The sequence below is a fragment of the Micromonospora sp. CA-111912 genome, assembly GCF_050948415.1.
In the GTDB taxonomy this organism is placed as follows: domain Bacteria; phylum Actinomycetota; class Actinomycetes; order Mycobacteriales; family Micromonosporaceae; genus Micromonospora.
Map to the genome: position 1 here is coordinate 955,936 of NZ_CP192007.1, position 55,669 is coordinate 1,011,604.

At 73.1% G+C, this 55,669-nt stretch carries 54 protein-coding genes (1 of these 54 cut by a window edge); 31 read left to right on the forward strand and 23 right to left on the reverse strand.

Features of this window, described 5'->3' with window-relative positions; genetic code table 11:
- Positions 1-1,565 carry the 5' portion of an acyl-CoA carboxylase subunit beta gene (locus ACQPZO_RS04510; protein WP_433347284.1) on the reverse strand. It extends 19 nt beyond the left edge of the window, so only the first 1,565 of its 1,584 coding nucleotides appear in the window; the start codon lies at positions 1,563-1,565; its stop codon lies beyond the left edge, outside the window.
- Between the two features lie 108 nt (positions 1,566-1,673).
- Between ACQPZO_RS04510 and ACQPZO_RS04515 the strand changes: the two genes are divergently transcribed.
- Entirely contained in the window at positions 1,674-2,549 is an 876-nt protein-coding gene (locus ACQPZO_RS04515) for a biotin--[acetyl-CoA-carboxylase] ligase (RefSeq protein WP_433347286.1), read from the forward strand.
- Positions 2,550-2,638: 89 nt separating this feature from the next.
- Positions 2,639-3,211, forward strand: a complete 573-nt coding sequence (locus ACQPZO_RS04520; protein WP_433347288.1) for a PH domain-containing protein — start codon at positions 2,639-2,641, stop codon at positions 3,209-3,211.
- Between the two features lie 61 nt (positions 3,212-3,272).
- Here ACQPZO_RS04520 and ACQPZO_RS04525 read toward each other — a convergent pair whose 3' ends face one another.
- The 3 genes from ACQPZO_RS04525 to ACQPZO_RS04535 all read right to left on the reverse strand — a co-directional run bounded on the left by ACQPZO_RS04525 (position 3,273) and on the right by ACQPZO_RS04535 (position 5,569).
- The gene (locus ACQPZO_RS04525; RefSeq protein ID WP_433347290.1) at positions 3,273-4,223 is read right to left on the reverse strand and encodes a MaoC/PaaZ C-terminal domain-containing protein; all 951 of its coding nucleotides are present in this window, start codon (positions 4,221-4,223) and stop codon (positions 3,273-3,275) included.
- 8 nt (positions 4,224-4,231) lie between these two features.
- Complete coding sequence (locus ACQPZO_RS04530) at positions 4,232-4,948, reverse strand: GtrA family protein (RefSeq protein WP_433347292.1); 717 nt, start codon at positions 4,946-4,948, stop codon at positions 4,232-4,234.
- Positions 4,949-5,011: 63 nt separating this feature from the next.
- Positions 5,012-5,569, reverse strand: a complete 558-nt coding sequence (locus ACQPZO_RS04535) for a GtrA family protein (protein ID WP_433350792.1) — start codon at positions 5,567-5,569, stop codon at positions 5,012-5,014.
- Positions 5,570-6,096: 527 nt separating this feature from the next.
- On the opposite strand from ACQPZO_RS04535, the gene ACQPZO_RS04540 reads away from it, so the two are divergent.
- The 4 genes from ACQPZO_RS04540 (at position 6,097) to ACQPZO_RS04555 (ending at position 10,853) form a co-directional block, all read left to right on the forward strand.
- Entirely contained in the window at positions 6,097-7,941 is a 1,845-nt protein-coding gene (locus ACQPZO_RS04540) for a phosphoenolpyruvate carboxykinase (GTP) (protein ID WP_433347294.1), read from the forward strand.
- 37 nt (positions 7,942-7,978) lie between these two features.
- A complete protein-coding gene (locus tag ACQPZO_RS04545; RefSeq protein WP_433347296.1) occupies positions 7,979-8,839 on the forward strand; it encodes a hypothetical protein in 861 nt (286 codons plus the stop codon).
- A gap of 69 nt (positions 8,840-8,908) precedes the next feature.
- Positions 8,909-10,051 carry a geranylgeranyl reductase family protein gene (locus tag ACQPZO_RS04550; protein ID WP_433347298.1) on the forward strand — a complete coding sequence of 381 codons (1,143 nt, stop codon included), beginning with the start codon at positions 8,909-8,911 and terminating at the stop codon, positions 10,049-10,051.
- Positions 10,052-10,082: 31 nt separating this feature from the next.
- Entirely contained in the window at positions 10,083-10,853 is a 771-nt protein-coding gene (locus ACQPZO_RS04555; protein WP_433347300.1) for an isoprenyl transferase, read from the forward strand.
- A gap of 117 nt (positions 10,854-10,970) precedes the next feature.
- On the opposite strand, the gene otsB is transcribed toward ACQPZO_RS04555, so the two are convergent.
- From otsB to ACQPZO_RS04570, 3 genes are all read right to left on the reverse strand, one after another.
- Positions 10,971-11,795 carry a trehalose-phosphatase gene (gene otsB / locus ACQPZO_RS04560; protein ID WP_433347302.1) on the reverse strand — a complete coding sequence of 275 codons (825 nt, stop codon included), beginning with the start codon at positions 11,793-11,795 and terminating at the stop codon, positions 10,971-10,973.
- Between the two features lie 68 nt (positions 11,796-11,863).
- Positions 11,864-12,217, reverse strand: coding sequence for a hypothetical protein (locus ACQPZO_RS04565; protein ID WP_433347304.1), 354 nt, complete (start codon positions 12,215-12,217; stop codon positions 11,864-11,866).
- Positions 12,218-12,379: 162 nt separating this feature from the next.
- Positions 12,380-12,820, reverse strand: a complete 441-nt coding sequence (locus ACQPZO_RS04570) for a helix-turn-helix domain-containing protein (RefSeq protein WP_405113738.1) — start codon at positions 12,818-12,820, stop codon at positions 12,380-12,382.
- Between the two features lie 262 nt (positions 12,821-13,082).
- Here ACQPZO_RS04570 and ACQPZO_RS04575 point away from each other — a divergent pair, with 262 nt between their 5' ends.
- The 6 genes from ACQPZO_RS04575 (at position 13,083) to ACQPZO_RS04600 (ending at position 18,582) form a co-directional block, all read left to right on the forward strand.
- Positions 13,083-13,427: a hypothetical protein gene (locus ACQPZO_RS04575; protein WP_433347307.1), complete on the forward strand. Its 345-nt coding sequence runs from the start codon at positions 13,083-13,085 to the stop codon at positions 13,425-13,427.
- A gap of 79 nt (positions 13,428-13,506) precedes the next feature.
- Complete coding sequence (locus ACQPZO_RS04580; RefSeq protein ID WP_396669361.1) at positions 13,507-13,869, forward strand: hypothetical protein; 363 nt, start codon at positions 13,507-13,509, stop codon at positions 13,867-13,869.
- Between the two features lie 470 nt (positions 13,870-14,339).
- Positions 14,340-15,749, forward strand: coding sequence for a PhoH family protein (locus ACQPZO_RS04585; protein WP_433347309.1), 1,410 nt, complete (start codon positions 14,340-14,342; stop codon positions 15,747-15,749).
- A 278-nt stretch (positions 15,750-16,027) separates the two neighbouring features.
- Positions 16,028-16,744, forward strand: a complete 717-nt coding sequence (locus ACQPZO_RS04590) for a lytic transglycosylase domain-containing protein (protein WP_433347311.1) — start codon at positions 16,028-16,030, stop codon at positions 16,742-16,744.
- Between the two features lie 115 nt (positions 16,745-16,859).
- Positions 16,860-17,516, forward strand: a complete 657-nt coding sequence (locus ACQPZO_RS04595; protein WP_433347313.1) for a rhomboid family intramembrane serine protease — start codon at positions 16,860-16,862, stop codon at positions 17,514-17,516.
- 100 nt (positions 17,517-17,616) lie between these two features.
- Positions 17,617-18,582, forward strand: coding sequence for an NAD(P)/FAD-dependent oxidoreductase (locus ACQPZO_RS04600; RefSeq protein ID WP_433347315.1), 966 nt, complete (start codon positions 17,617-17,619; stop codon positions 18,580-18,582).
- Between the two features lie 206 nt (positions 18,583-18,788).
- Here ACQPZO_RS04600 and ACQPZO_RS04605 read toward each other — a convergent pair whose 3' ends face one another.
- The gene (locus tag ACQPZO_RS04605) at positions 18,789-19,481 is read right to left on the reverse strand and encodes a TetR/AcrR family transcriptional regulator (RefSeq protein WP_433347317.1); all 693 of its coding nucleotides are present in this window, start codon (positions 19,479-19,481) and stop codon (positions 18,789-18,791) included.
- A gap of 145 nt (positions 19,482-19,626) precedes the next feature.
- On the opposite strand from ACQPZO_RS04605, the gene ACQPZO_RS04610 reads away from it, so the two are divergent.
- Positions 19,627-20,589, forward strand: a complete 963-nt coding sequence (locus tag ACQPZO_RS04610; protein ID WP_433347319.1) for an NAD-dependent epimerase/dehydratase family protein — start codon at positions 19,627-19,629, stop codon at positions 20,587-20,589.
- Positions 20,590-20,602: 13 nt separating this feature from the next.
- Here ACQPZO_RS04610 and ACQPZO_RS04615 read toward each other — a convergent pair whose 3' ends face one another.
- Positions 20,603-21,478, reverse strand: coding sequence for a DMT family transporter (locus ACQPZO_RS04615; protein ID WP_433350794.1), 876 nt, complete (start codon positions 21,476-21,478; stop codon positions 20,603-20,605).
- A 92-nt stretch (positions 21,479-21,570) separates the two neighbouring features.
- A complete protein-coding gene (glpX, locus tag ACQPZO_RS04620; protein ID WP_433347321.1) occupies positions 21,571-22,602 on the reverse strand; it encodes a class II fructose-bisphosphatase in 1,032 nt (343 codons plus the stop codon).
- Between the two features lie 256 nt (positions 22,603-22,858).
- Here glpX and ACQPZO_RS04625 point away from each other — a divergent pair, with 256 nt between their 5' ends.
- Entirely contained in the window at positions 22,859-23,590 is a 732-nt protein-coding gene (locus ACQPZO_RS04625; RefSeq protein ID WP_433350796.1) for a DUF4245 domain-containing protein, read from the forward strand.
- 212 nt (positions 23,591-23,802) lie between these two features.
- The gene (locus ACQPZO_RS04630; RefSeq protein ID WP_433347323.1) at positions 23,803-24,660 is read left to right on the forward strand and encodes a hypothetical protein; all 858 of its coding nucleotides are present in this window, start codon (positions 23,803-23,805) and stop codon (positions 24,658-24,660) included.
- A 46-nt stretch (positions 24,661-24,706) separates the two neighbouring features.
- On the opposite strand, the gene ACQPZO_RS04635 is transcribed toward ACQPZO_RS04630, so the two are convergent.
- Both ACQPZO_RS04635 and xseA read right to left on the reverse strand, forming a co-directional pair.
- Positions 24,707-24,931 (reverse strand): exodeoxyribonuclease VII small subunit, encoded by a 225-nt coding sequence (locus ACQPZO_RS04635; RefSeq protein ID WP_433347325.1) that lies wholly within the window; start codon positions 24,929-24,931, stop codon positions 24,707-24,709.
- 151 nt (positions 24,932-25,082) lie between these two features.
- Positions 25,083-26,303: an exodeoxyribonuclease VII large subunit gene (xseA, locus tag ACQPZO_RS04640; RefSeq protein ID WP_405113717.1), complete on the reverse strand. Its 1,221-nt coding sequence runs from the start codon at positions 26,301-26,303 to the stop codon at positions 25,083-25,085.
- Between the two features lie 178 nt (positions 26,304-26,481).
- Between xseA and ACQPZO_RS04645 the strand changes: the two genes are divergently transcribed.
- Together ACQPZO_RS04645 and ACQPZO_RS04650 are read left to right on the forward strand one after the other, a co-directional pair.
- Positions 26,482-27,474: a 4-hydroxy-3-methylbut-2-enyl diphosphate reductase gene (locus ACQPZO_RS04645; protein ID WP_433347328.1), complete on the forward strand. Its 993-nt coding sequence runs from the start codon at positions 26,482-26,484 to the stop codon at positions 27,472-27,474.
- 181 nt (positions 27,475-27,655) lie between these two features.
- Positions 27,656-28,090, forward strand: coding sequence for a hypothetical protein (locus tag ACQPZO_RS04650; RefSeq protein ID WP_433347330.1), 435 nt, complete (start codon positions 27,656-27,658; stop codon positions 28,088-28,090).
- 109 nt (positions 28,091-28,199) lie between these two features.
- Here ACQPZO_RS04650 and ACQPZO_RS04655 read toward each other — a convergent pair whose 3' ends face one another.
- The gene (locus ACQPZO_RS04655) at positions 28,200-28,865 is read right to left on the reverse strand and encodes an NADPH-dependent F420 reductase (protein ID WP_433347332.1); all 666 of its coding nucleotides are present in this window, start codon (positions 28,863-28,865) and stop codon (positions 28,200-28,202) included.
- An 89-nt stretch (positions 28,866-28,954) separates the two neighbouring features.
- On the opposite strand from ACQPZO_RS04655, the gene ACQPZO_RS04660 reads away from it, so the two are divergent.
- Positions 28,955-29,317, forward strand: a complete 363-nt coding sequence (locus ACQPZO_RS04660; protein WP_433347334.1) for a winged helix-turn-helix transcriptional regulator — start codon at positions 28,955-28,957, stop codon at positions 29,315-29,317.
- A gap of 13 nt (positions 29,318-29,330) precedes the next feature.
- Here the strand turns inward: ACQPZO_RS04660 and ACQPZO_RS04665 are convergent, their stop codons facing one another.
- Complete coding sequence (locus ACQPZO_RS04665) at positions 29,331-30,509, reverse strand: DNA recombination protein RmuC (protein WP_433347336.1); 1,179 nt, start codon at positions 30,507-30,509, stop codon at positions 29,331-29,333.
- 54 nt (positions 30,510-30,563) lie between these two features.
- Between ACQPZO_RS04665 and ACQPZO_RS04670 the strand changes: the two genes are divergently transcribed.
- Entirely contained in the window at positions 30,564-31,340 is a 777-nt protein-coding gene (locus ACQPZO_RS04670) for a hypothetical protein (protein ID WP_433347338.1), read from the forward strand.
- A 55-nt stretch (positions 31,341-31,395) separates the two neighbouring features.
- Here the strand turns inward: ACQPZO_RS04670 and ACQPZO_RS04675 are convergent, their stop codons facing one another.
- The 5 genes from ACQPZO_RS04675 to ACQPZO_RS04695 form a co-directional block, all read right to left on the reverse strand.
- On the reverse strand, positions 31,396-32,457 hold the full coding sequence (locus ACQPZO_RS04675) for a LacI family DNA-binding transcriptional regulator (protein ID WP_433347340.1): 1,062 nt from the start codon (positions 32,455-32,457) through the stop codon (positions 31,396-31,398).
- A 78-nt stretch (positions 32,458-32,535) separates the two neighbouring features.
- The gene (locus tag ACQPZO_RS04680) at positions 32,536-32,757 is read right to left on the reverse strand and encodes a hypothetical protein (protein ID WP_433347342.1); all 222 of its coding nucleotides are present in this window, start codon (positions 32,755-32,757) and stop codon (positions 32,536-32,538) included.
- A gap of 176 nt (positions 32,758-32,933) precedes the next feature.
- Positions 32,934-35,720 carry a phosphoenolpyruvate carboxylase gene (ppc, locus tag ACQPZO_RS04685; RefSeq protein ID WP_433347344.1) on the reverse strand — a complete coding sequence of 929 codons (2,787 nt, stop codon included), beginning with the start codon at positions 35,718-35,720 and terminating at the stop codon, positions 32,934-32,936.
- A gap of 129 nt (positions 35,721-35,849) precedes the next feature.
- Positions 35,850-36,902 carry a hypothetical protein gene (locus ACQPZO_RS04690; RefSeq protein WP_433347346.1) on the reverse strand — a complete coding sequence of 351 codons (1,053 nt, stop codon included), beginning with the start codon at positions 36,900-36,902 and terminating at the stop codon, positions 35,850-35,852.
- Positions 36,903-37,102: 200 nt separating this feature from the next.
- Complete coding sequence (locus ACQPZO_RS04695; RefSeq protein WP_433347348.1) at positions 37,103-37,327, reverse strand: GntR family transcriptional regulator; 225 nt, start codon at positions 37,325-37,327, stop codon at positions 37,103-37,105.
- Positions 37,328-37,532: 205 nt separating this feature from the next.
- Between ACQPZO_RS04695 and ACQPZO_RS04700 the strand changes: the two genes are divergently transcribed.
- Positions 37,533-37,841: a hypothetical protein gene (locus tag ACQPZO_RS04700; RefSeq protein ID WP_433347350.1), complete on the forward strand. Its 309-nt coding sequence runs from the start codon at positions 37,533-37,535 to the stop codon at positions 37,839-37,841.
- 112 nt (positions 37,842-37,953) lie between these two features.
- On the opposite strand, the gene ACQPZO_RS04705 is transcribed toward ACQPZO_RS04700, so the two are convergent.
- Complete coding sequence (locus ACQPZO_RS04705) at positions 37,954-38,865, reverse strand: cyclase family protein (protein WP_433347352.1); 912 nt, start codon at positions 38,863-38,865, stop codon at positions 37,954-37,956.
- 332 nt (positions 38,866-39,197) lie between these two features.
- On the opposite strand from ACQPZO_RS04705, the gene mfd reads away from it, so the two are divergent.
- From mfd to ACQPZO_RS04735, 6 genes are all read left to right on the forward strand, one after another.
- On the forward strand, positions 39,198-42,941 hold the full coding sequence (gene mfd, locus ACQPZO_RS04710) for a transcription-repair coupling factor (protein WP_433347354.1): 3,744 nt from the start codon (positions 39,198-39,200) through the stop codon (positions 42,939-42,941).
- A gap of 193 nt (positions 42,942-43,134) precedes the next feature.
- Positions 43,135-43,938, forward strand: coding sequence for a hypothetical protein (locus tag ACQPZO_RS04715; RefSeq protein WP_433347356.1), 804 nt, complete (start codon positions 43,135-43,137; stop codon positions 43,936-43,938).
- Complete coding sequence (locus tag ACQPZO_RS04720) at positions 43,935-44,918, forward strand: nucleoside triphosphate pyrophosphohydrolase (protein WP_433347358.1); 984 nt, start codon at positions 43,935-43,937, stop codon at positions 44,916-44,918. The genes ACQPZO_RS04715 and ACQPZO_RS04720 overlap by 4 nt, the downstream gene beginning before the upstream one ends.
- Before the next feature lie 57 nt (positions 44,919-44,975).
- Positions 44,976-45,629, forward strand: coding sequence for an RNA polymerase sigma factor (locus ACQPZO_RS04725; RefSeq protein WP_433347360.1), 654 nt, complete (start codon positions 44,976-44,978; stop codon positions 45,627-45,629).
- Positions 45,626-46,633: a CU044_5270 family protein gene (locus ACQPZO_RS04730; protein ID WP_433347362.1), complete on the forward strand. Its 1,008-nt coding sequence runs from the start codon at positions 45,626-45,628 to the stop codon at positions 46,631-46,633. Before ACQPZO_RS04725 ends, ACQPZO_RS04730 begins: the two co-directional genes overlap by 4 nt.
- Positions 46,634-46,672: 39 nt before the next feature.
- Complete coding sequence (locus tag ACQPZO_RS04735; RefSeq protein WP_433347364.1) at positions 46,673-48,292, forward strand: DUF885 domain-containing protein; 1,620 nt, start codon at positions 46,673-46,675, stop codon at positions 48,290-48,292.
- A 55-nt stretch (positions 48,293-48,347) separates the two neighbouring features.
- On the opposite strand, the gene ACQPZO_RS04740 is transcribed toward ACQPZO_RS04735, so the two are convergent.
- The 3 genes from ACQPZO_RS04740 to ACQPZO_RS04750 form a co-directional block, all read right to left on the reverse strand.
- A complete protein-coding gene (locus ACQPZO_RS04740) occupies positions 48,348-49,808 on the reverse strand; it encodes a multicopper oxidase family protein (RefSeq protein ID WP_433347366.1) in 1,461 nt (486 codons plus the stop codon).
- Between the two features lie 212 nt (positions 49,809-50,020).
- On the reverse strand, positions 50,021-50,833 hold the full coding sequence (locus ACQPZO_RS04745) for an NAD(+) diphosphatase (protein WP_433347368.1): 813 nt from the start codon (positions 50,831-50,833) through the stop codon (positions 50,021-50,023).
- Positions 50,834-50,865: 32 nt separating this feature from the next.
- On the reverse strand, positions 50,866-51,558 hold the full coding sequence (locus ACQPZO_RS04750) for a hypothetical protein (protein ID WP_433347370.1): 693 nt from the start codon (positions 51,556-51,558) through the stop codon (positions 50,866-50,868).
- A gap of 214 nt (positions 51,559-51,772) precedes the next feature.
- Between ACQPZO_RS04750 and eno the strand changes: the two genes are divergently transcribed.
- From eno to ACQPZO_RS04775, 5 genes are all read left to right on the forward strand, one after another.
- Positions 51,773-53,056 carry a phosphopyruvate hydratase gene (gene eno, locus ACQPZO_RS04755; RefSeq protein WP_433347372.1) on the forward strand — a complete coding sequence of 428 codons (1,284 nt, stop codon included), beginning with the start codon at positions 51,773-51,775 and terminating at the stop codon, positions 53,054-53,056.
- A gap of 34 nt (positions 53,057-53,090) precedes the next feature.
- Positions 53,091-53,723 (forward strand): FtsB family cell division protein, encoded by a 633-nt coding sequence (locus tag ACQPZO_RS04760; protein ID WP_433350798.1) that lies wholly within the window; start codon positions 53,091-53,093, stop codon positions 53,721-53,723.
- Positions 53,724-53,761: 38 nt separating this feature from the next.
- Positions 53,762-54,319 carry a DUF501 domain-containing protein gene (locus ACQPZO_RS04765; RefSeq protein WP_433347374.1) on the forward strand — a complete coding sequence of 186 codons (558 nt, stop codon included), beginning with the start codon at positions 53,762-53,764 and terminating at the stop codon, positions 54,317-54,319.
- Between the two features lie 2 nt (positions 54,320-54,321).
- Positions 54,322-54,834 carry an amino-acid N-acetyltransferase gene (locus ACQPZO_RS04770; RefSeq protein WP_350880852.1) on the forward strand — a complete coding sequence of 171 codons (513 nt, stop codon included), beginning with the start codon at positions 54,322-54,324 and terminating at the stop codon, positions 54,832-54,834.
- Positions 54,835-55,133: 299 nt separating this feature from the next.
- Entirely contained in the window at positions 55,134-55,658 is a 525-nt protein-coding gene (locus ACQPZO_RS04775; RefSeq protein ID WP_433347376.1) for an RNA polymerase sigma factor, read from the forward strand.
- Positions 55,659-55,669: the final 11 nt, after the last annotated feature.

Here is a 55,669-nt window from a genome sequence, read left to right on the forward strand (position 1 = left end):
TGCTTCTTCGGCGGGAGCGTCTCGCGCTTGGTGCGCAGCACCCGAAGCGCGCGGACGATCTGGGTGCGCGTCTCGTGCGGCGAGATCACCGAGTCGATGTACCCACGTTCGGCGGCGATGTACGGGTTGGCCAGGGTGTCCTCGTAGTCGGCGATCTTCTCGGCCCGCACGGCGGCGGGGTCGTCGGCCTTCGCCAGCTCCGAGCGGTACAGGATGTTCACCGCGCCCTGCGCGCCCATCACCGCGATCTGCGCGGTCGGCCAGGCGAAGTTCAGGTCCGCGCCGAGGTGCTTGGAGCCCATCACGTCGTACGCCCCGCCGTACGCCTTGCGGGTGATCACGGTGACCTTCGGGACGGTGGCCTCGGCGTACGCGTAGATCAGCTTGGCGCCCCGGCGGATGATGCCGTCCCACTCCTGGCCGGTGCCGGGCAGGAACCCGGGGACGTCCACGAAGGTCAGCACCGGGACGTTGAACGCGTCGCAGGTACGCACGAACCGGGCCGCCTTCTCCGACGCGGCGATGTCGAGGGTGCCGGCGAAGTGCATCGGCTGGTTGGCCACCACGCCGACCGGGCGGCCCTCGACCCGGCCGAAGCCGACCACCAGGTTCTGCGCGTAGAGCGGCTGGACCTCCAGGAACTCGCCGTCGTCGAGGACGTGCTCGATCACCCGGTGCATGTCGTACGGCTGGTTGGCCGAGTCGGGAATCAGGGTGTCCAGCTCACGGTCGGCGTCCGTGACCGTCAGGTCGGCCGGGGCCTCGAACACCGGCGGCTCGTCCAGGTTGTTCGACGGCAGGTACGACAGCAGCGCCTTGACGTACTCGACCGCGTCCTCCTCGTCCGCGCCGAGGTAGTGCGCGTTGCCGCTGCGCGAGTTGTGCGTCCGCGCGCCGCCCAGCTCCTCCATCGCCACGTCCTCGCCGGTGACCGTCTTGATCACGTCCGGGCCGGTGATGAACATGTGCGAAGTCTGGTCGACCATCACGGTGAAGTCGGTGACCGCCGGGGAGTACACCGCGCCGCCCGCGCACGGCCCCATGATCAGGGAGACCTGCGGGATGACGCCGCTGGCCCGCACGTTGCGGAAGAAGATCTCGCCGTAGAGGCCGAGCGAGGCGACGCCCTCCTGGATCCGGGCCCCGCCGGAGTCGTTGATGCCGACCACCGGGCAGCCGATCTTCATGGCCAGGTCCATCACCTTGACGATCTTCTGGCCGAAGACCTCGCCGAGGGAGCCGCCGAAGACCGTGAAGTCCTGGGAGAAGACGCAGACCTGCCGGCCGTCGACCGTGCCGTAGCCGGTGATCACCCCGTCGCCGTACGGGCGGGTCCGCTCCAGGCCGAAGTTGGTGGACCGGTGCCGGGCGAACTCGTCCAACTCGACGAAGGAGCCCTCGTCGAGCAGCATCTCGATCCGTTCCCGGGCGGTCTTCTTGCCCCGCGCGTGCTGCTTCTCGACCGCCCGCGCCGACCCGGCGTGCACCGCCTCGTCGACCCGTCGCTCCAGGTCCGCCAGCTTGCCGGCGGTGCTGTGGATGTTGATCCCGGTCTCGGTAGTCACCCTGGGAATATAACGATGGTTCAGGTCGGCGCGGTGTGCAGTGCGCCTCAGTGCGGGCTCCGCCGCCGGGACCCGGCCGGCCGCCGGGGCGGGCCGTAGGCTGGCGGGATGCCCGGTTCCCCGTACACCGACCTGGACCGCCCGCCGCTGTCGGCGGCCCGGCTGCGCCGCGCGTTGGTCGCCCCGCACGGGCCCTGGCGGCACCTCGACCTGCGCGACGAGACCGGCTCCACCAACGCCGACGTCGCCGAGGCGGCCCAGGCGGGGGAGCCGGAAGGGCTGGTCGTGGTCGCCGAGCGGCAGACCGCCGGTCGGGGTCGGCGCGGCCGGTCCTGGCAGTCGCCGCCCCGCGCGGGCATCGCGACCAGCGTCCTGCTGCGGCCCGGCGAGGCCGTCGCGGAGCGCGGCTGGCCGCCGGCCCCCGCCTCGGGGTACGGCTGGCTGCCGCTGCTCGCCGGCGTCGCACTGGTCGAGACGGTGGCCCGGTTGGCCGAGCTGGACGCCGCCCTGAAATGGCCCAACGATCTCCTCGTCGGCGATGCGAAGTGCGCCGGCATCCTGGCCGAGGCGGTGCCCGGCCCGGCCCCGGACCGGCCGACGGCGGTCGTGCTCGGCATCGGTCTCAACGTCACCCTCGGGGCCGGCGAGCTGCCGGAGAACCCGACCGGCCTGCCCGCCACCTCGCTGCGACTGGCCGGGGCCACCGCCACCGACCGGGATCCGCTGCTGCGCGCCCTGCTGCGTTCGCTTGCCGACTGGTACGACCGGTGGCGCTCCGCTGGCGGGGACGCGCAGGCCAGCGGCCTGCGCGACGCCTACCTGGCCGCCTGCGCCACCGTCGGTCGGCCGGTGCGGGTGCTGCTGCCCGGCGGCGACGAGGTCACCGGCACCGCAACCGGCGTCGACCCCGACGGCCAGCTCATCGTCGACACCCCCGCCGGCCCGCGCGCCCTCGCGGCCGGCGACGTCCTGCACCTGCGCTAGCCGCCACGGTGGGAATGACCGCACCGGCTGATCCAACTGTGGGCGTCGACCGGTTACGGTCAGCGCGTCCGTTCTGCGAGGAGGTTTCCGTGGCGTTCCCCGAAGACGTGCTCACCGAGGACGAGCACGTCGTGCTGCACCTGCATCCGCACTGGAAGTCGGTCGTGCGGCCGGTGCTGGTGCTGGTGCTCGCCGTCGCCGCAGTGGTGGCGGCCTGGATCCTGCTCCCGGACGGCGAGGCCTCGACCATCGCCCTGTACGTGGTCGCGGGGCTCGCCCTGCTGCTCGTGCTCTGGTTCGGGCTCTGGCCGTTCCTGGTCTGGCGCAGCACGCACTACCTGTTCACCAACGAGCGGGTGCTGCTCCAGCAGGGGGTGCTCTCCCGGGACCGGCGGGACATCCCGCTCACCCGGATCAACGACCACGCGATGAGCCAGCGCTTCGTCGAGCGGCTGCTCGGCTGCGGCACGCTGACCATCGAGTCGGCCGGCGAGCGGGGCCAGTCGATGCTGACCGACGTCCCAGGGGTGGACCGGGTGCAGACGAAGCTGTACGAGCTGGTCGAGGCGCACCACGACCGGCACTCCCTCGGCGACGGCGAGATGCGCGAGATCCTCGCCGACATGCGCGAGGGCAAACCCCTCCGAGACCCCACCTCCTGACCTCACCGCTCACCGGTCCCCTCCCGCAGCGGGTGGGGGTTGGGTGGGGTGGGGGTCGGGGTCAGGTGGGGCGGAGGGTGAACCAGCCGCGGAAGCGGGTGCGGAGCACCTCGCGGTCCGGCTGGTCGTCCGGCCCGAGGCGGAACATCGTGCCGGTGAGGCTGACCGTGCCGAGCCCCGGCCGGGCGGCGGACGGGCGACTGCCCGCCACGTCCAGGCGCACCGTCAGGCGGTCGCCGGCCCGTACCGGGGCCAGCCAGCGCAGTTCCTCCAGTCCGGGGGAGGCGTCGGCCGCGGCCCGGGCCAGCACGTGGTCGACGTACGCCCGCATGAAGAGGCTGACCGTGTAGAAGCCGCTGGCGATCAGCCCACCGTGGTGGCTCGCGGCGGCCTGCTCGGGATCGACGTGGTACCACTGCGGGTCGAACCGGCGGGCGAAGGCGACCATCTCGTCGCCGTCCACCAACACCACGCCCAGATCGAAGGTACGCCCGGGAGTCAGGTCCTCGAAGAACAGCTCGGCCGGTGCGCCCGTGCCCGATCGCACCGGAATGCCCACCGGGGACGACGCGACGGCGCTGCCGCCCGGCGCGGCGGCCGAGCTCTCGTGGTGCGTCGGCGGCGCACCGGGAGCGGGCTGCTCCGGGCCGGCCGGTCGGGCCTGCTCCGGGAGGATCGGTCGGGCCTGCTCCGGGCCGGCCGGTCGGGCCTGCTCCGGGAGGATCGGTCGGGCCTGGTCCGGGCCGGCCGGTCGGGCCTGCTCCGGGCTGATCGGTCGGGCCTGGTCCGAAACGGCCGGCTCGGTGCCGGCGGGACCGGTCTGCTGTGGGCCGGCCGATCCGGCGTCGCTGGCCTGCTCCGGGACGGTCGGCCCGGCCTGATCCCAGGAGGTTGGCCCGGTGCCGGCAGGGCTCGTCCCCGGCCCGGTGAAGCCGGGACGATCGGGGCCGGGCTGCGGCGTGGCGGGGCCGGGGCGGTCCGGGTCGGTCCCCGGCGTGGCGATGTCGGTCACGTCGCGGCTCACCGTCGGCGCCGGCGAGTGCCGGCGTGCAGCTCGTCGGCGAGTTCCGCCGCCAGCTCGCCGTCGAGCGTGGCCCCGAGCGCGGCGTCGGCCGGCGCGGGACGCCCCTGCGCCGGGGCGGTGCCGTCGCGGCGGCCCTTCGGCCGGCGGGTGCCGGGCGCTGGCTCGGCCTCCTCCAGCTCGCTGACCGACTCGGCCAGCTCGGCGACCGGGTCCATCTCGGCCATCGTGTCCCACTCGTCTCGGGGAATGGTGTGCCAGGTGTCGGCCTGTGGCTCGACCGGCGCGGGCTGGAAGACGAACGTCCGGTACGACCAGAAGCGGAAGAGGGTGGCCAGCAGCACGCCGCCGGTCTTCGCCACGTTCAGGGCGAGCAGGCTGGTCATGCCGAGGCCGTACTTGGCCGCCGCCAGGACGCCGAGCTCGATGATTAATCCGGTCGCGTTGAACAGGAAGAAAAGGGCGTATTCTCGACGTAGCGCCGCTTTTGGGCGATCGCGGTACGTCCAGTGGCGATTCATCAGATACGACGTGATCGTCGCCACCACGGTGGCGATGGCAGTCGCCTTGAGCTGACCCTCCCGGAAGACGGTGAGTGCCAGGGCGTTGAACACCGCGTAATTGATGACGGTGTTGATGCCGCCGACGATGCCGAATTTGAGCGCCTCATGGATGAACTTCTGCCAGCGCTCAGGCAGCAGACGGACAAGACGCATGGGCAACACCTTAGGCGAGTGGGCGGGGCCGGTTCGGCCCGGCCGGACGAGAGGGGCGGCAGGTCACGCCCGGGGTTCCCGGTTGAGCGCCGCTCCCGTGACGGTCTGGGTTCCCGCTTCGACGGTTTGGGTTCCCGCTTCCACGAAGACGAACCTTCGGTACGACCAGAACCGGAACAGGGTGCCGAGGCCGGTGCCGACGATGAAGCTGGCGACGTTGTCGGCGAGGGTGGTCTGGAAGACGCCGGGCCAGAGGGCACCGAGGCCGTACCGGCTGATCGCCAGGCAGGCCACCGCGATGCCCAGGCCGACCGCGTTGAAGAAGAAGAACAGCGCGTACTCGCGGGCCGGGTTGGAGCGCTGGCGGTGCCGCCACGTCCAGAACCGGTTGCCGACGAAGGCGACGCTCGCGGCGATCACGGTGGAGATCGTCTTCGCGGTCACCTGCTCCAAGCCCTGGACGTTGACCAGGTAGTTGAAGAGGGCGAAGTCGATGAGGAAGGCCACACCGCCCACGGTCGCGAACTTGCTGAGCTCGCGGACCAGATGACCGAAGCGGTCGATCAGGGTTCGTACCGGACCCGGGCGGGTCGGCGGGGGGCCTGACTGGTCCCCGGTCATCGTCGCGGCCACTCGCCGAGCGTACCGGTTCCATCCGCCGGAGGCGGGCACCAGCGGGCGACCCGGCCGCCCGGCGCGCTGTGGGGCGCGGGGGCCAGCCGGTGTCACCGGGAGGTCGATGCGCTTCGGTGAGCAAACCGTAACCCGTGGTGCGCCAATTGTGGATGGGGTTGCCGAATGGCTGCGGGTCACCCGTCGCGCAGTTCCGGCGTCGGTCCAGCCGCGTCACCGCGCCGGCCACCCGCACCACCCCGGCTGCCGTTGACCCGAAGTCGCCCGCGCGGCGGTGACCTCGGCCAAGGTTCACCAAAGGATTTGCGTGAAACTGCGCGTGAAAGTGGGTATTAGATCGCGATGCCGCAGCGTGGCCGCACCTTGTGCAGTTCTTCACAACCAGTCCCACTGACTCGCGACGTCGCCCGGTTTACGCTGAGGCCAATCCCAGGTTTCCACGAAGGCGACGCCTCGCGCCGTCCCAACTCGTGCATCCCATAGATCGGTCAGCGTCGACCACAAGGAGATGTGTCATGGTTGCTCCGGCTACCGTTCGGGGTATCGATCAGGCCCCGACGTCCCACCCCGAACTGCTCACCTGGGTCCGAGAAGTAGCGGAACTGACCACCCCGGACCGGGTCGTGTGGGTGGACGGGTCCGACGAGGAGTGGCGCCGCCTCACCGACGAGCTCGTCGACAACGGCACCCTGATCCGGCTCAACCCGGAGAAGAAGCCCAACTCGTTCTACGCCCGCACCGACCCGTCGGACGTCGCCCGGGTCGAGGAGCGCACCTACATCTGCTCCGTGGACGAGGCGGACGCCGGCCCCACCAACAACTGGATGGCGCCGGCCGAGATGAAGCGGACGATGACCGAGCTGTACCGCGGCTGCATGCGCGGGCGCACCATGTACGTCATCCCGTTCTGCATGGGCCCGGTCGAGGCCGAGAGCCCCATGTTCGGCGTCGAGATCACCGACAGCCCGTACGTGGTGGCCTCGATGCGCATCATGACCCGGATGGGCGCGAAGGTCCTGGAGGCGCTGGGCGACGACGCGGACTTCGTCCACGCGCTGCACAGCATCGGTGCGCCGCTCGCCCCCGGCCAGCAGGACGTCACCTGGCCGTGCAACGAGACGAAGTACATCTCCCACTTCCCGGAGACCCGGGAGATCTGGTCCTTCGGCTCCGGCTACGGCGGCAACTCGCTGCTCGGCAAGAAGTGCTACTCGCTGCGGATCGCCAGCGTGATGGGGCGCGACGAGGGCTGGCTCGCCGAGCACATGCTGATCCTGAAGATCACCTCACCGGAGGGGCGGGTCTACCACGTCGCCGGGGCGTTCCCGTCCGCGTGCGGCAAGACCAACCTGGCCATGCTGGAGCCGACCATCCCGGGCTGGAAGGTCGAGACCATCGGCGACGACATCGCCTGGATGCGCTTCGGCCAGGACGGCCGGCTCTACGCGGTCAACCCCGAGTACGGCCTCTTCGGCGTCGCCCCCGGCACCGACTGGAAGACCAACGCCAACGCGATGCGGACGCTGGACCGCGGCAACTCCGTCTTCACGAACGTCGCCCTCACCGACGACGGCGACATCTGGTGGGAGGGGATGGGCGAGCCGCCGGCGCACCTGGTCGACTGGAAGGGCAACGACTGGACGCCGCAGAGCGACAGCCTCTCCTCGCACGCGAACAGCCGGTTCTGCACCCCGATCACCCAGTGCCCGATCCTGTCCGACGACTACTACGACCCGAACGGCGTGCCGATCGACGCGATCCTGTTCGGCGGTCGCCGCCGGGACACCATCCCGCTGGTCACCGAGGCCCGGGACTGGGTGCACGGCGTCTACCTGGGCGCGACGCTGTCCTCGGAGACCACCGCCGCCGCGTCCGGCGCGGTGGGCGTGGTGCGCCGCGACCCGATGGCCATGCTGCCGTTCATCGGCTACAACGCCGGCGACTACTTCCGGCACTGGATCGAGATGGGCAAGGGCACCGACGGCGACGAGTCCAAGCTGCCGAAGATCTACTACGTGAACTGGTTCCGCAAGGACGCCGAGGGCAGCTTCCTCTGGCCGGGCTTCGGTGAGAACTCGCGGGTGCTCAAGTGGGTCGTCGAGCGGCTGGAGGGCCGGGCCGACGCGGTGGAGACCCCGATCGGCATGGTGCCGGCGCAGGACGCGCTGGACATCGAGGGCCTCGACATGACCCCGGAGGACGTCCGGATCGCGCTGAAGGTCGACCCGGCGGAGTGGCGCGAGGAGCTGCCGCTGATCACCGAGTGGTTCGAGAAGTTCGGGGACAAGCTCCCCGGCGTGCTCTGGGCCGAGTTGGACGCGCTGCGCGCCCGGCTCGACGCGGAGCAGCCGACGCGGTAGGTGTGATCCGCCCCCGCACAGGGCATCATCTGATCCCATGAGGACGGCCGTCGAGACCCAGGTCCGGCGGCCGTCCGCCGTCCGGGCACTGACCACCCTGCTCGCCGTGACGGCGGCGGCCACCGTCGTGGTCGAGCTGCTCAACTGGTGGTACGCCCCGGAGCAGGAGTTCGGGCTCGCAGTACGCACCGGCTGGGCGATGCTCCGCTCGCTCGGCTTCCTGGTGCTGATCGGGCACGTCCGCCGGGGCCGCACCGTGGCCAGGCCGTTCGGGCTGATCCTCGCCGTCACCACGGTCTTCGCGGTGGGCCGGCTGGTGGTGCCCCGGCAGGGCGTGCCGCCACTGCCCGGGCTGCTCGGCTTCGCCCTGCTGGCCGCGCTCTGCGTGGCCGTGGTCTGGCTGCTGTACCGCTCGGACGCGGTCGCGGGCCACCTGGTCCGGCATCGCAAGGGCCTGGTCGTCTCCGGCGGGACGATCTCCTGGCGGGAGGTCGCCCCGAAGCGCCCGCCGGTCACCGGCTGGCTGCTCACCAGCCGGGTCGCCGCGTTCACGTACAGCCCGTTGATGCTGGTCCCGGCCCTGGTCGCCACCGGCGCGATCCTGGACGGCCGGTTGTCCGCCGCGCCCGCCGTGCTGTTCTGGTTCGCCGCCGGCATCGGGGTCAGCTACCTCGTGCTGCTCTGCACCGCCTTCCTCATGCGCGGCAAGCGCTGGGCCCGGTCGCTGCTGGTGGCGATCACCCTCGGCGTGCTCGCCGTCGACCTGCCGCTGTGCTGGTGGCTGCTCGGCGTCGACGGCCTGATTCGCGACGGCGGGCCGTTGCTCGCCGCCGCCGCCCTGGCGTTGTACGGGTTGTGGCGCGCCGGCCGGGTCGAGCAACCGGCCGTGCCGGGCTGAGCGCACGGGGCAGGTCGTGGCGCGTCGGCCGGGCGTGCCGGGCTGAGCGCACGGAGCAGGGGAGGCGGCATGACCGACGAGTACGACGTGGCGGTGGTCGGGGCGGGCCCGGCGGGAGCGGCTGCCGCGCTGGCGGCCCGCCGGGTCGGGGCCCGGGTGCTGCTGCTGGACCGGGCCGACTTCCCCCGGGACAAGGCGTGCGGGGACGGCATCGCCGCGCACGCGTTGGACGTCCTCGCCGGGCTGGGCGTCACCGACGCCGTCGACGGGTACGCCCCGCTGCCCCGGCTGCGGCTGGTCGGGCCCAACGGCGGCGCGGTGGCCCGGCCGCTGCCCCGGCCCGCGTACACGGTGCCCCGGAAGGTCTTCGATGCCCGGCTGGTGGTGGCGGCGGTGGCGGCCGGCGCGGAGCTGCGCCGGCACGCCGTGCGCCGGGTCGAGGCGCGCGACGGGTGGGTGGTGCTCGACGGCGACATCGCCGCGCGGGCGGTGGTCGGCGCGGACGGCGCCGGATCGGTGGTCCGCCGGGCGCTCGGCCACCCGCCGAACCCGGACCGCCACCTGGCGCTGGCCGTCCGGGGGTACGCCCCGGCCCGGCCGGGCCCGCCCGAGCAGCTCATCGTCACCTCGGCGCCGCGCTGGCCGGCGTACGCGTGGTCGTTCCCGATCGGCGACGGGCGGGCGAACGTCGGGTACGGGGAGGTGCTGCGGGGCGAGCCGCTGACCCGCGCCCACCTGCTGGACCGGCTGGCCGCGCTGCTGCCCGGCACCGACCCGGCCGCGGTGGCCGCCCTGCGCGCCCACCACCTGCCATTGTCCACCCACCGCCCGCCGCCTGGCCGGGGCCGGCTGGTGCTCGCCGGGGACGCGTTGTCGTTGATCAACCCGTTCACCGGGGAGGGGATCTTCTACGCGCTGCTCTCCGGCGCGCTGGCCGGCGCGGCGGCGGCCGGTGACCCGGGTGCCGCCGCCCGGCGGTACGCCGCCGCCCTGCGCCGCCGCCTCGGCACCCACCTGCGGCACAGCTCGACGGCGGCCCGGCTGGCCCGGCGGCGGTGGGTGGTCGACGGGGCGGTGCGCGCGGCCCGACGCGACGAGCGGGTCTTCGGCACCGTCGTGGAGTTGGGCCTCGGCGACGGCCGGCTGGACGCACGCACCCTCGCGATGATCGGCATCGGCCTCTCGGCCCGGGATCGGCCACCGCGGGACTGAACCGGGTGGCGGGTCGCTACTCTGCAAGGTGATGACTCTGCGGAACCTCCTCTACTCCGTGTACGAGCGCCGGCTGACGGCCATGCTCGCGGGCAAGCCGGTGCCTCGGCACGTGGGCGTGATGTGCGACGGCAACCGCCGTTGGGCCCGTGAGATGGGACTCGTCGACCCCAACGACGGGCACCGGATGGGCGCGGAGCGGATCAAGGAGCTGCTGCGCTGGTGTGACGCCGCCGGGGTGGGGCACGTGACGCTCTGGCTGCTCTCCACCGACAACCTGTCCCGCCCGGCGGAGGAGCTGGACCCGCTGCTCCAGATCATCGAGGATCTGAGCACCGAGCTGGCCGAGGAGGGCAACCCCTGGCGGCTGCGGATGGTCGGGGCACTCGACGTCCTGCCGGCGCAGCACTCGGCGGCGCTCAAGGCGGCCGAGGAACGGACCCGGGATCGCGTTGGCGGCGCACAGGTCAACATCGCCGTCGGGTACGGCGGCCGGCGCGAGATCGCCGACGCGGTCCGCTCGCTGCTGCTGGAGCACGCCGCAGCCGGCGGCACCATCGAGGAACTGGCCGAAGCGTTGGACGTCGACCACATCTCCGAGCATCTCTACACCCGCGGCCTGCCGGACCCGGACCTGATCATCCGGACCAGTGGCGAGCAGCGGCTGTCGGGCTTCATGCTGTGGCAGTCGGCCCACTCGGAGTACTACTTCTGCGAGCTGAACTGGCCCGACTTCCGCCGGGTCGACTTCCTCCGCGCGCTGCGCTCGTACGCCACCCGCCAGCGCCGTTTCGGCACCTGACCCACCCCGTTTCCCACCCCCCGCTATCCGCGATCTTGCGCTCGGGGCCCTCGTTCCGTCCCCTTTGTCGGCTCCGTCCGGGCCGAAAGTGCAAGATCGGCGGGGTGGGGTGGGGCGTCAGCGTAGGTGGGGGAGGGCCTCGGTGAGGAAGTCGCCGAGGGCGGCGGGGGAGTCGATCGTCAGGTCGGCCGCCTCGGCGACCTCGTGGCCGGTCTCCGGGTTCGCCACCGCCACGCAGACCCCGAGGAACTTCGGGTCCGCCGCCGCGCGGGCGCGTAGCGCCGCGAACGCCTTGATGTCGGAGACGTCGTCGCCGAAGTACCAGGCGCCGCCGGCGTCCCGGACCACCTCGCCGATGACCATTCCCTTGTCCCGGTCGACCGGGGGCTTGATCTCCAGCACCATCCGGCCGGCCTGCACGCGCAGACCGAGCCGGTCGGCCTGGGCCCGGCCCCATTCCTGCACCTGGGCACCGAGCTGCGGGGCGGTGCGCCAGTGCAGCGCCACGGAGAGCCGCTTGAACTCGACCAGCGCCCCGGCCGGCAGTTCGGCACGGGCGAGGTCGGCCAGCTCCCGCATGGTCGGCACCCAGGGCAGCGCCGCCGGCTCGGTGACGGTCTCGCCGCCGGAGTGGCTGTGCTCCAGCCCGTAGAGGCCGTAGAGGTCGACGCCGTCCAGCCCGCCGAGCTGGTCGCGGAGGAACTCCACCGGCCGGGCGGAGACGATCGCGACCCGGCGGACCAGCGGCGCGAGGGCCTCGATCGCGGCCAACACCTTCGGGGCCGGCCGCACCGCCGTCGGGTCGTCGTCGACGGGCGCGAGTGTGCCGTCGAAGTCGAAGAAGAGAACGGTGTCGTCCAGCCGGCCGGCGGTCGCCCGCCAGGCCCGGTCGGCGTCCAACGGGGTCTTCGGCTGTTGGTTGCCCAGATTCAACGGCGGCACGGGCGAAAGCGTACCCCGGAGCGGGCGGCGTATTCGTGGTCGAGACGAGTCTCCCGGCCCGGTCCGGGTCAGCGTTCGGAGGCTCCCCGACCCCGGCGTCCGAACGGCACCACCTCGGCGTCCTGGCCGTGGCTGAGCAGGTAGCCCTCCACGAAACCGGTGTTCCGGTCGCCGGTGCGCGCCTCGATCTCGTTGAGCCGGGCCACCAGGAACTCGGTGAGCGCGCTGATCCGGTCGTTGAGCCGGTCGTGCAGCTCGGCGACGACGGCCAGGACGACCGCCGTGCCGGCGGTGGTGAGCGCGAGGACGTTGGCGACCACGGGAAGCTGCCCGCCACCGACCGCGCCGAGCACCAGGTTGCCGGTCACGGCCGATGTCAGGGACACCACCGCGACCACGACTGCCAACCACTTCAGGGTCATGGACAGACCCCTCCTTCTGTCCCGCAGGGCTGAGTTCGGCCTTGTCCCGTCCCCCCGCCGATGACGAGCCCAAGCAGTACGAATAGGGACGCTAGCGCTCCCGTTCCTCCCCCGAAGGCAAACGATTGGGTTCGACCTGCCGTTCTTTCGCCATCTGAGGAACTACCCCGCCCGATTACCCATTTTTCGGACATCGATGGGGAGAGTTGGGCGATAAGCGAGGTAACGGATGGTTTCCCGGATGTGGAACTTCTCCGCGTCCGACACGTTCGGGTCGATCAGCCGGCGCAGCAGCGCCTCCACGTCCGGGTCCATCGGAGGTGGGCCGGGCACAGGGCGCGGGGTGGCCGCCCGGTCCCAGCCGAGCGCCGCGAAGGCGGCCGTCGGGTTGAGGCCGAGACCCTCGCAGAAGGCGACCACCCGCTCGGCCTCCGGGTCGCTGACCCAGTCCCCCCGGACCCAGCGGTTGATGGTCTGGCGGGAGACGCCGGTACGCCGGGAGGCCTCGGTGCCGCTCCAGGCGCGCATCGCCCGGGCGTCGTCGAGGGCCCGGCGGACGAAGGCGGCGAAGGCGATTTTCCGGGCGTGAGCGCTCTCGGTCACTCCGTGACGGTACGACCACTCACGTCTGGCCCGGTCGCCGGGCGCGCTTGTGTCACGTGAGTGAGACACGCGTACGACACGCCAGGTGACCGTTCCGCACCAGTTTCGTGGGCCTCACCAGGGTGGAATAGGTGCCTGTCAGTGCCGGTATGATCGGACGAAAAGCTGATACTGTCACGTTCATGGGACAATCTACCGTGTGTCACGTGCCTGAGACGACTGGTGCTCGCATGCGTCCCTCACCCGGTACGAGGGGGGTGTGGTGACCGAACTCGCCACTCGCGCCCAGGCATTCGGCCTGATCGCGGAGGGGGTGGCCGCCGGGCTGAGCGCGCCGTGGCGCCTCTACCTCGCCAGGGGCTGCCGTTTCCTGTCGCTCAACGTGGGGGATCGGGTGGAGTGGAACGCCTGGCGGACCCACCTCGGCTGCCCGGAGCTCAGCGTCCGGGTCTACGACGCCGGCGGCGAGATCCGCCGCTCCTCGGTCGCCGAGGTGGTCCTGGACGGCTGCCGGATCAGCGTCGAACTGACCGAGGAGGTCAGCACCGACGACCTGGACCGGCTGCTGGCCACCGACCCCACCTCCGCCGAGCCGGAGGAACGATGAGCGCCCCGCCGCGCAGCGGTTCCGCCGCGCCGCCGTCGCACCGCGCGGCCGCCGGGCCGTCCCGCCGGGGAGCCGCCGGATGAGTCCCTTCCTCGCGGTCTTCCTCGTCCTCGTCCTCGGCTCGACCAGTTACGCCGCCGGCCGGCTGCACGGTCAGCTCAGCTACCGGATCGGCTACCGCTTCGGGTACCGGCAGGGGTACTTCGACGGCGACCGGGGCGCCTGGAACCGACGCCGCCGGGAGGCCCAGGCGGCCATCGCCTCCGCCCTGGCCGGCCCGCCGCCGACCCGCGACCGGAGCGGCCAGGCCGCCCGGCAGGGCACCACCTACACCGGCTCGTCCTTCGCCGCCCCGTCCCGCGGGGGCGCGGTGGCGGTCGCCGCGCCGGCCAACGCGAGCGGGCGGCACCCCACCGGCGCCCTGGTCCGGTGGCGGGGCTGATCAGGCCCGGCCGGCCGCCGGCTCGCGGCGGCCGATCCGGTCCGCCGCCGGCTTCCGGCGGTGGCTATGTCCCCCGCCCGCCGGCTTCCGCCGGTCGGGGGGAGGGGCGGACCGCCGGCTCCCGCCGGAGCGGCACGAGCACGGTGCGTCGTCCGCGGCGGACGCGCACCGTCGGGGCCACGTCAGACCGGTGACCGTGGTCCCGCCGGCCGGGATGCGCGCAGGGGGCATGCATCCCGGCCGGTCCGCCGTGCCTGCCCGCCGGCCCGTCGCCGGAGATCCAGTCGACAACCTCTAGCCGGGACGTCCCGGCGGGGCTAGCGTCTAGTCATGGCACGGGGCTCCCCCGAGCCAGCCGGTCAGCCCGGATCTGCGACCTCGCGCATGGGGCCCGCATCCGACCCCGTGTCCCCGGGCACCGGACGAGGCGGAACGCGGGTGGCCGGGTGCCCATCCGTCGGAGCAGGCCTGTGACGACTCGCCGTACCCCCGCCGGTGCCGACCAGACCCCGGCCGCGACTGCCACGACCCGCCGCGCCACCCGGAGCCGCCGCGCGGCTGCCCCGGTCGAGCCCGAGGAGCCCCGACCAGCCGGCCAGGCATTCGTCCTGGACACCTCGGTCCTGCTCTCGGACCCGGCGGCGTTCCACCGGTTCGCCGAGCACGAGGTGGTGCTGCCCCTCGTGGTCATCTCCGAACTGGAGGGCAAGCGGCACCATCCGGAGCTGGGCTGGTTCGCCCGGCAGTCGCTACGCATGCTGGACGAGCTGCGCGTACGCCATGGCCGGCTGGACCGGCCGGTGCCCGCCAACGACGACGGCGGCACCCTGCGGGTGGAGCTGAACCACACCGACGACGGCGTGCTGCCGCCCGGCTTCCGCAACGAGTCCAACGACGCCCGGATTCTGTCGGTCGCGCTCAACCTCGCAGCCGAGGGGCGGGAGGTGACCCTGGTCAGCAAGGACATGCCGCTGCGGGTGAAGGCGGCCTCGGTCGGGCTGCACGCCGACGAGTACCGACACGGCCAGGCCAGTGACCCGACCTGGACGGGGATGGCCGATCTGGAGTTGGGTGACGACGAGATCGGTCGGCTCTACGCGGGCGAGACCCTGGACGTGGACGCCGCGGCCGGGCTGTCCTGCCACACCGGGCTGGTGCTGCAATCAACGCGCGGCTCCGCGCTGGGCCGGGTGCTGCCCGACAAGACGGTCCGGCTGGTCCGGGGTGACCGGGAGGCGTTCGGCGTGCACGGCCGCTCGGCCGAGCAGCGGATCGCCCTCGAACTGCTGCTGGACGAGTCGATCGGGATCGTCTCGCTGGGCGGCCGGGCCGGCACCGGCAAGTCGGCGCTGGCGCTGTGCGCCGGCCTGGAGGCGGTGATGGAGCGGCGCCGGCACAAGAAGGTGGTCGTCTTCCGCCCGCTCTACGCCGTCGGTGGCCAGGAGTTGGGCTACCTGCCCGGCTCCGAGACCGAGAAGATGTCGCCCTGGGCGCAGGCGGTCTTCGACACCCTCGGCGCGGTGGTGCACGAGAACGTGCTGGAGGAGGTCATGGCCCGGGGGGTCCTGGAGGTCCTGCCGCTCACCCACATCCGGGGCCGCAGCCTGCACGACGCCTTCGTCATCGTGGACGAGGCCCAGTCGCTGGAGCGGGGCGTGCTGCTCACCGTGCTGTCCCGGATCGGCCAGGGCTCGCGGGTGGTCCTCACCCACGACGTCGCCCAGCGGGACAACCTGCGGGTGGGGCGGCACGACGGGGTGACCGCCGTGATCGAGGCGCTCAGGGGCCACCCCCTGTTCGCGCACGTCACGCTGACCCGGTCCGAGCGGTCTCCCATCGCCGCGATGGTGACCGACCTGTTGGAGGGCATTCCACTCTGAGCGTGATTCGCGACCGTTAAATGGTGTTTCGTCCCGATTTTGCCTGTGGCCCAGATCACAATTGTGGCTGATGGTTTCCCATCGGTCCCACTGTGCGCAATGGTGTCCAACGAGCGCCCGCGTCCCGGAAAGATCGTCCGCCGTCGTCCGACGGTGGGGCGGAAGGAACCCGGGTGCGCCGGCTGCGACCGGCAGGGTCGGGGCGCTCACGACGCGGGTCGACCCCTCCGCGGGTCGGGGCCGCGTCGTGTCCTTGCCCCCGATGAAGGGACCACTTCGTGAGTCGGCTGTGGAGCCGGTTCGGTGCCCGTACCGCCGCCGTCGCACTGCTCTCCGTGGGCGTTGCCGGCGGCTTCTATCTGGGCGAAGACCGGGAAACTCAGCAACAGGGCCTGACCGCGCAGGTCGGCCTCCAGGTCGACCAGGCCGAGTACGACTACCAGCGGGACCGGCAGGCCGAGCACCGGGTCAGCTCCGCCAAGCAGCGGGCCGCCGAGTACCAGGCCAAGCTGCGCGCCGCCGCGGCGGCGAAGGAGGCCGCCGAGCGGGCCCGCGAGGCCGAGGCCGCCGCGGCGTCCCGCAAGAAGGAGCGCGAGGCGGCGGCGAAGAAGGCCGCCGAGAAGGCGGCGGCGGCAACGGCAACCAAGACGAGCAAGCCGTACGACGGCCCGATCCCGGCCTCGTGCAGCGAGTACGGCGGCAACCGGAAGGTCGGCTGCGCGCTGATGCTCAACGCAGGCTTCGGCATCGACCAGTTCCCGTGCCTGGACAAGCTCTGGACCAAGGAGAGCGGCTGGAACCACAAGGCCCGTAACCCCTCCTCCGGCGCGTACGGGATCCCCCAGTCGCTGCCGGGTAGCAAGATGGGCTCGGTGGCCGGTGACTGGGAGAGCAACCCGGCCACCCAGATCAAGTGGGGCCTCGGCTACATCAAGGGCCGGTACAGCAGCCCCTGTGGCGCGTGGCGCCACTCGCAGAGCAACGGCTGGTACTGACCGGCGAAGCGACGGGGCGGCGGGGGTGCGGAATTCGCACCCCCGCCGCTGTCATGTCGGGACCGATCTCACCCACGGGTGGCGGTCGGCGGGGTTTGCTGATAGCTCTTGGGGGGTGACCCTGCACGGCGAACCCCCGGGTGGCGACCCGCGACGCATCGGCACCGAGGCCTTCTACGCCTCGATCGGCCGGGCCTTCGTCGCCATGTGCGCCGTCGTGCCGGTCCTCTTCCTCGTCGAGGGCCTCGACGCCGGCCTCGGGATCGACCTCGACCTGGCCGGCGGCATCATCCCGCGCCGCATCGACGGGCTGGACGGGGTGCTCTTCTCGCCGTTCCTGCACGCCGACTTCAACCACCTCTACAGCAACAGCGTGCCGCTGATCCTGCTCGGCACGTTCGTGCTCGCCGCCGGCTTCCGGCGCTTCCTCTGGTCCACCCTGGTCATCGTGCTGGTCAGCGGGCTGGGCGTGTGGTTCACCGGCTCGCCGAACTCGGTCGTGGTCGGGGCCAGCGGGGTCATCTTCGGCTATCTGGGCATCCTGCTCACCCGGGGCGTGGTCGAGCGGAGCTGGTGGAACTTCGGCGTGGTGCTGCTGGTCGGTCTGCTCTACGGCTGGCAACTGCTGGGCATCCTCCCCACCGACGGGCGGATCTCCTGGCAGGGCCACCTCTTCGGGCTGGTCGGTGGCGTGGTCGCCGCGATCCTGTTCCGCCGCCGCCGGGCCGAGTCCGATCCGTACGACCTGGACTCCCCGCTCACCCTGCCCTGACGCGGCACGCGGGTGTGGGACGTGCTTGCCCCGGTCCCGCGCCGGGCCTACGGTCGGCACCAGTACGCGTTTATCCATGAGCGGAAAGTGACGGTACGTCATGCCCGAGGTGGACGTCGCAGTGATCGGTGCCGGTCCGACGGGGCTCTTCGCCGCGTACTACGCCGGGTTCCGGGGGCTTTCCGTGGCGGTGGTCGACGCGCTGCCCGAGGCGGGTGGCCAGATCACCGCGATGTACCCGGAGAAGTTGATCCTCGATGTGGCCGGCTTCCCGGCGGTCAAGGGCCGGGACCTGGTGGCCAACCTGGTCGCCCAGGCCGCCCCGTTCCACCCGCGGTACCTGCTCGGCACCCGGGCCGAGAAGCTGTCCCTTGCCGAGGGGCGGCCGGTGCTCGGCCTCGCCGGTGGCCAGCAACTCTCCTGCGGCGCGGTGGTCGTCACCGGCGGTCTGGGCAGCTTCAGCCCGCGTCCGCTGCCGGTGGCCGACAGCTTCACCGGCGCCGGGATCGTCTACTTCGTGCCGGAGCCCGCCGCGCTGGCCGGCCGGGATGTGCTGATCGTCGGCGGTGGCGACTCGGCGTTCGACTGGGCGCTGGCGTTGCAGCCGCTGGCCCGCTCGGTGACGCTGGTGCACCGACGGGAGAGGTTCCGGGCCCACGCCGGCACCGTCGCCCGGGTACAGGAGCTGCCCGTCCGGGTCATCGTCAACGCCGAGGTCACCCGGCTGCACGGGGACAGCGCGGTGACCGGTGCCGAGATCACCGTGCGGGGCGGTGGGCCCGAGACGTTGCCGGTCGACACGGTGGTGGCCGCGCTCGGCTTCACGGCCGACCTGGGCCCCATCGCCGAGTGGGGGCTGCGACTGGACCGTCGGCACATCGTGGTGGACAGCGCGATGGCGACCAACCTGCCCCGGGTGTTCGCGGCCGGAGACATCACCGAGTACCCGGGCAAGGTCCGGCTGATCGCCACGGGCTTCGGCGAGGCGGCCACTGCGGTCAACAACGCCGCCGTGGCGATCGACCCGTCGGCCCACCTCTTCCCCGGCCACTCCTCCGACGCCTGACCCGCACCCCACCCCACCGCACCCACCCCACCCCACCGCACCCCCACCGCACCCCCACCCCACCCCACCCGCGCGCCGATCTTGCAGTTGCGGCCCGGGCGAAGGGTGCAGAAGGGGCGAAACGGGGGCCCGAAGTGCAAGATCGCGGAGGTGGTTGGGGTGGTTGGGGCGGTTGGGGGTGGGGGTGGGGTGGGTGGGGGGGTGGGTTAGTGGGGGAGGCCGATGAGGCCGGCCATCAGGGCGGTCTGGTGGTCGAAGTACGCGTCGCGGTGCGGTAGCGCGCGGTTGATCCGGCCGAACAGCTCGAAGCTGATCAGCCCGAAGAGCTGGGTCCAGCCGGCCATCCCCCGGGCGAGCAACGCCGTAGACAGCCCGGGGGCGAGGCTGTCGGCGACCTCCGCGAGGTCCGACCGGAGCGGTTCGGGCAGCTCTCCCGGGTCGGGGGCGGTGAGCCGCCCGGCGGCCATGCCGTCGCGCAGGATGCCGATCAGGGCGGCCGGTGGGCGCTGGGCCGGTCCCACCGTGTCGACCGGGGCGGCGTACCCGGGGACCGGGCTGCCGTAGAGCAGCGCGTACTCGGCGGGGTGGGCCAGGGCCCAGTCGCGGGCCGCCCGGCACGCCGCGTGCCAGCGCCCCCGCAGGTCGAGCCGGTCCGCGCCTGCGTCGGCCGCCTCCACCGCTGCGCCCAGCGCGTCGTACGCATCGATGATCAGGGCGGTGAGCAGGTCGTCCCGGCTCGGGAAGTAGCGGTAGATCGCCGAGGACACCATCCCCATGTCTCGGGCCACCGCGCGCAGGCTGAGGTTCGCCCCGTCGCTGGCGAGGTGCCGGCGGGCGACGGCCTTGATCTCGTCGAGCATCTCGGCGCGGACCCGGGCGCGGATCGAGGAGGCGGGCATGGTCCTCACTCTGCCACAGCCGAGAGCGGCCATCAAAATAGAGAGCACTGCTCTTGACGGACGACCGGGCGGGGCTGCATGCTGGGCGGGCTACATCGAGAGCAGTGCTCTCTAGTCGTACTCATGCTTCGAAAGGTGATCTGTGATGTCGCTGCACGTGATCGTCGGCGCCGGGCCCGTCGGCACCGCCACCGCCCGCCTCCTCGCTGCCGCCGGCGAGCGGGTCCGGGTGGTCACCCGGCGCGGGACCGGCCCGGACCACCCGACCGTCGAGCGGGTCGCCGCCGACGCCGCCGACCCGGACCGGCTCGCCGCCCTCGCCGAGGGCGCGGTCGCCCTCTACAACTGCGCCAACCCGGCGTACCACCGTTGGCCGACCGACTGGCCGCCGCTGGCCGCCGCGCTGCTCACCGCCGCCGAGCGCGCCGGCGCCGTGCTCGCCACGGTCGGCAACCTCTACGGGTACGGGCCGGTAGCCGGCCCGATGACCGAGGCAACCCCGCTGGCGGCTCCCGGCACGAAGGGGCGGGTCCGCAACAGGATGTGGGCCGAGGCGCTGGCCGCCCACCGCGCGGGCCGGGTCCGGGTGACCGAGGTGCGCGGCTCCGACTACCTGGGCGCCGGCGCCACCTCGCTGCCGATGATGCTGCTGCCCGGGGTACTCGCCGGCCGCCGGGTGGTGCTGCCCGTCGACTTCGACGCCCCGCACACCTGGACGTACGTCAACGACGTCGCCCGAACCCTGGCGGCGGTCGCCGCCGACGAGCGCGCCTGGGGCCGGGCCTGGCACGTGCCCAGCCCGCCCGCGGTCTCCGCCCGCGAGCTGGCCACCCGGGCCGCCGCCCTGGCCGGCGCCCCCGCCCCGAGACTCACCCGGCTGCCGTACCCGGCGCTCTGGCTGGGCGGGCTGGTCAACCCGTTCGCCCGGGAGCTGCGGGAGACCGCCTACCAGTTCGATCGGCCGTACCTGCTCGACTCGACCGCGGCCACCGCCACGCTCGGCCTCGAGCCGACCCCGCTGGACCGCGCGCTCGCCGAGACCGTCGCGACCCTGCGCGGTGCCACCCCGCCCGTCGACCGGACGCCGGCCGGTGACCGTCGGCGCTGAGCCGGCGGCCTCCCTACCGGTGGCGGGCCGGGGTGCGGGCGGCGATCATCACCGCGACCAGGGCGAGCGCCGCACCCAGCAGCGTGGACATGTCGGGGTGTGAGGCCGCGGTCGGCAGCACCAGGTCGAGCAGGACGGCACCGACGACCTGGCCGGCGATGGTGGCCAGGCCGAGCAGCAACACCCCGGTGAAGCGCACGATGGCCGCCGCGATCGCGATGAAGACGATGCCGATCGGCCCGCCGAGGTAGAGCCACGGCTCGGTCGGCAGGCTTCCGGCGGGGCCGCCCCGGACGGCCACCCCGACCGCGAACGTGACGAGCAGCGCGACGGTGCCGACGGTGAAGTTGACCAGCGTGGCGGCCAGCGCGCTGCCGGAGGCCGCCCTGACCCGCCCGTTCACCGCCTGCTGCCAGGCGAGGCCGATCCCGGCCAGCAGCGGCAGCACGGCCAGGCCCAGCGTGCCCGGGTCGCCCAGCCGATCGCCGACCGCCAGCAGCACGGCCAGCACGGTCAGCGCCGCGCCGACCAGGCGGTTCGGGGTGACCGCCTGGCGGCCGGTCGGCCCGATCCCGGCCCGGTCGACCAGCAGGCTGCTTCCGGACTGTCCCGCGACCACCGCCACGGTGAACACGGCCACGCCGAGCGTGCCGATGGTCAGCCCCTGGCTGGCCACCAGGAACGCGCCGAAGACGCCGCCGAGACACTGCCACGGCCGCAGCGACCCGTCCGCCAGCGCCGCCCGCAGCGCGGACAGGCCCCGCCGCCCCGCCGGGGTGGCGGGCACCAGCACCAGCAGCACCAGCAGGCCGAGGCCGAACGACACCACTGCGGCGGCGATCCCGTCGGCCAGGCGTACGCCCAACTCGCCGTTGATTCGGGACTGCATGGCGACGGCGAACCCGGAGGCGACGGCCAGCCCGACGCCGGTGATCCGGCGGCTGGCCGTCAAAGTCGGCGGCGCGGTCGTGGCGGTGGCCGTCACTCCTGCTCGGCCAGCGGACGACCGTCGAAGTCGATCGTCGAGTACAGCGCCAGCTTCTCCAGCCGGTGGTACGAGTCGATCACCCGGATCGTGCCGCTCTTGGAGCGCATCACGATCGACTGCGTGTACGCCCCGCCGGCCCGGTAGCGCACACCGCGCAGCAGGTCGCCGGAGGTGACCCCGGTGGCCACGAAGAAACAGTTGTCGCCGGTGACCAGCTCGTCGGTGGTGAGCACCCGGTCCAGGTCGTGCCCGGCGGCGAGCGCCTTCTCCCGCTCCGCGGAGTCGGTCGGCCAGAGCTTGGCCTGCATCATCCCGCCCATGCACTTGAGGGCGCAGGCGGCGATGATCCCCTCGGGGGTGCCGCCGATGCCCATCAGCACGTCAACGTCCGACTCGCCGCGGGCGGCGGCGATGGCACCGGCGATGTCGCCGTCGGAGATGAACCGGATGCCGGCCCCGGCGCGGCGGATCTGGGTGACCAGGTCGTCGTGGCGCGGGCGGTCCAGCACGCAGACGGTGACCTCGGAGATGTCGGTGCCCTTGACCTTGGCGATCCGGCGCAGGTTGTCGGCCACCCCGGCGTTGATGTCGACCACGTCGGCGTAGACCGGGCCGACGGCCAGCTTCTCCATGTAGAAGACGGCGCTCGGGTCGAACATCGCCCCGCGCTCGGCCACCGCGAGCACGGCGAGCGCGTTCGGCATGCCCTTGCTCATCAGCGTGGTCCCGTCGACCGGATCCACCGCGACGTCCACCTCGGGGCCGGTGCCGTCGCCGACCTCCTCGCCGTTGAAGAGCATCGGGGCGTTGTCCTTCTCGCCCTCGCCGATCACCACGACGCCCCGCATCGGGATCGAGTTGATCAGCTTGCGCATGGCGTCGACGGCAGCCCCGTCGCCGCCCTCCTTGTCTCCCCGGCCGACCCATCGGCCGGCGGCCATCGCCGCCGCCTCGGTGACCCGGACCAGGTCGAGGGCGAGATTGCGGTCCAGATCCTGGGGGGTACGCGTCCTGGTGCTCGTCATGACGGCTTCCTCCTCGCGACGTTGCGGGGTGGACCGGCGGCATGCGGTCCTCGCCGCCGCCAGTTCTGTCGCTGATCCTCACACGATCGTCAACTTATCGCCGGGTCGGGGCGCTGGTGGCCACCTTCCCGCCAACCGGTCGGTGGAACGGATCACCCGGTTGCTCCCGCTCACCCCGGCCGGCTGGGAAACGCGCCGGCTGCCGGTGGTGGTGGTGGGCCGCTTCTCGTTCACCGGGGCCTGGAAGAATGGGGAGGTGGATCCCGCACAGCCCGCCGAGCGCACCCCCACCGAGCCGACCCCTGCGACGCCCGCTCCGTCGGAGCCGACCCCGCCGGCCACGGCCGGGGAGCCGGCCCTCGTCGAGCCGGCGTCCACCCGCCCGGCCGGGCCGGACGAGCGCCCCGCGCCGTCTCCGACCGGGCCGGCGGTATCGCCGGGTCGGCCCGGGGGCCGACCGGCAGCCGGCAAAGAGAAGAGCAGGTCCGAGCGGTCGCCGAAGGACATGGCGATCTCGCTGTTGGTGCTGCTGGTCCCCATCGTCCTGCTGCTCGCCTTCTACCGGGGCTTCCTCGGGGGCGACCAGCCGAGCACCGTCGACCCCGCCCCGGCACTGGAGCAGGCCCGCGCGGCCAACGCGTTCCCGGTGAGCCAGCCCACCGGGCTCGGCGACGACTGGAAGACGGTCAGCGCCAGCTACCGTAGCGTGGACGGCGGCTCCAGCCTGCGGATCGGCTACCTGACCCCGGAGGGGCGGGGCGCCCAGCTCCTGCAGAGCAGCGTGCCGCCCGAGCAACTGCTGCCCGCCGAGCTGACCGCCGAGGGGCAGCCCCAGGGCCCCACCGAGTTGGGTGGGCGCAGTTGGCAGCGGTACACCGCCCGGGGCAACGAGCAGGCCCTCGTGCTGCTCGAACCGGACCGCACGGTGATCGTGGTCGGCGACGCCCGGGAGAACGAGCTGCGCCGGCTCGCCGACGCCGTCCGCTAGGGCGGGCTGCCGTCACAGGGCCGCCCGCCTGGGGCGGCAGGGCGGATGGACCGGACAGGGATTGCCGAAGGCGGCGACAGGGAACAGAAGGTGTGCGACCTCGTCGGCGCAGCCAGCCGGACGGGACTCGTGCGTCGGAGCCAGCGCTCGGGCTACGGCGCGACGCCTCCGGTGCCCTGCGCGGGCCGGACGACCCACTTGGAGAGGTTCACGTGACCATTCGTCGCTTCAGCGCAGCGGTCTTCGCCGCGACGCTGCTCACCCCTGGTCTGGCAGCCTGCAACAGCACCGGAACCGGAGAGCCGGGGTCCTCCGCGTCCCCGACGGTTTCCGGCAGCGCGGCTTCCGGCAGCGCCACCCCGGGGAACGCCTCGCCCGGTACGGGCGACGCCAAGCAGGCCCTGTTGAACTCGACCAACGAGATCCGCAACGGAAACTTCCGGTTCACCATGGCCGGCGTCGGCACCACCGCCGAGGGGCGGGTGCACGAGCCGAGCCAGAGCGCGGAGATGAAGCTGACCATCGGCGACGCCTCCTCGGACGTGCTGATGAAGCTGGACCTGGTGCACCTCAAGCCGGACAGCTGGGTCAAGCTCGACCTCGGTGGCCAGGCGGCCAAGCTGCCCGGCGTGCAGAATCTCAACCTCGGCAAGTACCAGCACCTCGACCAGTCCCGGATCAAGGGCAACCGCAACCTGGCGTTCGACTTCGACAAGGTCGACCCGGCGGGCAGCGAGGTGCTCACCCAGGGGGTCACCGAGGTCCGGCAGACCGGCGAGGGCGCGTACGCGGGCACGATCGACGTGACGAAGGCCGCCGAGGCGGGCTCGCTGAACGCCGAGCTGATCAAGACGCTCGGCCAGCAGGCCCAGTCGCTGCCGTTCACGGCGAAGCTGGACCCGCAGGGCCGGCTCAGCGAGCTGGTCATCCAGATCCCGGCGTCCGGCCAGAACAAGGCGCAGGACATCAAGATCACGTACGCCGACTACGGTGCGGCGAGCGCCGCCCAGCGCCCGCCGGCGGCCCAGGTCGTCGAGGCTCCCAACGAGCTGTACAACCTGTTCAGCTGAGGCTCGGGCGGGTGTGGGGCCGGCCGTTGCCGCCCCGCACCCGCCGTCAGGCGTCCGGCCCTTGCTGACGGGCCGCGTCGATGCGGGCCCGCGCGCCGTCGAGCCAGCGCTGGCAGATCTCGGCCAGCTTCTCGCCGCGTTCCCAGAGCGCCAGCGACTCCTCCAGCGAGGTGCCGCCCTTCTCCAGCCGTTCCACCACCGAGGCCAGCTCGGCGCGGGCCTGCTCGTAGCTGAGCCGCTCGTCCGGCCCGGCGTTCTTCTCGTCAGTCATCGGTCCCATCCCAGCACATCCCCGTCCGTCCGCCACGCCGGGCGCTCCGCCGTTCCGTACCGAGCCGCCCGGTCGGCTCGCCGCGTCACGCCGCTCGCCCCGCCGGCTCGCCCCGCGCGCTCAGCCGTCGCGGCCGGCTCGCCCCGCGCGCTCAACCGTCGACCGTCGCGGCCAGCTCGCCCTCGGCGAGGCGTACCCGCAGCGGGTCGCCCCCGCCCACCTCGCCGGCCGATCGGACCACGTGGCCGTCGGCCCGCTGGACGATCGCGTAGCCCCGGTCGAGGGTGGCGGCGGGGGAGAGGGCGCGTAGCCGGGCCAGGGTGTGCCGCAGTTCCTCCCCGGCCGCGCCGAGGCGGTGGTCCAGGCAACGCCCGGCCCGCTGGCGCAGCGCGGCGACCTCGGTGGCCCGCTGCTCCACCATCACCTGCGGCCGGGCCAGCACCGGCCGGGACCGCAGTCCGTCCAGGCGGTGCGACTCCCGGTCGACCAGGTTGCGCACGGCCCGTTCCAGCCGGTGCCGGGCCTGCCCGATCAGGCGCAGCTCCTCGCCCAGGTCGGGCACCACCCGCTTGGCCGCGTCCGTCGGCGTCGAGGCCCGCACGTCGGCGACGTAGTCGACCAGCGGCGCGTCCGCCTCGTGGCCGATCGCGCTGACCACCGGCGTACGGCAGGCGAACACCGCCCGGCACAGCGCCTCGTCGGAGAAGGGGAGCAGGTCCTCGATGCCGCCGCCACCCCGGGCGATGACGATCACGTCGACGGTCGGGTCGGCGTCGAGCACCCGCAACGCGTCGACGATCTGGGTGACGGCGCCCGCGCCCTGCACGGCCACGTTGACCGTGCGGAACTCCACGGCCGGCCAGCGCCGACGGGCGTTGGTCAGCACGTCCCGCTCGGCGGCGGAGGCGCGGCCGGTGATCAACCCGACCCGCCCGGGCAGGAACGGCAGTCGCCGCTTGCGGGCCCGGTCGAACAGCCCTTCGGCGGCCAGCAGCTTCTTCAGCTTCTCCAGCCGGGCCAGCAGCTCGCCGAGCCCCACCTGACGGATCTCGTCGGCGCGCAGGCTCAGCGTGCCCCGGGCCGCGTAGAACTCGGGCTTGGCGTGCAGCACCACCCGGGCGCCCTCGCGCAGCTCGGGGGCGCCCGCGTCGAGCACGTCCCGGTTGGTGGTCACGGTCAGGCTCAGGTCGGCCGCCGGGTCCCGCAGGGTGAGGAAGACGGTGCTGGCGCCGGGCCGCCGGCTGATCTGCGCCACCTGCCCGTCGACCCACACCCAGCCGAGCCGGGCGATCCACGCCCCCACCTTCTGGCTGACCACCCGCACCGGCCACGGCTCCTCGGAGCTGCTCCGCCCGCTCTCACCCGCACTCACCCCCTCACCCTACGGACGCCCCTGACGATCACGGGTCCCGCGTCGCCGGCCGGGCGTCTCGCGGCCCGAATCTCGCGGCCTCCGGGTCGACGGCTGGGGACCAGCCCGGCGGTCGGCGGGGGCTGTGGCGGGGATCGCAGCGGCCGTCCGGCTCGGGGGCGGCACGTAGGATGGGCGGGTGACCGAGGCTCAGGCGACCCCCCAGACCGGCAAGCGCGTGCTCCTGGCCAAGCCCCGCGGCTACTGCGCGGGCGTCGACCGGGCGGTGCAGACCGTCGAGGAGGCGTTGAAGCTCTACGGCGCCCCGATCTACGTGCGCAAGCAGATCGTGCACAACAAGCACGTGGTACGCACGCTGGAGGACCAGGGCGCGATCTTCGTGGAGGAGAACGAGGAGGTGCCGGAGGGTGCCACCGTGATCTTCTCCGCGCACGGCGTCGCCCCCGAGGTCTACGAGCAGGCGAAGGTCCGCTCACTCAAGGCGATCGACGCGACCTGCCCGCTGGTGACCAAGGTCCACCAGGAGGCGAAGCGGTTCGCGGCCGAGGACTACGACATCCTGCTGATCGGCCATGAGGGGCACGAGGAGGTCGTCGGCACCGCCGGCGAGGCCCCCGCGCACATCCAGCTCGTCGACGGCCCCGACGACGCCGACAAGGTCACCGTCCGCGACCCGAGCAAGGTGGTCTGGCTCTCCCAGACCACGCTGTCGGTCGACGAGACCCTGGAGACCGTGGCCCGGCTCAAGTCCCGGCTACCACTGCTCCAGTCGCCGCCCAGCGACGACATCTGCTACGCCACCTCCAACCGGCAGCACGTGGTCAAGGAGATCGCCCCCGAGTGCGACGTGGTGCTGGTCGTCGGTTCGCGCAACTCGTCGAACTCGGTCCGGCTGGTCGAGGTCGCCCTGGACGCCGGCGCCCGCGCCGGCCACCTGGTCGACTTCGCGCACGAGATCGACGACGCCTGGCTGACCGAGGCCCGCACCGTGGGGCTGACCTCGGGCGCGAGCGTCCCCGACGAGTTGGTCCAGGAGGTGCTGGCGCACCTCGCCGAGCGGGGCTTCACCGACGTGGACGAGGTGGTGACCGCCAACGAGCGGCTGATCTTCTCCCTGCCCCAGGAGCTCAAGCGGGACATGAAGGCCGCCGCGGCGGCCACCCGGGCCTGATGGCCGTCCGTCCGGCGCCCGACGGCGTCGCGCCCGACGGCCAACCGGCGGCCGTCGCGCCTGGCGGTCGGGCCTGCCCCGGCGGTTCACCCGTCCGGTACGGTGCTGGTTCGTCGCCCTCGGCGGCGAACCGTGGCCCCTGCATCGGAACGGATCGTCGTCCGGGCGCGTCCAAACAAGTATGAAGACTCCTCGGATGGCCCTCGCCGCCCTGGTCGTCTGCGCCGCGCTGAGCGCCTGCGGCGGCCAGGGGGCCGGTGACGGCACGCCCGCCCCCAGCCCCTCGGGAGGATCGCCGATGACCGACGCGACCAGCACCGGCCCGGCGGACCCGGCCGACCCGACCACCGCCGTGCCGCCCCCGTCGAGGCCCACCAAGACCCCGCAGGGGCCGAGCCTCCCGCCGGGCCCCGGCGCGACCACGCTGACGGGCACCGTCGAGGCCGGGGTGGAGCCCGGCTGCCGGATGCTGGACGGCCACCAGCTCGTCGGAGGCCCCGCCGACGTGCTCACACCCGGCACGAAGGTCACGGTCACCGGCCAGGCCAAGCCCGACATGATGACCACCTGCCAGCAGGGCATCCCGTTCGTCGTCGAGTCCGCCCGCCGCGGCTGACCCGTCCCCGCCCGACCGGGACGACCCGGCAGCCCGTCCCCGCCCGACGCGGGCCGGGCTGCCGGTGACGCCGGAGGTCAACGCGGACCAGGACGATTCGCCCCGATGGTCAGTCGGCCGTGGCCGATCCCGCGTTGAGGGACGCCGGATCCACATCGGGGACGGCGAACCTGGGGTTCGACCCCGCTGCCACGACACGCATGACGAATCCCGCGGCCTCCTCCAGTTGGCGCGCACTGGTCAGCCCACCGATCACCGCAGTCCGTCCGCCAAGGTCTGCGGTGAGCGCTGCGGCGCGTTCCAGCGCGTCGGGCTGGTCGCCGCAGATCGCCACGACCGGTGCCGAGTCCTGCGGTCCCGCGTAGGGCCAGGACGCTCCGGCGAACAGGTGGAGTGCCTTCACCACGTGCGCGCCCCGCGCGAGGCGAGCGACGAGCTCCGCGGCCGAACCCGACGTCGGCTTCAGCTGCCCGGTGGCGTAGTCGACGGCGTTGGTGCAGTCGATCACCGTCATGCCGCTCAGGGAGCCGTCGGCCCCGCCGACGAGGGAGAGTGCTTCCTCCAGGCCCTCCCATGCGACGGCGACAACGACCACGTCGACCCGTGCTGCGAAGTCGGCGGGTCCGACAGCCTCAGCCGCGTCGCCGATCTGGCCGGCGGCCCGGCTGGCGTTTCCCGAACTGCGCCCCGTGACCACGATCGTGTGCCCAGCCGCCGCCCATGCTCGGCCGAGCGTCGTGGCGAGGTTGCCGGTTCCCAGGATTCCCACGTTCACGGTGATCTCCTTGATTCGAGGGATGACCCGGAGAACGCTAGGACGGCGGCTCCTACCACCTGGTAGGAGATCGCTGCGACACTGGGAGGATGATCGACGGGACCTGCCAGACATTCGTGTCGGACTGTCACGTCCGCACGGCAGTCGAACTGATCAACCACGCGTGGGATCCCGTCGTCCTGTCGGCACTGCGCGCCGGCCCCACGAGGCGCAACGACCTGTTGGAACGCATCGCGGGCATCAGCGACAAGGTCCTGACGCAGGCGCTGCAACGGCTGCGAGCGCGGGGGCTGATCACCCGACGGGGCAACGCCGAACGGGCACCGGGGCGTCGCGGCGTCGTCTATCAGCTGTCGCCCCTGGGTGAGTCGTTCGCCAACGGCCCACTCGCGCAACTGGCCCAGTGGGCCGCGGCGCACCAGGCGGAACTCCTCGAACCGTCAACAACGTGACGATCCGCGACAGCTAACGCTCCGTCGCCCGGTGCCGGTCGGCCACTGCCGAGGTCGGCTCCGCCAGCTCCGGCGCCTGCGGCTGGCGGGGGGCCACCTCGACCTGCGCGGGGACGGCCAGCTCCTGGTCAGACACGCCCAGCTCGGCGAGCTTGCGGGCGCTGACCAGCACCCGTGCCTCCAGCGAGCCGACCGCCCGGTTGTACGCCGTCACCGCCCCGCCCAGCGACGCGCCGAGCTTGCCGACGTGGTCGCCCAGGGTGGACAGCCGGCCGTACAGCTCGCGGGCCAGCGAGTGCACCGCGACCGCGTTGCGGGCCAGCGACTCCTGCCGCCACGAGTACGCCACCGTACGCAGCAGCGCCACCAGGGTGGCCGGCGTCGCCAGCACCACGTCGCGGGCGAACGCGTGCTCCAGCAGCGTCGGGTCGCGCTGCAACGCCACATCCAGGAACGGGTCGGCCGGCACGAACAGCACCACGAACTCGGGGGTCGAGTCGAACGCCGCCCAGTAGGACTTCGCGGCCAGCGCGTCGACGTGCGCCCGCAGGTGTTTCGCGTGCGCGTCGAGCTGGGTGTTCCGGCCCCGTTCGTCGCGTGCCTCCATCGCGGTCAGGTACGCGTCGAAGGGCGCCTTCGCGTCCACCACCACGGTGCGTCCACCGTGCAGCCGGACCACCAGGTCGGGGCGTACCCCTTGGTGGTCGGTGGCGGCGGTGACCTGCTCGTTGAAGTCGCAGTGCTCCAGCATCCCGGCGGCCTCGACGATCCGGCGGAGCTGGTGCTCGCCCCAGCGGCCCCGCACCTGGGGCGCACGCAACGCCGCCACGAGCTGTTTGGTCTCGGTACGCAGCTCGCCGGAGACGGTGTTCATCGCGCGGACCTGCTCGCGCAGTTCGGCGTACGCGTCGACCCGGACGTGCTCCAGGTCGGCGACCCGCTGCTCGTAGCGCCGGAGGGTGTCGTGCAGCGGCGCGACCGCCCGGGCCACCGCCTCCTGGGACTGGGCGGTCGCCTCGTAGCTGAGCGCCCGCATCGACTGCTCCAGCCGCCCCTCGCCCTCCCGGGTCGCGGCGAGGGTGGCCTCCAGCCGGGCGATGTCGGCCGCTGCCCGGGAGCGGGCGGCGAACCAGCCCAGCGCGCAGCCGGCGGTGAGACACAACACCACCACGGCCAGCGTCGAGAAGCTCATCACCAGAGCTTGCCAAACGCGTACGAGGTGACGACGCCGGGTACGTTCGAGAGCATGGAATTTCTGCTCGTGGTCATCCTCGCGGCGCTGCTCGTCGGCGGTCTCCTCTGGTGGCGCCGGGAGAGCGCGGCCCGGTTGGCCCGCAGCCTGGCCGACGCGCGCGCCGACGCCCAGCGCTGGTACGAACGCCTCGGTGGCCAGGTGATGAACCTGCACGGCGACGACCCGGCGGTGCGGCAGGCCCTGGTCGACGCCGGCGAGCGGTACAACGCGGCGGGCGGCCAGCTCGAGCAGGCCCGCACGGTCCACCAGTACCGGCTGGCGCGGGAGACCGCCCTGGAAGGGCTGGCGTACGCCCGGGCGGCCCGGATCGCGCTGGGCATCGACCCCGGCCCCGAGCTGCCGCCGCTGGCCTCCGCGCAGGGTGCCGGCCAGCTCACCCGGGAGCGCGAGGTCAACGTGCAGGGGCAGACCTTCCGAGCCGGTCCGCAGCCCGGGCGAACCACGCCCTACTACTACCCGGGCGGCCGGATGCAGGGGCGGCCGGTACCGGCCGGCTGGTACTCGACGCCGTGGTGGAAGACCGCGCTCGGCGCGGGCGCCGGGGTGCTCGGCGGCATGCTGATCGCCGACGCGCTCTTCTCCCCGGCGTTCGCCGACCCGGGGTACGGCGCCGAGGCCGGCGGCCAGGAGGGTTTCGGTGCCGAGGCCGGCGGCCAGGAGGGCTTCGGCGGCGACCAGGCCGGCGACGTCGGCGGCGGTGACTTCGGGGGCGGTGACTTCGGCGGGGGCGACTTCGGGGGCGGTGACTTCGGCGGCGGAGACTGGTGATCGTCGGGTGCGGTCCGGGCCACCGCGGCGGCTGACGGCTCGGTCGCGGGGCTGATCAGCGAGGCGGCGGTCCGGTGCTTGCCCGCACGACAAGCTCCGTGGGCAGCACGACGTGTTCCGGGTTGCTGCGCTGTCCCGCTCGCTTGGCCGAGATCGCCGCGGTCAGCGCTGCCGCGGCAGCCCGGCCCTTGGCGCTGATGTCCTGTCGCACAGTGGTGAGTGCGGGTCGCAACTGCGCGGCGAGCGAGTTGTCGTCGAAACCCACCACCGAGAGCTGCTCCGGTACGGCGATGCCAAGCTCGGCGGCGGCCTCGAGCACGCCGTACGCGACGGCGTCGGAGAAGCACAGGACGGCGGTCGGCCGGTCGGTTCGGTCCAGCAGCAGGCGGGCACCGGCCTTCGCCTGGCGGAGGTCGGCGCCTTCCTGCCGCGCCACGACAGGGGTGATGCCTGCCGCGTCCAGCGTGTCGAGCCAGCCTCGCAGGCGTTCGCGGGAGGCGTGTCCGTCGACGCCGACGGTTGCGAGGTCGATGAGTCCGTGCGGGCCGTGCAGGCCGGACAGGAGCAGACCGACCCGGCGGTGACCGAGCTTCACGAGATGCTCTGCGGCGGCCCGAGCGCCGGAGCGGTCGTCGACGTTGACGCTGGAGACGCTCGGCACCGGGTCCTGATCGACGTAGACCAGTGGTAGGCGTCGGCGGGTGAGGTACTCCACCGCTGCCGAGACGGGATCACACGAGTACACGACAGCGCCGTCCATGGGCACGTCCCGCGCCGGGATGATCTCCCCGTGGTCGGAGGAGGTCAGTAGGGTGAGCGCCAGCCCGGTGGGTGCGAGTTCCTCGGCGATCGCGCCGAGGAAGCGCGTGGCCACGAGATCCGTGAAGGCGAAGTTCAGCGACCAGGTCAGGACGATTCCGACGGCACCAGTTCTGCCCTTGGCGAGCGCCCGCGCAGCCGGGTCCGGTCCGACATAGCCGACCTCTTCGGCGGCGGCGAGGATCTGGGCGCGCAGTGAGGGGGAGAGCTGATCGGGCTTGGAGAAGGCGTTCGAGACCGTCATGCGGCTGACGCCGACCCGATCGGCGATCGTCTGCAACGTCACCCGGTCTGCCATGTCACCGCCTGCACGCCCACTTCCGGCCCGCCGTCGGGCTGCTCCGGCGGCTGACCGTACCACCGAGCCAAATCTACGTCAGCAGTGCAGTTGCCGGCCGACGCGGGAGGGTCCAGCCGGAGTGTTGGAGGGGGCGATGACGGTCGCGGCACGCCGCAGCCCGCCGGCGACGAGGTAACGGAACTGCTGGACGCGGTGGGGGCGCTCCTCGAAGGGCACGACCGGCGCATCGGGTCGGGCGCTGTTGAACTCGTGCTCGACGGCGCTGGTGGCCAGTACGAAGGCTGCGGGCAACTCCATGGTCTCTCCTCCGGGCATCACGCTTTCTGTACCGGTACAGTATCCCGCTCTACTATACCGGTCAAGAAAGTCGATCCAGCCGTCGCGGCGGGTGGCCCCGCCGGGCGACGCGCCAGGGTGCTGAAAAGGGGCCCCTGCTGCGCGGAACGCGTCAGCAGGGGCCCCTTTCTTGTGCCTCAGCCGGTGTTGCGCATGCCGGCGGCGATGCCGTTGACCGTGGTCAGCAGGGCGCGTTCCAGGGCCGTCCCGTCGTTGGGGGCGCGCCGGCCGCCCGGGGCGGTGGCCACGGCCCGGCCGGCCGCGCCCGAGTCCCGGTACTGCCGCAGCAGCGCCACCTGGAGGTGGTGCAGCGGCTCCAGGTAGGTGTCCCGCACCGCGAGGGTGCGCTGGAGCACCGGCGAGTTCTCCAGCAGGGCCGGTGAGGAGGTGATCGCCAGCACCTCCTGCTTGGTCAGCTCGTACTCCTGCTCGATCTTGTTGAAGATCGGGTGCAGCTTCTTGGGCACCAGGGTCTCGACGTACCGGCGGGCGATGCTCAGGTCGGTCTTGGTCAGCATCATCTCGACGTTCGACAGGAACGTCCGGAAGAAGTGCCAGTTGCGGTGCATCTCGGCGAGCACGTCCCCCAGGCCGGCCTCGCGCGCCGCCGCCAGCCCAGAACCCACCCCGAACCAGCCGGGCACGATCTGCCGGGTCTGGGTCCAGCCGAACACCCACGGGATGGCCCGCAGCCCGGCCAGGCCGGCACCGGTGTTGGGCCGCTTCGCCGGGCGGGAGCCGATGTTCAGCGCGCCCAGCAGCTCGGTCGGGGTGGACGCCCAGAAGTACTCCGGCAGGTCCGGGTCCTCCACCAGCGACCGGTACGACCGGAACGCCGCGTGGGAGACCACGTCCATCGACGCGTCCCAGCGTTCCAGCATCTCGGCGGGCTGCCGGGGCGCGGTGTGCAGCAGGGTCGCCTGGAGCACCGCGGCCACGGTCAGCTCCAGGTTCTCCCGGGCCAGCGCCGGCAGGGTGTACTTGTCGGAGATGACCTCGCCCTGCTCGGTCACCTTGATCGCGCCGTCCAGGGTGCCGTACGGCTGGGCCAGGATCGCGTCGTGGGTGGGGCCGCCGCCGCGCCCGACGGTGCCGCCCCGGCCGTGGAACAGCCGCAGGTGCACCCCGTGCTGGGCGGCCACGTCGCGCAGCGCCCGTTGGGCCCGGTGGATCGACCACTGGCTGGTGGTGATGCCGGCCTCCTTGTTCGAGTCGGAGTAGCCCAGCATCACCTCCTGCACGTCGCCCCGGGCTGCCACCAGTGCCCGGTACGCGGGCAGCGACAGCAACTCGTCCAGCAGCTCGCCGCCGGAGTCCAGCTCCGCCGGGGTCTCCAGCAGCGGCACGATGCCGATCCGGGCCCGGCCGCTGTGCACGTCGACCAGCCCGGCCTCGCGGGCCAGCACCACCGCCGCGAGGACGTCGTCCACGCCGAGGGTCATCGAGATGATGTACGACTCGATGACCTCGGAGCCGAACCGGTCCTGCGCCTCGCGGATCGTGCCGAACACGTCGAACGTCTTGCGGGCGCTCTCGGTCAGCGGGGTGTCGAGCGTCGACAGCGGCCGGCGGCCGGTCAGCTCGTCGGCGAGGAGCTTGGTCCGCTCCAGGCGGCTCAGCGACGGGTAGTCGGACACCTCGCCGACGGCCGCGTAGAGCTGGGTGAGCACCTCGTGGTGCTTCTCGGCGTGCTCCCGCACGTCCATGGTCGCCAGGTGCATCCCGAACGCGGACACCGTGCGGATGGTGGAGGCGAGGTGGCCGACGGCGGTGAGCTGGCCGGAGTTGCGGGCCAGCGAGGCGCGCAGCAGCTCCAGGTCGGAGATCAGCCCGGCCGAGCCCCGGTAGTCCCGGCCCGGCACGTGCGGGGTGCCCCGGCGCAACCGCTCCCGGGTGTTGGCCAGCTTCGCCTTCACACACCGGGCCTTCAGCCGGTACGGCTCCTCGGCGTTGACCCGGCGGAACCGGGCCGCCACCTCGGGCAGCGCGTCCAGGTCGGCGGCGAGGCTGGCGGAGAGGTCCAGCGACACCCCGCGCAGCCGGCGGGAGACGGACACCTCTTTGATCAGGTGCTCCATCGCCGCCTCGGTGGCCGCGATGCCGTGCTCGTGCTGGATCTGCAGGACCTCCCGGGTGACCGCCGGGGTGACGAACGGGTTGCCGTCCCGGTCGCCGCCGATCCAGGTGCCGAAGGTCAGCGGCCGGGACGTCGGCGCGGTCTCCACCCCGAGGGTGCGCAGCGTGTCGGCGAGGTCGTCGAGCACCTGCGGGGCGGCCTCGGCGTACAGGTCGCGCAGGTAGTAGATGGCGTTGCGGGCCTCGTCGGTCGGGTCCGGCCGGTCCAGCCGCAGCTCGTCGGTCTGCCACATCAGGTCCAGCAGTTCGGCGAGGCGTCGGTTCGCCGGCCCCTCGTCGCTGGCCCCGTAGAGGATCGCGTTGGCCGTCTCGGCGTCCAACTCGTCGGCGATCGCCCGAAGCTTCGACAGGATCGACCGGCGGGCCGCCTCGGTCGGGTGGGCGGTGAACACCGGCCGGACCGCGAGCCGGCGGGCCGCCGCCGCGATCTCCTCGGCCGGCACCCCGCGCTCGGCGATCATCTTGGCCGCCTGGTCGAGCCAGCCGCCCTGCACCGCCCGGCGGCGGCGCAGGTCCCGGGCCCGGTGCACCTGCTCGGTGATGTTGGCCAGGTGGAAGTAGGTGGAGAAGGCTCGGGCCAGCTTGGTGCCGGTGGTCACGTCCAGCCCGCCGAGGCGCTGCGCGGCGGTGGGGACGTCGGAGCGGACCAGGGCCCGAATCTCCTCGACCAGGTCGAGCAGCGGGCGGCCCTCCTGCCGGGCGAGGGTCTGCCCGAGCAGCGTGCCGAGGCGGCGGATGTCGGCCCGCAGTGCGGCGTCGGGGCCGTCGTGGTCGTACTGATCGGTCACGATGCGCTCCTTACGTGAGAACGAAGGACAGCGCTGTCCGACTTCCTGGATCGTATCCGCGCCGACCCTTCGGGACGGAAGGGGTCCTGCTCGGCCCTTCCCTGCGACGCCTGGCTGCCGCCGCTGCCCTCACTCTGCGGATCGGGTATCCGTGCTGGCGGGGGCGGTGGTGGTCGGCCGTCGGGCGGTGCCGCGCCGGCCGCGTACCAGCGTGGCCGTGAGCAATCCCACGACGCCGAGCGCCGCCCAGAGCACCAGCCCGCCCACCGGCCATGTCATCGAACGGCGGTCGAAGTAGACCGCCGACTTGATCAGGTCGGTGGTCAGCCCGGGCACGTTCCAGAGGTGCATCCCGCGCAGCCAGGTGGGCAGGAACTCCGGTGCGTAGACGCCGCCGGAGCCGGGGTTGCCGAGCACCACCAGCAGCAGGATGACGAGGCCGGTGCCGAGCAGCCCGAGCCAGCCCTGCACCGCGGCGGCGACCATCGCGGCGGCGAAGACGGCCAACGCCCCGACCGCGGCGACCGCCGGCACGTCGTGGTCCCACACGTCCAGCCCGGGCCCGACGATCAGCGCGCCCACCACGCCGAGCACCACCGCGTACGCGGCGAGGGCGGCGATTCGCAGCCCGGCGCGGGCGAGGCTCCGGGGCGCGGTGCCGGTCTTCAGGCCCAGGGCGGTGGAGGCGAGGTAGCCGCCCAGCACGTAGCCGACCGCGAGGTAGAACGGGACGAGGCCGCGCGGGTCGTTCGGAGTGACCGGTACCTCGTCGGTGACCTGGAGCGGCAGGTTCGCCTCCCGGGCGGTCTGGCCGAGCACCTGCTCGACCACCTCGGTGGCGGCCGGCGCGGAGGCGCTGGCGGTGGCCAGGCGCAGCCCGCCCTCGGGCGTGGAGGTGAGCACCGCGTACACCTCGCGGGCGGTCAGCCCGTCGTCGGCAGCCCCGGCGTCGCCGTACTCGACGGGCTCGATCGTGTCGGTCCGGCCGCGCACGGCGGCCATGACGGCCTCGGCGTGCTGGTCGCCGACGACCACCCCGACCGGCAGGTCGCGGGGCGTGGGCTGGTGCAGCGCGCCCACGTACGCGGCGATGAACGCGGCGGCCAGCGCCAGCGTGCCGACCAGCAGGGCGGCGGCGCGGGGCAGCCAGTCGCGCACCGGGATGTCCGGCTCCTCGTCCACGTGGTCAGCCTAGGGGGCGATTATCCCGGCTTGGGGCGTTTCGCCGGGCCATGCCGGGGCGGTGGCGGGGGCGGGGGCCGAAAAGCGGTTGGGTCCGCCGGTAACGTCTGATCATGGAGTCGCTGAGCTATCCGCCGAAGCCCCGACCCGGAGACCGGGTCGCCCGTCGTCGACTCCGTGCAGCGCCGCGTCGCGGTCCGCTACCGACCGTTCCGTTCCCGCACGAAGACCCCCTCACCCTGCCGGCCTTCGATGAGTCCTTCGGCCTTGAGGATGAGTAGGGCGGTCCGGACCGATCCGTAAGAGACCGAGTACTGCTCGATCAGGCCCTGAGTGGTCGGAATCTGGTCACCCGGCTTGAGGAGGCCGGTCCGGATCTGCTCGCGGATCGCCGAGGCGACCTGCTCGTATTTCGGTGTGTTCATGATGTCTCCCTGGCTCGCAGGTCCAAGTAGATCACCAGAAGTCGACAGCGTCTATAACGGCGACAGTGTCGACAATGTCGACACCTGGCGCTAGACTGCTGTTGCTCGCCCTGGCTCGCAACCGGGTGGGCATCCTCAACAAGGGCGGCCCGGGGTGGAGGTGACACTCCGCTCCCCGGGCCTTGACCGGGAAGGAGCCCGGCCCATGAGCAACCTACCGAACCATCTCCACCCGTCCTGGTGTCTTCACGGCGCCGATTGCGCCGTGTCGGGTGGGCTGCACCTGTCCCACCTGATCGACGCGGCGGTCCGCGGCGACGAGGTGTTCCAGGTGCGACTCGGCCTGTGGCGGATGGACGTCGGCCCCACCCCGCCGTCCGGTCTGCTGATCGAACTCTCCGCCGGCGAGCACGTCGAGCGCTGGCCGATCGACCAGGCGCAGTCGCGTGCGCTCGCCCGCATCTCCCGGCGGTTGCTGGCGGGTCTCGGTTCCGGCGCGATGCGGGCTGCCTGACGGCCGGCTCGACAGCGGCAAGGTCAACTCAGGATGCGTGACATCGAGGTGGCTGCGCGGCGGGAGACCTCGATGTGCGGGATTTGTCGCTGATTTCGGAAGCGGGTGGTGGTCAGCCGTCGAGGACGGCGAACGCGCGTACTGGGAAGGTGCCCATCCCAGCCACCCTCGGCGGCGCGGCGGTGAACCGGAAGCCGGTCGGGGGCAGCGCCTCCAAACCGGTCAGGTGCTCCACGATCGGGATCCCGGCCGCCAGCAGGCCACTGTGCGCCGGGCGCTCACCCCGAGCTGCCGGGCTCATGTCGTCGATGTTGATCGAGTCGATGCCGACGAGGGCCGCCCCCGCCTCGACCAGCCACGCCGCGCCGTCCCCGGTCAGATACGGCGCGTCCGGGGACGCGTACCGGTCGGTGCCGAAGTGCGCGGACCAGCCGGTGTCCAGCAGCACCGCCCGCCCCGCCACCTCGTACGGGGCGAGCAGCAGGTGGTCCACCGCCCGGGTGCCGGCGGGCACCCGGACCACGATCCCCGGCAGGTCGGCGAGGCGGTCCAGCGGGATGCCGGTGAGATCGGGGCCGTCGGCCCACCGGTGCGCGGGCGTGTCCAGGTACGTGCCGGTGTTGGCGATCATGTCGATCCGGCCGACCTGGAACTCCGTGCCCTGGGCGTAGTTCGCCCGGGACGCCTCCCGGGTCAGCCACTCGGTGATCCGGGGCGTCGGCCAGCCGGGCAGCGTGGTCATGCCGTCGCTGATCACGTGGCTCAGTTCGACCAGCCGCCGATCCCCCGGCGCCGGGCCGGCGGTCCCCCGGCCGCCCCGGTGCGGCTCCTCGACGACCTGCTTCTCTCGGATCCGCACCTTGGCCACCATGAGCAGCCCGAGGTGCCGGACGAACAGCGCGGCCAGCTCATCGTCGTCGATGTCCCGCCCCGGGATGTCGAGCCGGAACCCCTCCGTCCGCAGGCTCCCGCCATTGCCGAAGGTCACCTCCGCGTCGAACCGCGCCCGCCACTGTCCCGTCATGCCTCGGACTCGACCACGCCCCAGGCCCGCCGGTCAAGATTGTTCTCGGAAAGGGCCAAGACCGTGCTTGATCACGGAAATAGTGGCCTCACCCGCAGCAGGATCCCACTACTTTCCCGGATCGAGCACGATCTTGCCCCGCCCGCCCGCCCCGCCCGCCCCGCCCGCCCCGCCCGCCCCGCCGCCCGCCCGCCCGCCCCGCGCCCACGGGGGCGGGAGAGGGGTGGGGGTGGGGTGACGGGGATAGGGTGGGGTGTTGTCAACCCCCCGTCCGGGCCGGGCGTGGGGGGAACTGTCGTGTGCCACGACCGCGTCGCTGGGAAGTGATCAGATTGCTCACCGGACTCTTCGCCGCCGCCCTGGCCGATCCCGGGCTGGCCCGGGCGCGTGACCTGGCGCGCTCCGGTGCCGCGCAGGTCGACGGGCTGGACCTGACCGCCCCGGCGGCACTGCGCCCGTTCGCCGTCGCCGCCGTCGCCGCCGACCCGGCCCGACCCGCCGGACCTGCCGGACCTGCCGGAGCCGCCGGACCCGCCGGAGCCGACGGGAGACCGGCCACGGGTGCGGGGCCCGAGGGAGGGCCCGCCGGGGGCGCGGGGCGGCCCGTGCTGGCCGTGACCGCCACCAGCCGGGAGGCCGACGACCTGGCCTCGGCGCTGGGCAGCCTGCTCCCGGTCGAGCAGGTCGCCGTCTTCCCGTCCTGGGAGACGCTGCCGCACGAGCGACTCTCGCCCCGCTCCGACACCGTCGGCCGGCGGCTGGCGGTGCTGCGTCGGCTCGCCCACCCCGACGCCGCCGACGCGCATGGGCGCACCGGTCCGCTGCGGGTGGTCGTCGCGCCGGTCCGCTCGCTGCTCCAGCCGCAGCTCAAGGGCCTCGGCGACCTTGAGCCCGTACAGCTCGCGGTCGGCGACGAGGCGGATCTGGAGGACGTCGCCCGCCGGCTCACCGACATGGCGTACGCCCGGGTGGACCTGGTCACCAAGCGCGGTGAGTTCGCGGTGCGCGGCGGGATCCTCGACGTCTTCCCGCCCACCGACGAGCACCCGTCCCGGGTCGAGTTCTGGGGCGACGAGGTGGAGGAGATCCGCACCTTCGCCGTCGCCGACCAGCGGACCATCGAGGCCGTACCGCTGCTCTGGGCGCCGCCGTGTCGGGAGTTGCTGCTCACCCCGGCCGTGCGTAAGCGGGCCGCCGCGCTCGCCGCCGAGCACCCGGAGTTGGCCGAGATCCTGGACAAGCTCGCCGAGGGCATCCCGGTCGAGGGGATGGAGTCGCTGGCCCCCGCGCTGGTCGGTGCGGACTCGCTGGAGCTGCTGCTGGACTGCATGCCGGCCGGCACCCACGTGCTGCTCTGCGACCCCGAGCGCATCCGCACCCGGGCGCACGACCTGGTCCGTACCTCCGACGAGTTCCTCCAGGCGAGCTGGGCCGCCGCCGCCGTCGGGGGCCAGGCCCCGGTGGACCTCGGGGCCGCCGCCTTCAAGACCCTGGCCGACGTACGGGCGCACGCCCGCGCCCTGCGCCGGCCCTGGTGGACGCTCGCCCCGTTCGGCCTGGTGGAGGCGGGCGCCACCGCCCCGGCTCCGCAGCCCTGGGAGGACGGGCCGACCGAGGTCGACGTCACGCCCGACGACGCGATCGCGGTGACCCTGGCCGCCCAGCCGGCCCCGATGTACCACGGCGAGACCCCCCGCCTCGTCGACGACCTCAAGCGCTGGGCCGGGGAGGGCTGGTCGGTCGCGCTGGTCTTCGAGGGCCACGGCCCTGCCCAGCGGGCCGTCGAGGTGCTGGGCGACGCCGGCCTCGGCGCGCGGTTCGCCGAGGAGGTCCCGCACGCGCCCGAGCCCGGCGGCGTGCTGGTCACCTGTGGCGGCCTGACCAGCGGATTCGTGGACGAGGCGTCCCGGTTCGTGCTGCTCACCGGCAACGACGTCACCGGCGGCCGGGGCAGCTCGACCCGGGACATGCGCAAGATGCCGAGCCGGCGGCGCAACACCATCGACCCATTGGAGCTGAAGGCCGGCGACCACGTGGTGCACGAGCAGCACGGCATCGGCCGGTACGTCGAGCTGGTGCAGCGCACCGTCAACGGCGCGTCCCGGGAGTACCTGGTCATCGAGTACGCCGCGAGCAAGCGCGGCCAGCCCGGCGACCGGCTGTTCGTCCCCACCGACCAGCTCGACCAGCTCTCCCGGTACGTCGGCGGTGAGCAGCCCACCCTGCACAAGATGGGCGGCTCGGACTGGCAGAAGTCCAAGGCCCGGGCCCGCAAGGCGGTCAAGGAGATCGCCGCCCAGCTCATCCAGCTCTACGCCGCGCGGAAGGCGTCCAAGGGGCACGCGTTCGGGCCCGACACGCCGTGGCAGCGGGAGCTGGAGGACGCCTTCCCCTGGCAGGAGACGCCCGACCAGTTGGCCGCCATCGAGGAGGTCAAGCGGGACATGGAGCAGACCGTCCCGATGGACCGGCTGATCTGCGGCGACGTCGGGTACGGCAAGACCGAGATCGCGGTACGGGCGGCGTTCAAGGCGGTCCAGGACGGCAAGCAGGTGGCGGTGCTCGTGCCGACCACCCTGCTGGTGCAGCAGCACTACAACACGTTCGCCGAGCGGATGAGCCAGTTCCCGATCCAGATTCGGCAGCTGTCGCGCTTCCAGACGCCGAAGGAGTCCGAGCGGACCCTGGAGATGGTCGCCGACGGCACCGTCGACATCGTGATCGGCACCCACCGGCTGCTCCAGACCGCCACCCGGTTCAAGTCCCTCGGCATGGTGGTCGTCGACGAGGAGCAGCGCTTCGGCGTCGAGCACAAGGAGCACCTGAAGACGCTGCGCGCCTCGGTCGACGTGCTGAGCATGTCGGCCACCCCGATCCCGCGGACGTTGGAAATGGCGATCACCGGCATCCGGGAGATGTCGACCATCGCCACCCCGCCGGAGGAGCGGCATCCGGTGCTGACCTTCGTCGGGGCGTACGACGAGCGGCAGGTGGCCGCGTCCATCCACCGCGAGTTGCTCCGCGACGGCCAGGTGTTCTACCTGCACAACCGGGTCGAGTCGATCGACAGGGCGGCGCGGAGGCTCCGCGAGTTGGTGCCTGAGGCCCGGGTCGCGGTGGCGCACGGCCAGATGGGCGAGGAGGCCCTGGAGAAGGTCATGGTGGGCTTCTGGGAGAAGGAGTTCGACGTCCTGGTCTGCACCACGATCGTGGAGTCGGGCATCGACATCCCGAACGCCAACACCCTGATCGTGGAGCGGTCCGACCTGCTCGGCCTGTCCCAGCTGCACCAGATCCGGGGCCGGGTCGGCCGGGGCCGGGAGCGGGCGTACGCGTACTTCCTCTACCCGCCGGAGAAGCCGCTCACCGAGCACGCCCACGAGCGGCTGGCCACCATCGCCCAGCACACCGAGCTGGGCGCCGGCATGTACGTGGCGATGAAGGACCTGGAGATCCGGGGCGCGGGCAACCTGCTCGGCGGCGAGCAGTCCGGTCACATCGAGGGCGTCGGCTTCGACCTGTACGTCCGGATGGTCGGCGAGGCGGTGCAGACGTTCAAGGGCGAGCGCCCCGAGGAGGAGGCCGACGTCAAGATCGATCTCCCGGTCGACGCGCACCTGCCGCACGACTACGTCTCGGTGGAGCGGCTGCGCCTGGAGATGTACCGCAAGCTGGCCGAGGCCCGCGACGACGAGCGGCTGCGCGAGGTGGTCGCCGAGATGACCGACCGGTACGGCGAGCCGCCCGCCCCGGTGCAGAACCTGGTCGCGGTGGCCCGGTTCCGGCTGCTGGCCCGCCGGTACGGCCTCACCGACGTCTCGATGCAGGGCAAGCACCTTCGGTTCGGCCCGCTTCCGCTGCCCGATTCGAAGCAGCTCCGGCTCAAGCGGTACCACCCCGACTCGGTCTACAAGTCCGCAAACGACCAGGTCAGCGTGCCCCGGCCGAGCACCCGCCGGATGGGTGGCGAGCCGCTGCGCGATCAGGTGCTGCTTCAGTGGTGTGCGCAGCTCCTCTCCGACGTGCTCGGCGATCCGGCCACTGCGGCCCGACCGGCCGGGACCGGCGCCCGGTGAGCCAGCTCGCGGGCCGGGCCGGGCCGGGGCCGCGACGGGCCGAGACGCGGCGGGCCGGGCCGGGGGCGCGACGGGCTGGATCGGGGGCGCGGCGGGCCGGGGGCGTGGCGGCGCGGCCCGGCGCGTGCGCTGACCGGCGCCCGGGCGGTGGGCGGCGTCATGGCCGGTGGGCACGCATGAGAGAGTGACCGACATGCGTGCTCGCCGTCTCATCGCCGCCGCCAGCGTCGCGGCCCTCGGTGCCCTCTCCCTCGGTGCGTGCGGGAAGTCCGCGCCGGACGTCGCCGCGTACGTCGGCGACACGAGGTACTCCGTCGACCGGGTGGACGAGATCTACGACAACGCCCAGACGATGTACGCCGCCGCCGTGAGCGCCGAGGCCGGGCAGACCGGGGCCACCCCGGCGCCGGAGCAGCTGCGCACCTCGGTGACCCGGCAGGACGTGCTGAACCTGCTGGTCAGCATCGATCTGGGCAAGCGGGTGGTTGCCGCGCAGGGCCTCCAGGTGCCCGACGAGGTCAAGCCGGAGCAGTTGGAGCAGCAGCTCCGGATCCCGGCCGCCGCCGAGTACGCGAAGCTGTGGGGCGAGTGGGTGGACATCTCCGCCGTGCTGGGCGCGAAGCTGCCCCCGGTCGAGGTGAGCGACAAATCGATCATGGCTGTCTATGGCGCCATCGAGAAGACCGGGGCGATCAAGTCCGGGCTGAGCGTCGCCGAGGTCCGGCAGGCGTTCGGCGAGACCGGCGAGGGCGGCGGGGGCGGCTTCGTGCGCGGTGCCACCGCGCTCAGCTCGGCCCTCCAGGAGGAGGCGGAGAAGGCCGGCGCCTCGATCAACCCCCGGTTCCGGCCGATCGGCGTGCCGTCGGTGGTCAGCACCGGTCAGTCGCTGGTCTTCTACTCGCTGCCGTACATCGACCAGGACGGCCCGGTGACCGACATCTCCACCCCCGAGGCCCCGGCCACGGAGTCGGCTGCCCCGGCGACCCCAGGGGTATGACGGCCCGGATCGTCCTGCTGGTCACCTCGCCCCGGCTCCCGGTCGGCCTGCTGACCGCCGCCGCCTGGGACGTCGTACGCGGCAACCCGGTGCTGGCCGGGGCGGAGAGCGAGCTGACCGCCGCGGTGCGGGCGGCGGGCGGCGCGGTGACCGTGCCGGACGGCCCGGCGACGCAGGCGCTGCTGGACGCGGCGGCGGCGCACGGCGCGGTGGTCTGGCTGGCCGGCCCGGTGGGCGACGAGACGCTGGCCCGGGAACTCGGGCTGCGGCTGGCCCGGGAGCCGGGCCTGGCCGAGCTGGAACTGATGTACGGCTCGTGGGACCCGCCCGGGGCCCGGCTGCTCGACGCCGTCGAGGTGATGGACCGGCTGGCCTCGCCCGGCGGTGACCCGTGGAAGCGGGCGCAGACCCACCGCAGCCTCGCCGGCTTCCTGATCGAGGAGTGCTACGAGGCGTACGACGCGATCGGCGCCGACGACACCGACGCGCTCCGCGAGGAGCTGGGCGACGTGCTGCTCCAGGTGCTGCTGCACGCCCGGCTGGCCGAGGAGCTGCCCGAGGGCGAGCGGTGGAACGTCGACGACGTGGCCGGCGGCCTGGTGGACAAGATGGTCCGGCGTAACCCGCACGTCTTCGCCGACGACCGGGCCACCACCCTGGACGAGATCACCGCCAACTGGGAGCGGATCAAGCGGGCCGAGAAGGCCCGGGACTCGGTGCTGGACGGGATCGCGCCGAGCCTGCCCGCGCTCGCCCTGGCCAACAAGATCCTGGAGCGAGCCGCGCGCGTCGGCCTGGCCGTACCCCCGCCCCTGGCCGACTCCCAGGTCGACCCGGAGGCGCGGCTCGGCGCCGGCCTGCTGGCCACGGTCGCGGCGGCCCGGGAGGCCGGCCTGGACCCCGAGGCGGCGCTGCGCCGCGCCGCCCTGGCGTACGCGGACGCCTTCCGCGCCGCCGAGCGGGCCACCGGCACCGACTGATCCGACTCTCGTGCCGGCCCGGCGGGAACCCGGGCGGGCGAGCGGACAGGACAGGGTGTGGACAGTTCATATCGCGCCCGGCTCCGCGCCGGCGACGGAGCAGCGTTCGGGCAGCTGTTCGAGGACCATGCCCGCGCCGTGCACCGGCACGCGTTCCGGTCGACGGGCTGCCGGAGCACCGCTGAGGACGTGGTCTCACTGACGTTCCTGGAGGCCTGGCGACTGCGCGGCAAGCTGCGGCCCGACGGCGACAGCGTGCTCCCGTGGCTGCTGGGCATCGCCACGAACGTGCTCCGCAACACGAGCCGGGCGGCCCGCCGGCACCGGGCCGCGCTGGCCCGGATCCCGCGCGCCGACACCGTTCCGGACTTCGCCGAAGCGGTCACCGACCGGATGGACGACGTCGACCGGTTGGCGGCGGCCAGGGCGGCGCTGCGCGCCCTGCGGCCGGCCGAACGGGAGGTATTCACGCTCTGCGTCTGGTCGGGGCTGGACTACGCCACCGCGGCCGAGGCGCTCGGGGTGCCGATCGGCACGGTCCGGTCCCGGCTGTCCCGGGCCCGGACGAAACTGCGCGCCCTGGCCGAGCAGGCGCTCGCCCCGGCCCCGGCGCTTTCCCCGCCTCCGGCCCGGGAACCCGCGCCGGTTCGCGGACAGGTACAGGGTGGCCGCGCATCCGCGGCCCGGTCGATCCAGGAGATGAACCGATGAACCCACGGCTTGATCCTGCCGAGCGCGACGCCCTCGCCCGGTTGGTGCCACCACCGCCGGAGCGGGAGTTGTCCGCCGACCGTCATCGCGTCCTGAAGGAAGCCTTCATGCACGAGATCAACCCGTCTCCGGCGGCATCCCCGGCCCGGCCGTCCCCCCGGCCCCGACGTCTGCTGGCGTGGCTCGCCCCACCGGTGGCCGCCACCGCCCTGGCCGCCGTGCTGGTCGCCACCATCGGGCTGCCCGGGGGGGACCCCGAGCGGGGCACCCCGGCGAACCAGTACGTCACCGTGCTGCAGGGCGAGGCCGCCGGGGTGGCCCCGCTGATGGAGCAGATCGCCCTGGTGGCCGCCGCCAAGCCGGCGGCGCCGGTGGCCGACGGCAGCTTCGTCTACGTCCGCAGCAGGGTCGCCTGGCTGGTCTTCCCCGAGGATGGCGACGACGGCCCGAAGGAGGCCGGGGTGAACCGGCAGGTGCTCGACGAGGTGCACGACCGCGAGATGTGGCTGCCCCGGGCCGGCGGCGACGCGCTCATCCGCGAGCGGGGCGAGACGTTCAAGGGTCAGGGCGCCCCCCCGAACAACAGGTACGCCAACCTGCCGACCGACCCGGAGGCGCTGCTGCGGCACGTCTACGCAGTGGTGGAGCCGCAGGACCAGCCCCGCGACTACGCGGCCTTCGACTTCATCGGTGAGGCATTGCGGGAGAGCCTGCTGCCGCCTGCGGTCAACGCCGCCCTCTACCGCGCGGCGGCGAAGATCCCGGGCGCGGTCCTGGTGCCGGAGTCCGTCGACGCCGCCGGGCGGACCGGGGTGGCCGTGGGCCGCACCGACGAGTTCGGCACGCGCACGGAGTGGATCTTCGACCGGACCAGCTTCGAGTACCTCGGCGAGCGCTCCTACCTCGTCCGGGACAACCAGACCGGCAAGGCCGGGATGCTCACCGCCACCACCGCCGTGCTGAACCGGGCCGTGGTCGACAAGGCGGGCAACCGGCCCGCCTGACGCCGGACGCCGGTGCCGGCTCCCCGCTAGGGTCGTCGCATGTCATCCTTCGCACCCCGTGCCGAACGGATCGTCGACGCCCTGCTGGAGAGCCGGCCCGGCCTCGCCTCGACCGCCGGCGACCACCGGTGCGACGACCGCCTGCCGGACCTGTCGGCCGACGCCGTCGCCACCGACCGGGAAATGCTCCGGGACGCCGCCGACGCGCTCGCCGAGCTGGACCCGGACGCCCTCGACGTCGACGAGCGGGTCGACCACGCCCTGCTCACCGCCCTGGTCGACCGGGAGCTGTTCGAGGCCGACGAGATCCGGGCGCCCGAGTGGGACCCGCTGCTGCACAACCCGGGTCCGCTGCTGCACGCGCTGCTCGCCCGCCCGTACGCCCCGGCCGAGGTGCGGCTGACCAGCCTGGCCGGCCGGCTCGCGGCCGTACCGGACGCCCTGGCGACCGCGCGCGCGACGCTGCGGGACATGCCCCGGATCCACGCCGAGACGGCGGTCGGGCAGTTCACCGGCACGGCGGCCCTGGTCCGCGACGAGGTGCCCCGGCTGCTGGCCGAGGTGCCCGCGCTGCACGACCGGGTGGAGCCGGCGGCGACCGCGGCGATCGCGGCGCTGGAGGAGTTCGTGGCCTGGCTGCGCACCGGCCTGGCGGCCGACGCCGGCCCCGGGCGCGACCCCCGGCTCGGCCGGCGGCGCTGGGAGGCCCGGCTCTGGCACACCCTCGACACGGAGCTGGGCGCCGCCGAGGTGCAGCGCCGAGCCTGGGCCAACCTGGACCGGGTCACCGCCGAGATCCGCGAGGCGGCCGTCGAGCTGGTCGGCGGCGCGGGCGACGACGAGACGGTACGCCGGGCGCTGGACCTGCTGGCCGCCGAGCACCCCGACGACCACACCATCGTCGACCTGGCCTCGGTCACCCTCGACGAGGCGACCGACTTCGTCCGCGCCCGCGACCTGGTCACCCTGGTCGACGACCCGTGCGTGATCCAGGAGATGCCCCAGTTCGCCCGGGGCGTGGCGGTGGCGTACTGCGACTCGCCCGGCCCGCTGGAGACGGCGGACGTGCCGACGTTCTACTGCATCGCGCCCACCCCGGCGGAGTGGCCGGCGGCCCGGGTCGAGTCGTTCTACCGGGAGTACAACGACCACATGATCCGCAACCTGACCGTGCACGAGGCGATGCCGGGGCACTTCCTCCAGCTCGCCCACGCCCGCCGGTACGACGGCCGCACCCGGGTCCGGGCGCTCGCCGAGTCCGGGACGTTCATCGAGGGCTGGGCGGTCTACACCGAGGAGCTGATGGCCGGCCTCGGCTTCGGCGGCCTGCCGGTGCGGTTGCAGCAGCTCAAGATGCAGCTCCGGATGACGATCAACGCGCTGCTCGACCAGCTCGTGCACTGCGACGACCTGCCGGAGTCCGAGGCGATGGCGCTGATGACCGGCCGGGGCTTCCAGGAGGAGGGCGAGGCGGCCGGCAAGTGGCGGCGGGCGCTGCTCACCTCCACCCAGCTCTCCACCTACTTCGTCGGGTACAGCGAGATCGCCGAGATCGCCGCGCTGCGCCCCGACGGGGTGTCGGTGCGCGAGTGGCACGACGCGATGCTCGCCCACGACTGCCCGCCCCCGCGCCACCTGCGCACCCTGCTCGGCGTGTGAGCGAGGGTTCCCCTGTCGACGACCGACGTCGACAAGGGAACCCTCGCCGGCCGGATCAGACGATTCTGAGCTGGGCCATCATCCCCATCGCGCTGTGGTCGACCATGTGGCAGTGGTACGGGTAGACGCCGCGCCAGGTGTCGAACGTGGCCTGGAGCCGTACGGTCTGACCGGGCCAGAGGAGCACGGTGTCCTTCAGGCCGGCCTCGGTGGGATCGGCCGGGGCGCTGCCCCGGTCGAGCACCCGGAACTGCACCAGGTGCATGTGGAAGTTGTGCGGCATGAGGGCGTTGGCATTCGTCACCGTCCACTCCTCGGTGCTGCCCCAGGCGATGGTGGTGTCGATCCGGGCCGGGTCGAAGACCTTCCCGTCGATGTACGCCTGGTGCCCGGTGCCGGGCTCGTCCATCCGCAGCTCGATGTTGCGCCGCACGGTTGGCGTGGGCAGTGGCGGCAGGGTGCGCAGCCGCTGCGGCACCGAGCTACGGTCCGGCGCCGTGGCGCGTACGACGTCGAAGCGCATCACCTGGCCGACCTGCTCGGCCGGGCCGGGCCCCATCAGGTTCTGCAACACCACCGACGTGCCCGGCTGGTAGCGCGCGAAGTCGACCACCACTTCCAGCCGTTCGCCCGGCGACAGCACCAGGTACGGCGTGGTGACCGGCGCCTCAAGCAGGCCACCGTCGGAGCCGATCACGGTCATCTCCCCGCCGTCCGCGAGCCGCAGCAGGAAGAACCGCAGGTTGCTGGAGTTGACCAGGCGGAAGCGGTAGCGGCGGGCCTGCACCTGGAAACGCGGCCAGGGCCGACCGTTGACCAGGAGGGTGGTCCGGTTGTCGGCGTCGTCCATCGTCCAGACGAGCTGGGCGTCGGCGTCCAGGTGCGCGTCACGCAGCACCAGCGGAACGTCGAACGCGCCGCGGGGCAGCGGAAGCGCCGCCTCGGTGCGGTCGCTCAGCAGGTAGAGGCTGGACAGGCCGCGGTAGAGGTGTTCGGCCTCCATGTGGTGGGTGTGGTCGTGCATCCACAGCGTGGCGTGCGGCTGCCGGTTGGGGTAGGTGTAGGTCCGCTCCCCGCCGGGCGGGATCGTGGCGTCACCCGAGCCGTCGTCACCGGGCGCGGTGGCGCCGCCGTGCAGGTGCACCGCGGTCGGCATGTTCAGCCGGTTGCGCTGCCGTACCACCACCCGCCGGCCCGACGTGGCACGGATCGTCGGACCGGGCAGGTCGCCGTTGTACGTGTACACCTCCGTGCGGGAGCCCGGCAGGATCTCCAACCGCCGGCGGTGCATGGTGACCGAGTAGTAGTCGGTGGTGGCGGTCCGCAGCACCGGCCGCAGGGTCTGCGGCACGGTGAGCGGAACGGTGAACGGGGTCACGGCCGGGGCCGCCGACGTGGCGGGGGCCGCCGTGGCGGGAGCCGCGCCGACACGTCCGGCGCGGCTCACCAGGCCACCGGTTGCGCCGACGATGCCCGATGCCGCACCGAGGCGCAGCAGTTGACGACGAGTGGACACGGTGGTCCTTTCGTGGGAGGGGTGCGCGTCGTGGGAGAGGTCCGGGGAAGCGCCGACGCCGACGGCCCGTTGACCGGGCTGTTGCCCCCGGGGCACCGATGATGCCGGGAACACTGCCGGGGGGTGACCCCTATCATTCGGGTACCCCGATGCCCGCCGGGGTCCACCGCCGGGCCCGACCGGTCAGGGCCGGGGGACCCCTCCGCCGTCGGTCAGCCCGCCGGGCGGGCGGCGACGTGGTCGACCAGCCACCGGGAGATCGAGTACGCCGAGGGCAGCTCAGCCGGCAGCGCGTCGAGCGGGAACCAGCGGGCCTGCGTCAGCTCCTTCCCGTCGACGACCGGCTCGGCGGCCGGGTCGGCGGTGGCGGTGAAGCCGGCCAGCAGCACCCCCGGGCCGGACACCGCCCAGGGCTGGCTGCCGAAGTAGGAGATTGCGCCCAGGGTCAGCCCGACCTCCTCGCCGACCTCCCGGCGGGCCGCCGCCTCCAGCGACTCGCCGGCTTCCACGTACCCGGCGACCAGCGCCCACAGCTCCGGCGGCCCGTCCGCGTGCCGCACCAGCAGCAGCTCGTCGGGGCTCCCGGCGGACCCGGGCCGGGTGATCGCCACCAGCACGGCGGCGGAGAGCTGCATCGGCACGTACAGGTCGCAGTCGGGGCACCGCCGGGACTGCTCGCCCGGCACGTCGGCCAGTTCGGCCCGGCACGCCCCGCACCACCGGTGGGTACGCCGCCAGGTGAGCACGGCCAGCGCCCGGCCGGCCAGGTCGGCCAGGGGGGCGGGCAACTCGGCGGCCAGCGTCCGCCAGCTGTGCCAGCGGCCCGGGAGGGCCTGCTCGTCGGCCAGTTCGACGCCCCAGGCGGGCACCTCGTCGAGGGTGCCCAGCGGCACCCAGGCGCTGTCGGCGGGCAGCTCGGCCACCCGGGGGAACCGGCCGCCGGGGCCGGTCAGCAGCTTCCGTCCGGCGACCGCCAGGGCGAGGTCCCCGGGCTGCGGCGTCCCGGCCCGGTCGGCCCCCGGCACGAACCCGCCCCGGAGGGGCGTCGGCGGGGTGGTCACGAGCCGGCGGAGCGGTGGTCGACGACGACGGCCCCGGCCGGCAGTTCGAAGCTCGCCCCGTCGACCGTGTCGCTGTAGCGGGTCAGGGCCAGCTCCGTCGGCCGGCCGTCGAGGTTGCCGGTGAAGCTGCCGAGCACGCCCTCCGTGGTCACGCAGGCGGTGAAGTCGCCGGCCGACCGCCGCACGTTGACGCAGGTGGCGTGGTGCCCGGCGAGGGTGGTGCCGCTCTGGGCGACGACCGCCTCCGGGTCGAGCGCGGCCTCGGCGAGCAGCCCCACCACCACCGGCGGGGTTACCAGGCCGCGCTGCTCGGCCTCGGTGAACAGGGCCACCGAGGGCTTCGCGGTGGTCACGGGCGGGGCGAGCAGGGTGCACACGGTCCGGCCGGTGCCGGAATCGCACCGGGTGGTGGCCTCGGCGGTGACGGTCAGCCTCCCGCCCGGCCAGGCGTACACCGAGCGGGCCGGGTCCTGGGTCTGGACGATGGAGGCGGCCTGGCCGCCGGAGATCTGGTAGTCGGCCGCGTAGGTCAGCTCCAGCGCCCGGTCCAGCCGGGCGGCGATGTCGTTGACCAGGTCCGATCGCCCGAACGCCCGGCCGGCGTCGTCCAGGGCCTGACAGCCGGTCACGGAGAGTGACGCGATGACCGACAGGGTGAGCGCGCGGAGCGTGGTCGAGACGGCGGGCATGGCGACCAGCCTTGTCGACCGGTCCACGTCGCGCAAACCGGTTGCCGGGTTGAGGGCCGAGAATCCGGGAATGTCCGACGTCCGCCCCCGGGGCCGGTGCGCCGGGCGACGCGGTGCGCCGAGCCGCCGCCCGATACGCTGCGTTCAACAACTGCCCCAGCCGCACCGTCGCGGCCCATACCGGACCGGAACCACACATACGAGGAGCGACTCAGTGGCAACCATCGAGGGAATCGTCGCCCGGGAGATTCTCGACTCGCGGGGCAACCCGACGGTCGAGGTCGAGGTCGGGCTCGACGACGGCACGATCGCCCGCGCCGCGGTGCCGTCCGGCGCCTCCACCGGCGCCTTCGAGGCGATCGAGCTGCGCGACGGTGACGCCGGCCGCTACCAGGGCAAGGGCGTCGAGAAGGCGGTCTCGAACATCGAGGACAAGATCGTCGATCAGCTCATCGGGTACGAGGCCAGCGAGCAGCGGCTGATCGACCAGAAGATGCTGGACATCGACGGCTCCGAGAACAAGGGCGAGCTGGGCGCGAACGCCATCCTGGGCGTCTCCCTGGCCGTGGCCAAGGCGGCGGCCGGCAGCGCCGAGCTGAGCCTCTTCCGCTACCTGGGCGGCCCGAACGCGCACCTGCTGCCGGTGCCGATGATGAACATCCTCAACGGTGGGGCGCACGCCGACTCCAACGTCGACGTCCAGGAGTTCATGGTCCTCCCGATCGGCGCGCCCAGCTTCCGCGAGGCGCTGCGCTCCGGCGCGGAGGTCTACCACGCGCTCAAGAGCGTGCTGAAGAAGAAGGGCCTCTCCACCGGGCTCGGCGACGAGGGCGGCTTCGCCCCGGACCTGCCCACCAACGCCGCCGCGCTGGACCTGATCGCCGAGGCGGTCGAGAAGGCCGGGTACCGGCTGGGCACCGACATCGTCTTCGCCATGGACGTCGCCGCCACCGAGCTCTTCGACAACGGCACGTACACGTTCGAGGGCGCGGCCAAGTCCGCCGAGGAGATGAGCGACTACTACGCCAAGCTCGTCGCCGACTACCCGATCGCCTCGATCGAGGACCCCCTCGCCGAGGACGACTGGAGCGGCTGGGCCACCCTGACCGCCGCTATCGGCGACCGGATCCAGATCGTCGGCGACGACCTGTTCGTCACCAACCCGCAGCGCATCGCCCGGGGCATCGCCGAGAAGTCCGCCAACGCCGTGCTGGTGAAGGTGAACCAGATCGGCTCGCTCACCGAGACCCTCGACGCGGTCGAGCTGGCCCACCGGGCCGGCTTCAAGTGCGTGATGAGCCACCGCTCCGGCGAGACCGAGGACACCACCATCGCCGACCTGGCGGTGGCCACCGGCTGCGGCCAGATCAAGACCGGCGCCCCGGCCCGTTCCGACCGGGTGGCCAAGTACAACCAGCTCCTGCGGATCGAGGAGGAGCTGTCCGACGCGGCGCGGTACGCCGGGGCGGGCGCGTTCCCGCGTTACCGTTCCGCCTGAGACGCCCAGCGAGCCTCGGGGGAGGGGTGTGACGATGCAGCAGCGCCGCACACCGGGTGGTCAGCGTCCCGCCCGCCGGCCGGGTAGCACCGGCCGGCCGGGCGGGGCCCGCGCCCGGGCTTCGGTCCGCGACGGCGTCCGCGCGGAGGCGCGCACCGCCGGCCGGTCGCCCGGCTCGGCCCGCGCCGCCGACCAGGTACGCTCCGCGAACCGTCCCGCCGCAGCCCGGCGCACGGCGGCCGGCGGCAGCGTGAAGCGGCTCTCCGCGCCCCACCCCCGGCGCTTCACCGGGCGGGCCACCGTGCTCTTCGCGGTGCTGATCGCGCTCGCCCTCGCCTACACCTACCCGGTCCGGGTCTACCTCGACCAGCAGGCGGACATCGAGCGGATGGAGGCGTCCCAGGCCGCCCAGCGGCAGTTGATCGCCGAGCGCTCCGTCGAGGCGGCCAAGTGGCAGGACGACGAGTACATCCGCATCCAGGCCCGGGAGCGGTTCTACATGGTCTACCCCGGCGAGGTCCCGGTCATCGTGCTCAACGACCCGGCCGGCGCGGCCCGGGACGCGAGCGGCGGGAAGGCCCCCGCCCGGCCGCAGACCCCCGACCCCTGGTACGACACCCTGTGGTCGAGCGTGCGGGCCGCGAACGCCGACCGCCCCGGCCAGTGAGCGCGGCACCACCAGAGCACCGACGAAAGATGGGCACCGTGACTGTCGTACCCCCGCAGCACCCGGCGGCGGACTCCGTACCCCCGCCGGAGCGGGAACCGGCCACCGAGCGCGACCTGGCCGCGGTGGCCGCCCAGCTCGGACGCACCCCGCGCGGCACCCGGGCGGTGGCCCACCGCTGCCCCTGCGGCCTGCCCGACGTGGTGGAGACGACCCCGCGCCTGACCGACGGGACGCCCTTCCCGACGCTGTTCTACCTGACCTGCCCCCGGGCGACCTCCGCGTGCAGCCGGCTGGAGTCGGCCGGGCTGATGAAGGAGATGGCCGAGCGGCTGGCCACCGACCCGGAGCTGGCCGCCCGGTATCGGGCGGCGCACGAGGACTACCTGGCCCGCCGGGCCGCGATCGGCGAGGTGCCGGAGATCGCCGGCATCTCGGCCGGCGGCATGCCCGGCCGGGTGAAGTGCCTGCACGTGCACCTCGGCCACGCCCTCGGCGCGGGCCCGGGGGTCAACCCGCTCGGCGACGAGACGTTGGCGCTGGTGGAGCAGTGGTGGGCCGCCGGCCCCTGCGTGGACGTGCCGGCGGACGAGTGACCATGCCGGCGTCCGACGAACTCGTGGTGCGCCGCGCCCGCACCTCCGACGTGCGGGGCATCCGGCGGCTGGTGGACACCTACACCGACGGCCGGCGGCTGCTCAGCAAGGCCACCGTCACCCTGTACGAGGACGTGCAGGAGTTCCGGGTGGTGGCCGACGGCGACGGCGCGGTGGTCGGCTGCGGTGCGCTGCACGTGATGTGGGAGGACCTGGCGGAGATCCGCACGGTCGCCGTGGACCCGGCGTACCGGGGCCGGCGGCTCGGCCACCGGATCGTCGGCGAGCTGATCGACGCGGCCCGGGAGATCGGGGTGGCCCGGATCTTCGTGCTCACCTTCGAGACCCGGTTCTTCGCTTCGTTCGGCTTCGCCGAGATCGACGGCGCGCCGGTGCCGCAGCCGGTCTACGAGCAGCTGCTGCGCTCGTACGACGAGGGCGTCGCGGAGTTCCTGGACCTGGAACGGGTCAAGCCCAACACCCTCGGCAACACCCGGATGCTGCTGCGCCTCTGACCGGCGCCACGATTCCCGGCCCGGTGCCCGCCGATCAGTTCCGGCGCGGATGGTCGGTGAAGAGGTCTCAGGTCAGCTCGGTTGCCACGAGATTCGCTCGGGCGCCGGACTTCAGTGTGCGGCCGAGCCGCCGCAGCCAGGTCGCGGAGGCCCCGTCGAGTTCGACGGTGGCCCGCGAGCCCGGGTCGCGAGTGATTTCCGAGATTTCCCCGCCGTTCCTGTAATCCGTGGCGCCGTCACCGACAGGTACCCGCGACAGGGCGATCTGCGGAGGTGAAATGCAAGGACATGAAGAGCGGGTGACCGAGCTGTTCCGCCGACATGCCGACGACATCCATGCGTACGCGACCTGGCGGGTCGGCAGGCAGGATGCCGCGGACGTGGTGGGTGAGGTGTTCCTGGTGGCCTGGCGGTCACTGGAGAAGGCCCGAGCGGGCGAGGAGCGGGCCTGGCTGTTCGGGGTGGCGCGCAGGTTGGTGCTGGCCCGCCACCGGCAAAATGCCGCCGCCACCGCGCTGGACGAGCGGATGGCCGCATCGAGCGTCCCGGAGGCCGGGCCGGATCGGCTCGCCGACGACGTCGCGCTCCGAGACCAGGTGCGGCGGGCACTGGACGCGCTCGTCATGCGGGACCGCGAGGTGCTGGTCACCGCCGCCTGGTTCGACCTGACGCCGGCGGAGGCGGCGCGGGTGCTCGGTGTCTCGCGTCCCACCTACGCGGTCCGGCTGCACCGGGCCCGCAGCCGGTTCCGCACCGCGTACGAGCAGGTGGTCAAGAACGAATATCAGGCCTCGTCGGCCGTCGGCAATCCAGTGACAGTGTGAAGGGGAACACG

Bases quoted from the DNA above. Each gene is read 5' to 3' on its own strand.
- ACQPZO_RS04515 (WP_433347286.1), top strand. From the start codon at position 1,674: ATGCCCGGTTCCCCGTACACCGACCTGGACCGCCCGCCGCTGTCGGCG.
- ACQPZO_RS04530 (WP_433347292.1), bottom strand. From the start codon at position 4,948: ATGCGTCTTGTCCGTCTGCTGCCTGAGCGCTGGCAGAAGTTCATCCAT.
- ACQPZO_RS04535 (WP_433350792.1), bottom strand. From the start codon at position 5,569: ATGACCGGGGACCAGTCAGGCCCCCCGCCGACCCGCCCGGGTCCGGTA.
- ACQPZO_RS04540 (WP_433347294.1), top strand. From the start codon at position 6,097: ATGGTTGCTCCGGCTACCGTTCGGGGTATCGATCAGGCCCCGACGTCC.
- ACQPZO_RS04545 (WP_433347296.1), top strand. From the start codon at position 7,979: ATGAGGACGGCCGTCGAGACCCAGGTCCGGCGGCCGTCCGCCGTCCGG.
- ACQPZO_RS04550 (WP_433347298.1), top strand. From the start codon at position 8,909: ATGACCGACGAGTACGACGTGGCGGTGGTCGGGGCGGGCCCGGCGGGA.
- ACQPZO_RS04555 (WP_433347300.1), top strand. From the start codon at position 10,083: ATGACTCTGCGGAACCTCCTCTACTCCGTGTACGAGCGCCGGCTGACG.
- ACQPZO_RS04565 (WP_433347304.1), bottom strand. From the start codon at position 12,217: ATGACCCTGAAGTGGTTGGCAGTCGTGGTCGCGGTGGTGTCCCTGACA.
- ACQPZO_RS04580 (WP_396669361.1), top strand. From the start codon at position 13,507: ATGAGTCCCTTCCTCGCGGTCTTCCTCGTCCTCGTCCTCGGCTCGACC.
- ACQPZO_RS04600 (WP_433347315.1), top strand. From the start codon at position 17,617: ATGCCCGAGGTGGACGTCGCAGTGATCGGTGCCGGTCCGACGGGGCTC.
- ACQPZO_RS04605 (WP_433347317.1), bottom strand. From the start codon at position 19,481: ATGCCCGCCTCCTCGATCCGCGCCCGGGTCCGCGCCGAGATGCTCGAC.
- ACQPZO_RS04610 (WP_433347319.1), top strand. From the start codon at position 19,627: ATGTCGCTGCACGTGATCGTCGGCGCCGGGCCCGTCGGCACCGCCACC.
- ACQPZO_RS04615 (WP_433350794.1), bottom strand. From the start codon at position 21,478: ATGCAGTCCCGAATCAACGGCGAGTTGGGCGTACGCCTGGCCGACGGG.
- glpX (WP_433347321.1), bottom strand. From the start codon at position 22,602: ATGACGAGCACCAGGACGCGTACCCCCCAGGATCTGGACCGCAATCTC.
- ACQPZO_RS04635 (WP_433347325.1), bottom strand. From the start codon at position 24,931: ATGACTGACGAGAAGAACGCCGGGCCGGACGAGCGGCTCAGCTACGAG.
- ACQPZO_RS04650 (WP_433347330.1), top strand. From the start codon at position 27,656: ATGAAGACTCCTCGGATGGCCCTCGCCGCCCTGGTCGTCTGCGCCGCG.
- ACQPZO_RS04660 (WP_433347334.1), top strand. From the start codon at position 28,955: ATGATCGACGGGACCTGCCAGACATTCGTGTCGGACTGTCACGTCCGC.
- ACQPZO_RS04665 (WP_433347336.1), bottom strand. From the start codon at position 30,509: ATGAGCTTCTCGACGCTGGCCGTGGTGGTGTTGTGTCTCACCGCCGGC.
- ACQPZO_RS04670 (WP_433347338.1), top strand. From the start codon at position 30,564: ATGGAATTTCTGCTCGTGGTCATCCTCGCGGCGCTGCTCGTCGGCGGT.
- ACQPZO_RS04675 (WP_433347340.1), bottom strand. From the start codon at position 32,457: ATGGCAGACCGGGTGACGTTGCAGACGATCGCCGATCGGGTCGGCGTC.
- ACQPZO_RS04680 (WP_433347342.1), bottom strand. From the start codon at position 32,757: ATGGAGTTGCCCGCAGCCTTCGTACTGGCCACCAGCGCCGTCGAGCAC.
- ACQPZO_RS04695 (WP_433347348.1), bottom strand. From the start codon at position 37,327: ATGAACACACCGAAATACGAGCAGGTCGCCTCGGCGATCCGCGAGCAG.
- ACQPZO_RS04700 (WP_433347350.1), top strand. From the start codon at position 37,533: ATGAGCAACCTACCGAACCATCTCCACCCGTCCTGGTGTCTTCACGGC.
- ACQPZO_RS04705 (WP_433347352.1), bottom strand. From the start codon at position 38,865: ATGACGGGACAGTGGCGGGCGCGGTTCGACGCGGAGGTGACCTTCGGC.
- ACQPZO_RS04715 (WP_433347356.1), top strand. From the start codon at position 43,135: ATGCGTGCTCGCCGTCTCATCGCCGCCGCCAGCGTCGCGGCCCTCGGT.
- ACQPZO_RS04720 (WP_433347358.1), top strand. From the start codon at position 43,935: ATGACGGCCCGGATCGTCCTGCTGGTCACCTCGCCCCGGCTCCCGGTC.
- ACQPZO_RS04730 (WP_433347362.1), top strand. From the start codon at position 45,626: ATGAACCCACGGCTTGATCCTGCCGAGCGCGACGCCCTCGCCCGGTTG.
- ACQPZO_RS04735 (WP_433347364.1), top strand. From the start codon at position 46,673: ATGTCATCCTTCGCACCCCGTGCCGAACGGATCGTCGACGCCCTGCTG.
- ACQPZO_RS04750 (WP_433347370.1), bottom strand. From the start codon at position 51,558: ATGCCCGCCGTCTCGACCACGCTCCGCGCGCTCACCCTGTCGGTCATC.
- ACQPZO_RS04760 (WP_433350798.1), top strand. From the start codon at position 53,091: ATGCAGCAGCGCCGCACACCGGGTGGTCAGCGTCCCGCCCGCCGGCCG.
- ACQPZO_RS04770 (WP_350880852.1), top strand. From the start codon at position 54,322: ATGCCGGCGTCCGACGAACTCGTGGTGCGCCGCGCCCGCACCTCCGAC.